The organism is Streptomyces sp. NPDC008086, from assembly GCF_042957325.1.
Classification (GTDB): Bacteria; Actinomycetota; Actinomycetes; order Streptomycetales; family Streptomycetaceae; genus Streptomyces.
Map to the genome: position 1 here is coordinate 1 of NZ_JBIBIA010000015.1, position 57,671 is coordinate 57,671.

A 57,671-nucleotide genomic window follows, 5' to 3' on the forward strand; every position below is an offset into this window, starting at 1 on the left:
GTCAGCGCCATCCTCATCGCCTTCGCCATCCTCGCCCTCGGCCTGGTGGCCCTGGTGCGCTGGCTCGGCTCCGGCAGGCAGGACTCCCTGCTCTCCGTCGAGAACACCGTCGGTGTCGCCAACCCGGGAGGCGAGGCCGTATGACCACCCACCGATCGTGCTCTCTCACACACCATCCTGCGACCAGCGAAAGAGCCACGCGCATGACTGACACGCTCACCGCTTCCTCAGTGGAGTCCGCAGCCCTGGAAACCGTCCCCCGTGGCTTCCTCGCCCACGACTGGCAACCCGCCACCGGCGGGCGCACCTTCGAGGTGCGCAACCCCGCGACCGAGGAAGTCATCGCCACCGTCGCCGACTGCGGCGCACAAGACGCGCTGACAGCACTGGACGCGGCGGCCGCGGCCGCCGACCAGTGGGCCCTCACCAGCCCGCGGGACCGGGCGACCGTGCTGCACCGGATCACCGACGCCATGACCGAACACCGTGAGCGTCTGGCCCGGATCATCACGCTGGAGATCGGCAAGACGATCACCGAAGCCCGGGGCGAGGTCGACTACGCCGCGGCCTATTTCCGCTGGTACGCCGAGGAGGCGGTGCGCCCTCACGCACGCAGCACACCCTCCCCGGACGGCAAGAGTCACATCGTCACCGTCGCCGAACCGGTCGGCCCCTGCCTGCTGATCACCCCGTGGAACGTGCCGCTGGCCATGGCCGCCCGCAAGGCCGCCGCCGCCCTCGCCGCAGGTTGCACCGCCGTACTCAAACCGGCCGCACTCACCCCTCTGTCCTCCCTGATACTGGGCGAGCTGGCACGCGAGGCCGGCGCGCCCGCGGGTGTCCTGACCGTGATCACCAGCAGTGACGCGGCAGCGGTCACCACGGCAATGCTGGCCGACCCCCGGCTGCGCAAGCTGTCCTTCACCGGGTCCACCCCGGTCGGCAGGCTGCTGCTTCAGCAGAGTGGTGCCCGGGTGCTGCGCACCTCGATGGAGCTGGGCGGCAACGCGCCGTTCCTGGTCTTCGACGACGCCGACCTCGACCTCGCGGTCCGCGAAGCGATGATCGCGAAGATGCGGCTGGGCGGCCAGTCCTGTGTCGGCGCCAACCGGTTCCTGGTCCAGGAGTCAATCGCCGACGCGTTCGCCGCCGCCATGGGCGAGCGGATCGCCGCCATCCGGGTGGGTGCCCCGGACCGGGAGGACACCGAGCTCGGCCCGCTGGCCGACCACCGCGCGGTGGACAAGGTCCGCCACCTCGTCGATGACGCCGTGGCCCGTGGTGCCGTCGTCGTCGGCCAGGCGGACATCCCTGACGGGCCGGGCCACTACGCCGCCCCCACCGTGCTGGACCACGTCCCCGCCGACGCCGCGATCATGCACGAGGAAGTCTTCGGCCCCGTCGCCGCCATCCACCGGTTCTCCACCGAGGCCGAGGCCATAGCGGTGGCCAACAATACCGAGCACGGCCTCGCGTCGTACGTGATGACGTCCCACATCGATCGCGCCCGCCGTGTCGCCGCCCGTCTGCAGGCCGGAATGGTCGCCATCAACCGCGGCCTGGTCTCCGAGGTCGCGGCACCCTTCGGCGGGATCAAGCAGTCCGGCCTGGGCCGCGAAGGCGGACCGGAAGGCCTCCACGAGTACCAGCAGCTCAAGTACCTGTCCCTGCCCGGCTTCCACACCTGAGCGAGCCGCCACGAGCGGCAGGGCTCGCCCGCGTCCTGGCCGGGCAACGCAGCGACCGGACGGGGGTGAGGGTCCATCCCGCTACGTCCACCAGCGGCCCGGTCAAGGGTGGCCGTCAGTCTCCGGGGGCTTCGATGTCTCCAGCCTGGCCGCCAGGACGGATCTTCGGCAGGACAGCGGTGTGAAGCAGTTCCTGCCGTCGGCGCCTGCCTCTCAGTTCCTGGTCACCGACAGCAAAGGACATCCAGCAGTTGGCGGGGCAGGGAGTCTGGGACGGCAAGCAGCCACGGCAGGCTGGTGGGGTCTCGGTTCTTCCTCACCGACACCGCGCCATGCTCCGCAGCCCCATGGCACCCGTGATCCGGGTGCCGTGGGGGCTGCCATCTCCACCGACTTGACGAAGGAGACGGTCAGCCGTGGACGCCATCGACGCCGGCACCGATGATCGCCACATTCCCCCCGATCTCGGTCCGGGACCGGTCCGGACCCTGGGGAACGGTGTCGAGCCAGTAGGGGGTGCCCCCTGCGTCGGACGCCCACCCCCAAGTGGCCGAGGCGCTAGCCCGCCAGATGACGGCCGTCAACACCAACACGCGCTACGTCCAGGAAGCCCTGGTCGATTACGCGGAGCGGCTGCTCGCGACCTTCCCCGAGGAACTGTCGAAGCTGAGCATCGCGTGCACCTGGTCGGAGGCGAACGACCTGGCGGTGCGAGTGGCAAGGTTCCACACGGGGGGCGAAGGCATCATCGTCACCCGCTGCGCTTACGACCCCGGGGGAAATTGAGGTCCGAACGTGCTGGCCTGCCGTGACATAGAACGCGCTGAATGTAGCCAGTGTTTGGGCAGTGGCCCTGGCGTCGAACGCGACGACGTAGTCAGGATCGTGAGTCATGCGTGCAGTTGTGTTTGACATGGATGGGACGCTTCTGGACAGCGTCCCCACGGTGTCCCGGGCGTACGCCGAGGCGATTCGTTCGCTCGGTGGCCCGCCGGTCTCCCCGGATGAGGTGGTCGCCGGCTGGCATGTCGGCCACACAGACCTGGTTCTTGCACACTTCCTCGGCCGCACCTGCGGCCCCGCCGAGGTCGAGCGCTTCCACGCCCACCTGGATCCGGCCGTCGCCGAGCTGCGGCCGTTCCCTGGCATACCGGCCCTGCTCGACGAAGTCGCCGATGCGGGCCTGCGGCTGGGCGTATTCACGGCGGCCACCCGGCGAGTGGCTCTGAGTATGCTCGCTGCCGCCGGAATCGACGCTCGATTTGACGTGGTCGTCGCAGGCGACGAGGTTGACAGGCCCAAGCCGGCGCCGGACGGGTTGTTGCTGGCACTGCGGCAGCTCGGGGTTCCGGCCGAGGCAACCGCCTATGTGGGTGACGCTGAAGTGGACCTCGACTGTGCCAACGCCGCAGGATCGCTGGGAATGCACGCCAGGTGGGGTGCACGCGCCGGTGTCCGAGTCGGGGCTCACCCGGTGGCGGCGCGTCCGTACGACGTCCTCAGCCTGCTGGCGGTGCCTCGCAGCCGCACGGGCAACGGCACGGCCCGCCAGGACAACTCTGACAGTGTTCGGCAGATCGGCAGTTCGGCAGACCAGCTGAGGCTCTCGGGTGAGGATGGGCAGTCGTGATCAACATTGGTTCGTTGCGTGAGGAGGATCGCGCCGCCTGGGAAGTGCTGGCGCGCGGCTACAAGGCGTTCTACCGCACCGCGGTGCCGGACGAGGGCTACGAGGAGACTTGGCAGCGGCTACGGGGCGGTACGGAGTTCCACGGCATCGGCGCCTGGTCGAAAGGGAAGCTGGTCGGCATCGCGCACTATCTGTTCCACCCGACGTTCTGGATGGAGGACAGCTGCTACCTCCAGGACCTCTTCGTCGACGAGGCGGCACGCGGCCGAGGCGCGGCGCGGATGCTGATCGAGAAGGTGGCCGATGCATCGCGGGAGCGGGGGGCATCCCGCTTCTACTGGACCACTCAGGAGGACAACACCGCCGCCCGCGCACTGTACGACAAGGTGGCGAGCTTCAAGGGGTTCATACGCTATGACTACCCCCTTGACTTGCGACCTGGAGGAAGTGCCGGCGGGGCCGGTCGGCAGTGACATGAGAAGGGCCGTGCGGATTAGGTGAGTTGTGAAGCTGACCTGGGCCCGCACGGCCTGCTCCCCATCCTGCCCCGTCTGGTGTCTCCCGCGCACACTTCGGCGAGTTGTTCGCCGAAGTCGCCGACCCGTGGGAGGCGGCCCGACAGTCCACGCTGCGCATGGCGCGGAGTCGTGAACGCAAGCAGGCGGCCGGGGCAGGACGCAAGCCGAAGCTGGTTCAGTACGACAGGTTGCTTCTCACGCTGGTACACCTGCGCCATCAGCTGCCGCACGAGGTCCTGGCCGAGCTCTTCGGTGTCGACCGCTCAACCGTCTCGGCGGCGATCCGGCAGGTCCGCCCGCTGCTCGCGGCACGCGGCTTCGCGGTGCCCGACCGGCCCGGGGTACGACTGCGGACGCTCGCCGACGTCTCCGCCTACGCCGAGGCCGAGGCCGTCGAACTGCGGCTCGACGGAGCCGAGACCCAGGTCAGACGCCCGCAGACGGGCCGCCCCGGACGCCGGGCCTTCATCTCTGGCAAGCGGAAGCAGAACACGATCAAGACCACCACGTTCAGCGACGGACAGGGCCGGATGCTGCTGTCCGGGGTCGTACGGCCCGGCCGAATGCACGACCAGACCGCCGTGCGCACTGAGGGCATCGCCGAGCAGTTCAGGCTTCACCCGTCGGTGAAGTCCCAGGCCGACGCCGGGTATGCCGGGCTGGCCAAGGAGTTCCCCGGCCAGGTCACCGTCCCGCCGAACCCGCGTTTCTCCAGCGCGACTCGGCACGCCGCGTGCGGCCGTAGTCGGCATCGGCCACGAGCACCGGCACCGACAGGCCCTGCTCGGCCAGCCGGTCCAGAGCAAGGCGGGTCTTGACGGGGATACGGCGCGGCCGACTCCGATGGTGGGATCGCCGCCATCCGCCACGCTTCAAGCTCGGCGTCACTCACTTCGGTCGTTGCGACGGCGCGCCCCTGGTCCTGCTGCTCGGCGCGGCCTGGGAGTGGTGGCCCTCGGTGGGCATCGAGTACGTGGCCTTCGCCGTGAACGTGGTGCTGCTGTTCGCCTGAGGCATGTTCACGGGCCGCGCCGCCGGGCGCACGAGGGATTCCGCCTTGAAGATCGGCAGGTGGACGCGTTGCTCGGGCTGGCGGTCGTCGTGGCCAACGCCGTCATCGATTAGAGGAAGTGTGCCGGCCGGGCCCGCCGGGCTGTCGGCGCGGCGCGGTTCCGTCGGTCGGCGGGGCAGTCCCAGCCGGTCGGCGGGGGCGTTGCCGAAACCTGTCGGATGTTCCACCTCCTGGCGGCACCGAAGGATTCGCCGTATGACACAGGTAAAGCCGCCGCAGGAGCTGTCGGCTCCGCAGAGGAACGCGCCCCCACCGCCGCAGGCCTCGCCCGAATCCGCCGGGCAAGTCTCGGGCGGACCCTCGATGGGACGCCTGGTCGGGCTGGATCTGGCCCGTGCGCTGGCGGTGTTCGGCATGTACATCGTGCACATCGCCCCGATGGACTCCCCCCAGGGCAGCGTCGGCAGCTGGGTGTACTTCCTGGCCGAGGGACGCTCCTCGGCCCTGTTCGCCACCCTCGCCGGGTTCTCGCTGATGCTGATCGCCGGCCGCCGTGAGCCGAAGGCCGGCCTGGCGGGCCGACAGGCGAAAGCCCGCATCGCGATCCGCGCCGTGATCCTGCTGGCCCTGGGCACCGTGCTGGCGATGGAGTACGGGGACATCATCATCCTCGCCTACTACGGCGTCTACTTCCTCCTCGCACTGCTCCTGGTACGACTGAGCGCAAGGACACTGGCGCTCATCGCGGCCGGGATCGCACTGGTCATGCCGCAGCTGGCGTTCGTTTTGAAGATGTGGCTGAGCGACTCCGTCCAGCAGACCGTCAACGCCTACGACCCGCTGGAACGCCTCAGCACCGTGGGAGTACTCGATCTGCTGCTGACGGGCCTCTACCCGACCATCACGTGGATGGCGTTCGTGACCACCGGCATGGCTCTGGCCCGCCTCGACCTGTCCGCCCCCGTCGTCCGGCGGCGCCTGGCCGTCCTCGGTGCCGGCCTCGCCACAGCCGCCTACGGCCTGGCCACACTGCTGACCGGCGCGAGCGCGGTATGGAACGTCGGCGCAGGTGGGGGACCCTCCAGCGGCTCCGGTCGGGGCTCCATGGGCAGCGGCTACGCGGTCTCCGGCTCCATGGGCGGCGGCTCGGCGGTCTCCGGCCCCATGGGCAGCGCACCCGGCGGGCCCGAGCTGTCGGCCGCGGACCTGCTGGGCGCCGTGTCCCACACCGGCACCACCTTCGACACCATCGGCTGCGCGGGCATCGCGATCCTCGTGATCGTGGCCGCGACGGCGGCGATGGACCGGCTGCCGCTACTGCGCCGCTTGGCGAAACCCGTCATCGCCGTGGGCACCATGTCCCTGACCGTCTACGTAGGTCACTTCCTCGCCCAGTCCGCCTGGCCCGCCTCCGGCGCCGGCACCACGACGTCCTGGGTACCCGTGCTCACGTACATCCTGACAGCGATCGTGTTCGCCACGATCTGGTCCCGCTTCTTCCGCCGCGGCCCTCTGGAGTATCTGCTGAACGCCGCCACCAAACCCGCCAAGTACATCCGCTGATGTCCGGTCGGGGTGGCTCGGCTTCCTGCCCGACCCCGGCCTGCACGGCGCGTTCGGCCCGCAAGGGGATAGCCTTGCGGGCCTCGGCAGTGGCCCTGGCCGACTGATCTCAGCTCCGTCTGACGCTGACCTGCCGTCCGCGGAGCGGCCTGGGCAGTGGCTGGCCATGCCTGGGCCAGGGGCCGGGACTTGGTGCGCTGAGCTTTCACTGGTCACTCCCGTGAAACGTGACGGTGTAGGCGAAGGCGCACAGGCCGGGGATGAGGTGCTGCAAGGCAGCGACTCCGGGCGGAGGAGGGCGGACGGTCTGGTGGTGCGCTCACAGCAGCAGCGTCGTTGGCCATGAGGAGACTGCGGAGCGCTCTCGGGTGATTGATCCAGGCGCCCCGGGGAGTATCCGAGGTGACGTCGTGGTGGGGGATGTGCCGATGCAGACGAGTGAGGGAGCGGGAGGAGGCCTTCTCCGGCGTAGGGCAGGAAAATCAATGAGCCCCTACGGATGTGCCAAGAATCCTTGGCAGACCGCGCACCGTGCCGCGGAAGCTGGTTGGCAGAAGCGCAGGTCAACGTGATGCGCAGGAGACACTTAACGGCGGTGGTCACACGGCCGCGTGCTCGCGCAGGCGGCACACCGTCACGGCGTGGAGAGCAGGCCGGGACCCGGAGGTGAGGGGCCGTCGGCGCTGACGCCGCCCGTGACCCAGAGGAACTCCAGCCTCTCCGCGTCGGTTGCGGGCCGAGACGTGCGGGCCGACCGCACCCTCGTCCCACAGTCGGGCGAACTCCGCGCTGGTGGACCGCAGTTCCTCGACGAGGGCGGTCAGTGCGCGGTCGTTGGGGTAGTCGACGAGAGCCGTGCACAGATCGGCGACGAGGGCGGGCCTCAGGGCGTCGCCGTCGTGGAGCACGGGCCAGGCCGCGAGCCCCGAGCGCCCCGTGGCGAAGACCGCCCGCACCAGATTCCGCTCGTCGTGGGTCCGTGCGCTGGGGTCGCCCAGCGGCACCGCCCATGCGGGGGTCCAGGACAGCAAGGTCCAGTCGGCACTGAACACGCCCACGGGGAACTCCCCGAGACGGGCCAGCATCCGCTGGACCCCGGCCGGGACGTGCGTGGAGACCGTTTCCCTCCTGGGGAGGCAGCAGGCCGGCCAGCCGGTAGGCGTGATCGCGCTCCAGGGGCTGCAGTTGCAGTGCCCTGGCCAGGCTCGCGACCACCTGCGCGGAAGGGCTCGTGGCGCGCCCCTGCTCCAGCCGCACCACATAGTCGACCGACAGCCCCGCGAGCTCGGCCAGCTCCTCGCGTCGCAGTCCCACCGCACGTCGTCCGGGCCGCGAGGTCCGCCCGACGTCCGCGGGCGCAAGCCGGTCGCGCCAGCGGCGCTATGCCGTGCCAAGGGTCTCGTCCACTGGACCATTGTGTCCGCCGCGCAGCCCTTGTGCCTGGTACTGGCTGTCCTACCGTCGCGGGGAGCACTGGTTGTCCTCCCGGCACGGGCCGAGAGTGAAGGCATGACGACAACATCACCGGAGCCAACAAGTCCCTCGGGTACGAGACCGCCCGCCGTTTGATCGATGTGTCCAGCGGCATGGCGTCGTTCGTGCTGACCCACGACACCGAGCGCGCCGAGGGCCGCAACCTCGCGCCCTCTACACGGCGTCGAAGGCCGCCGTGACCATGCTGACCACGCAGTACGCGCAGTCCTGGCCGGACGTGAAGGTCAACGCGGCGGACCCGGGTTACACCGCTACCGACTTCAACGGGCACAGCGGCCCGCAGACGGTGACCGAGGGAACCGACGCGATCGTCGAACTCGCCACCCTCGGCGCGGACGGGCCTGCCGGGACCTTCCGTGACCGCCACGGGGCGATGCCCTGGTGACCCACCCCTGGATTCACGCTGAGTGAGCCCCAGGGCATGACCCGGCGGCGTTCCGGGAACGATCCGGGGATGACGTCGCGGTTGAGGATCTCCTGTGGGAGATAGCCGGAGAAGGATCAGGCGTTTCCTGCCTGCGGACACCGGAGACCCCGGCCTGTTCACCCCCAACTCGGTGACCTGGCAGATGCACGGCGACCCCATGATGTGGGTCGCCGGCATCCGCGCGCTCTACCTCCAGGCCCTGCACCCGCGCGCGGTGCGCGGCGTCATGCAGAACTCGGACTTCCGTCAGGACGCCTGGGGCCGGCTGCTGCGCACCGCTAACTTCGTCGGCACCATCACCTACGGCACCACCGAGGCCGCCGAGAAGGCCGGCGCCCGGGTCCGCAAGATCCACAGCATGCTGGGCGCCACCGACCCGGCCACGGGGGAGCGGTACGGCGTCGACGAACCCGCGCTGCTGCTGTGGGTCCACTGCGCCGAGATCGACTCCTACCTCCAGGTCGCCCGCCGCTCCGGCTTCCGCCTCACCGACGCGCAGGCCGACCGCTACATCGCCGAACACCGCGTCAGCGCCCGCCTGGTGGGCCTCGACCCCGACGCCGTACCGGCGAACCAGGACGAGATGGCGGCGTACTTCGAGAAGGCGCGCCCCGAGCTCGCATGCGGAACCGAGGCACGCGCGGTGGACGACTTCCTGCTCCGCCCGCCGACGCACCCCCTGCTCGTCCCGGCGCGCGAGGTGCTCTGGCGGCGCGTGGCGAACCTGGCGTACGCCGCCCTGCCGCCGTACGCCCACGAGCTGTACGGCAGACCGGCCCCGAAACCCGCCACCGTCACCCGTCAGTTGTGTGCCACAGGCACCCTGCTGCGCTGTGTTCCCGCACGTCTGCGCTGGCAACTCCCGCCCAAACACATCCTGCGCGCCATGGCCCGGCTCGGCCCGGGCTCCCGCCCGGCACCGTACAAACTCGGGCGATAGCTCGCCATACTGGACGAGCCGGGGAGGGTGGGGCGGACCACAACGGGGGGCGAGCGCGGGAGATGGGGGACAGCAGGCTGATCCAGGGCCGGTACCGGCTGCTCGATCTGATCGGGCGCGGCGGTATGGGCGAGGTGTGGCGCGCCCGCGACGAGTCGCTCGGCCGGCATGTCGCCGTGAAGTGCCTCAAGCCGTTGGGACCGCAGCACGACAACTCGTTCACGCGGGTCCTGCGGGAGCGGTTTCGCCGCGAGGCCCGGGTGGCCGCGGCGCTCCAGCACCGCGGCGTGACCGTCGTCCATGACTTCGGGGAGGCCGAGGGGGTCCTGTTCCTGGTCATGGAACTGCTCCAGGGCCGCAACCTCAGCCAGCTCCTGGAGGACAACAAGCACCACCCGCTGCCCGTCCCGGACGTCGTCGAGATCGCCGACCAGGTCGCCGCCGCCCTCGCCTACACCCACCAGCAGGGCATCGTGCACCGCGACCTGAAGCCCGCGAACATCATGCGGCTCGCCGACGGCACGGTGAAGATCTGCGACTTCGGCATAGCGCGTCTCGCCCATGACATCGGCTTCACCTCCCGGCTGACCGGCACCGGCATCGCGATGGGCACCCCGCACTACATGTCGCCGGAGCAGATCGGCGGCGACGAGGTGGACCAGCGCAGCGACCTGTACTCGCTGGGCTGCGTGCTGTACGAGATCGCCACCGGGGTACCGCCGTTCGACCTCGACGACCCCTGGGCGATCCTCGTGGGTCACCGCGACACCCCGCCCCGGCCGCCGCGCACCCATCGCGCCGAACTGCCCGAGTACTTCGAGAAGGTCATCCTCGACCTGCTCGCCAAACGCCCGGAGGAACGCCCGCACGACGGACGCGAGCTGGGCCGCCGGATCAGTCTGGGCCGTACGACACCGGCGTACGTGCCGACCGTGGTGACCCCGCGGCCCGATCTCACGCCCCCGGCGACCGCGGCCCGCACGCCCCGTCTGCCGTCCTGGACCCGTGGCATGACCACCGGCCACAAGGCCACCGGCGCCGGACTGCGCACCACGCCTCCCGACGCCTCGGCCGGCCTCACCGGCGAGTGGATCCCCCGCCCGACCACCGGCCGCCCCGACGAGACCGCCGCCCCCGGCGGACCGCCCGCCCCGTCCGCCGCGCGACTCACCGCACTGGCCGGGCGGCACAACGCCGGACTGAGCCTGGGCCGGCTGGGCCGCTGGACCGAGGCCGGCGAGGTGCACCGCGCGGTCGCCGCCGAACGCGAACACCTCCTCGGCCCCGACCACCCGGACACCCTCGCCAGCCGCTACGAACTCGCCTTCACCCTCAGCCGCACCGGGCACGCCGCCGACGCCCTGCGCGAGTACAAGCACGTCGCCCGCGCCCGCAGCCTCGCCCTCGGCCCCGACCACCCCGACACGCTCGCCGCCCGGCAGGAAATGGCGTACGTCCTCGGCCAGTTGGGCCGTCACTTCGACGCGCACCAGGTCTACACGTCCGTCCTGACGGCACGGGAGAGCGCCATGGGCGCCGACCACCCCGACACCCTGCGCTGCCGCCACAACCTCGCCTTCAACCTGAGCAGACTCGGCCGTCTGGAGGACTCGTACCGGATGGCCGAGGAGGTCGCCGCCGCCCGCGCCCGAGTCCTCGGCCCGCAGCACCCCGACACACTGGTCACCCGCTACGAAGTCGCTTATGCACTGGGTCAGTTGGGACGTTGGGCCGAGGCCCTGCAGACCTACCGCGAGGTCGCCGAGGCCCGCGCCCGGGCCCTCGGCCCCGACCACCCCGACACCCTCGCCGCCCGCTACGAGGTGGGTATCAGCCTCGGCCGGCTCGGCCACAGCGCGGAGGCGCTCCAGCTCTACCGGGACCTGATCGACGACCGCGCCCGCGTCCACGGCCCGGCCCACCCCGAGACCCTCCGCGCCCGCCACGGCCTCGGCGTCAACCTCGGCCGCCTCGGCCGCTGGGAGGAGGCCCTCGCCGAGTCCCGTGACGTGTGCGCGATCCGCGAGCGCGTGCTCGGCCCCGACCACCCCGACACCCTGGTCAGCCGCCGCGAGGTCGCCGTGAGCCTCGGCTGGCTCGGCCGCTGGCCGGACGCGCTCACCGAGTACCGCAGGGTCGCCGCCGCCCGCGAAGGCGTCCTGGGCGCCGAGCACCCCGACACCCTCGCCAGCCGCAACGACGAGGCCCACTGCCTCCAGCAGCTCGGGCGGGAGGCGGAAGCGGCCGAGCTGTACCGGAGAGTCGCGGCGGTGCGGCAGCAGCGGGCGGCAGGGCGGTGAGCAGTCCGTCGCGGTCGCCCGTGCGGACGACGGGCGGGGCCGTGACTCCGGACGCCCGCACGTCTGGCCGACCTAGATCAACACGTGTTACGAAGAACCATGCCTGCACACGAGTCGAGCCCCGCAAGCCGTACGTACGACGCCGTCATCGTCGGCGGAGGCCACAACGGCCTGGTCGCCGCCGCCTACCTGGCGCGGGCCGGGCGGTCCGTGCTGGTGTTGGAGCGGCTGGACCACACGGGAGGCGCCGCCGTGTCCACGCGGCCCTTCGCCGGCGTCGACGCCCGGCTCTCCCGCTACTCGTACCTGGTCAGTCTGCTGCCGAAGAAGATTGTGCGGGACCTGGGCCTGGACTTCCGGATCCGCACGCGCGACGTCTCCTCCTACACCCCCGTGCAGCGGGACGGACACCCGACCGGACTGCTCGTGGGCGGCGGCGAACGACGTACCCGGGAGGCCTTCGCACGACTGACCGGCGGCGAGCGCGAGTACGCGGCCTGGCAGCGCTTCTACGCCATGACCGGCGAGGTCGCCCGGCGAGTGTTCCCGACGCTCATCGAACCGCTGCCGAGCCGCGTGGAACTGCGCCGCCGGGTGGACGACGAGGACGCCTGGCGGACCCTCTTCGAGGAGCCGATCGGCGTCGCGATCGAGGACCGGTTCACGGACGACCTGGTGCGGGGCGTGGTCCTGACGGACGCACTGATCGGCACGTTCGCCGACGCCCACGACACCTCGCTCAAGCAGAACCGCTGCTTCCTCTACCACGTGATCGGCGGCGGCACCGGCGCCTGGGACGTCCCCGTCGGCGGCATGGGCGCCCTCACCGACGCCCTCGCCGCCGCGGCACGCCAGTCGGGCGCGGTCCTCGTCACCGGGCACGAGGCGGTACGGATCGACACGGACGGCCGTACGGCCGAGGTCACCTACCGCACGGCCGACGGCGAGGGCGTCGCCACCGCCCGGCACGTCCTGGTCAACGCCTCCCCGCGGGACCTGGCCGACCTCACCGGCGACACACCCCCGACCCCCGCCGAAGGCGCCCAGCTCAAGGTGAACATGCTGCTCAAGCGCCTGCCGCGGCTGCGCGACACCTCCGTCGACCCGCGCGAGGCGTTCGCCGGCACCTTCCACATCGCCGAGGGCTACGACCAGCTGGCCACCGCCCACGCCCAGGCCGCCGCCGGCGAACTCCCCGCCGCGCCGCCGTCCGAGATCTACTGCCACTCGCTGACCGACCCCACGATCCTCGGCCCCGACCTGGTCTCCCAGGGCTACCAGACCCTGACCCTGTTCGGCCTGCACACCCCGGCCCGGCTCTTCGAGCGCGACAACGACGCCGTACGCGACGAACTGCTGAAGTCGACGCTGGCCCAGCTCGACGCGCACCTCGCCGAGCCGATCGCCGACTGCCTGGCCACCGACGCCGACGGCCGCCCCTGCATCGAGGCGAAGACCCCGCTGGACCTCGACCGCGACCTGCGCCTGCCCGGCGGCAACATCTTCCACCGCGAGCTGACCTGGCCGTACGCCCAGGAGGGCACCGGCCGCTGGGGCGTGGAGACCTCCCACGCCAATGTGCTGCTCTGCGGGGCGGGCGCGGTGCGCGGGGGAGGGGTGAGCGGGGTGCCCGGGCACAACGCGGCCATGGCGGTGCTGGAGCGGCCCGCCGACTGACGGGCGGTCAGGCATGGCGGTCGGACCGTTGATCAGTCGGCGGAGGCACTCCAGCCGCTCGCCGTGACGCGGGCCGCGTCGGCCGGGCGGGACGCGTCGAAGAGGACGCGGTCCGCCGCCTCGACGCGCAGGCCGTCGACGTAGGCGCCACGGCCCACGTACAGCCGGTCGGTGGCGTACCGCCAGCGGAGCGCCAGCTGACGGTGCGCCGGGAGCCGGGCCGTGAGACGGTGCCAGACCCGGCCCGACCAGCCGGTGACCGTGCCGCCTGGGTGGTCCTGCGGTCGCTCGCCGTGCCGGACGGTCGTGAAGGGGAGCGGCTGCCAGGTCACTCCGCCGTCCGTCGTGGACTCCAGCACGAGGAGGTCGGCCCGGGGTTCGGTGTCCCACCACAGAGCGCAGCGCAGACACGCCTCGCCCGCGGACGTGTCGAGGGCGGGGAGCGCGAGGGTCGCGGTGGTGGCGGTCGCCATGCCCGAGAACCATGCGGTACGGCCGTGGCGCGGGCGGACCGCCACGGCGCGCGCCATGTTGTCGGCGGCCGCGACCCGGGGCGCGGACCCTGATCGCCAACTACGCACCGGATGAACCGAGTTGCCGAGCACGACGAGGAACGAGTCGGTCGTCGGGTCCAGTACGAGTGAGGTGCCGGTGAAGCCGGTGTGACCGGCCGTGCGCGGGGTGGCCATCGCGCCCATGTACCAGTGCTGGTAGAGCTCGAAGCCGAGGCCGTGCTCGTCGCCCGGGAAGGCGGTGTTGAAGTCGGTGAACATCAGCTCCACCGACTCCGGCTCCAGGATGCGCCGCCTGCCGTAGGCCCCGCCGTTGAGCAGCGTCCGGCCGAGGACCGCGAGGTCCCACGCGTTCGAGAACACCCCCGCGTGGCCGGCGACTCCGCCGAGGCTGAAGGCGTTCTCGTCGTGCACCTCGCCCCACACGAGCCCCCGGTCCAGGCCGGACCAGGGCTTGCGGGCGTCCTCGGTGGCCGCGATCTTGGGCTTCCAGGCGGCGGGCGGGTTGTAGCGGGTCCTGCGCATACCGAGTGGGCCGGTGATCTCGTCATGGAGGAGGGCGTCCAGCCGGCGGCCGGTGATCTTCTCCAGGACCAGCTGGAGGGAGATCAGGTTCAGGTCCGAGTAGAGGTACGTACTGCCCGGCGGGTTGAGCGGCGCCTCGTTCCAGACGAGTTCGAGCTTCCCCTCGTACGTCGGCGCTGCGTACAGCGGGATCCAGGCGCGGAACCCCGAGGTGTGCGTGAGCAGCTGACGGATCGTGATGTCCTGCTTTCCCGCGCGCCCGAAGTCCGGGAGATACGAGGCGACCGCCGCCTCCAGCCCCAGCGCGCCCCGCTCGATCTGCTGCACCGCGAGGATCGAGGTGAACAGCTTGGACACCGAGGCCAGATCGAAGACGCTGTCCCGGGCCATCGGGATCTGCTGCTCGGCCGGGAACTCGACCCCGGTGTCGGTCTTGTCATCGTACGCCCGATACCGCAGCGCCATCCCGATGGGCTCGTGCAGCGCCACGGTGCCGCCGCGCCCGGCCAGCAGGACGGCGCCCGCGTACCAGGGGTGCGCGGGGGAGGGGCCGAGGAACCTTTCCGCGTCGGTGACCAGGCGGCGGAGCGGGGCGGGGAGAAGACCGGCGCGTTCGGGGGAGCCGTATCGCAGGGTGGTGCGGCCCGAGGAGAAGGCGGCAGCTGCCGCCGGTCCGGCCGGCAAGGGCGCGAAGGCCAATGCTCCACCCAAAGCCAGCGTTCCTCGGGCGAGTTGACGTCTGGTCAGTCCTCTTCTGCCCTCGGTCATCGAGGTTCCTCCCGCCGCGCAGGCTGAAAGTATCTTTCCGGGATCACCTTGTGTGGTGAAACTTTCGTGTCAGGAGTGGCCCGTGTCAACGGGGCGGTGACCGCAAGAGATCTGACGGTGTATCAGAAAAGGCCTTCCGTCGTCCGGAGGACTGCGGCATCCTGCGCCCATGCAGACGGAGCTGAGCAAGAAACTGGGAGTCGAGCACGCCATCTTCGGCTTCACGCCGTTCCCCGCCGTCGCAGCGGCCATCAGCCGGGCCGGCGGCTTCGGAGTGCTCGGCGCGGTCCGCTACACCGCACCCGACGACCTCAAGCGCGACCTCGACTGGATCGAGGCACACGTCGACAACCGCCCCTACGGGCTGGACGTCGTCATGCCCGCGAAGAAGGTCGAGGGCGTCACGGAGGCAGACGTCGAGGCGATGATCCCGGAAGGCCACCGGCAGTTCGTCAAGGACACCCTCGCCAAGTACGGCGTACCCGAGCTGGCCGAGGGGGAGGCGGCCGGCTGGCGGATCACCGGATGGATGGAACAGGTCGCCCGCACCCAGCTCGACGTCGCCTTCGACTACCCGATCAGGCTGCTCGCCAACGCCCTCGGCTCGCCGCCCGCGGACGTCGTGGAGCGCGCCCACGACCAGGGCGTGCTCGTCGCCGCGCTCGCGGGCAGCGCCCGGCACGCCCGCAAGCACCAGGAGGCGGGCATCGACATCGTGGTGGCCCAGGGCTACGAGGCGGGCGGCCACACTGGTGACATCGCCTCCATGGTGCTCACCCCGGAGGTGGTGGAAGCCGTCGACCCACTGCCCGTGCTGGCGGCCGGCGGGATCGGAAGCGGCCCACAGGTGGCGGCCGCGCTCACACTCGGCGCCCAAGGTGTGTGGCTGGGCTCCATATGGCTGACCACCACAGAGGCGGACCTGCACTCACCCGCGCTGACCGAGAAACTGCTCGCCGCAGGCTCCGGCGACACCGTGCGCTCCCGCGCCCTCACCGGCAAACCCGCACGCCAACTGCGCACGGAGTGGACGGACGCGTGGGACGACCCGCACGGACCCGGCACCCTCCCCATGCCACTCCAGGGCCTCCTGGTCGCCGAGGCCGTCTCCCGGATCCAGAAGTACGAGGTCGGGCCGCTGCTCGGCACGCCCGTCGGCCAGATCGTCGGCCGGATGAACAGCGAACGCAGCGTCCAGGCCGTCTTCGACGACCTCACCCGCGGCTTCGAGCGGTCCGTCGACCGCATCAACCGCATCGCCGGAAGGAGCGGCCAGTGACGAGCACACCCCCCACGGGCTTCTGGGCCCAGGCCACGGCCGACCCCGACCGCACGGTCCTCGTCGCCCCCGACGGCGAGCAGTGGACCGCCGCCCGACTGCACGCCGCCGCCAACCGTCTCGTCCACGGCCTGCGCGCGGCCGGGATGCGACGCGGCGACGCGTTCGCCGTCGTCCTGCCCAACAGCCCCGAGTTCTTCACCGCCTACCTCGCCGCCAGCCAGGCCGGCTTCTACCTGGTGCCCGTCAACCACCACTTCGTCGCCCCCGAGATCGCCTGGATCGTCGCCGACTCCGGCGCCAAGGTGCTCCTCGCCCACGAACGCTTCGCCGACCCCGTCCGCCGCGCCGCCGACGAGGCCGGCCTGCCCGGCACCCACCGGTACGCGATCGGCACGGTCGAGGGCTTCAGGCCGTACGCCGAACTCCTCGACGGGCAACCCGAGTCGGCGCCCGCAGACCGCACCCTCGGCTGGGTCATGAACTACACCTCGGGCACCACCGGCCGCCCGCGCGGCATCCGGCGACCCCTGTCCGGCAAGACACCCGAGGAGTCCTACCTCGGCGGCTTCCTCGGCATCTTCGGCATCAGGCCGTTCGACGACAACGTGCACCTCGTCTGCTCGCCGCTGTACCACACCGCCGTACTCCAGTTCGCCGGCGCGTCCCTGCACATAGGCCACCGCCTGGTGCTGATGGACAAATGGACCCCGGAGGAGATGCTCCGCCTCATCGACACCCACGACTGCACGCACACCCATATGGTCCCCACACAGTTCCACCGCCTCCTCGCCCTCCCCGAGGACGTCCGGTCCCGCTACGACGTCTCCTCCATGCGCCACGCCATCCACGGCGCGGCCCCCTGCCCCGACCACGTGAAGCGGGCGATGCTCGACTGGTGGGGGCCCTGTGTGGAGGAGTACTACGCCGCCAGCGAGGGCGGCGGGGCCTTCGCCACCGCCGAGGACTGGCTGAAGAAGCCCGGCACGGTCGGCAAGGCCTGGCCGATCAGCGAACTCGCGATCTTCGACGACGACGGCAACCGGCTCCCGCCCGGCGAACTCGGCACCGTCTACCTGAAGATGAACACCGGCGGCTTCGCCTACCACAAGGACGAGGCCAAGACGAAGAAGAACCGCATCGGCGACTTCTTCACCGTAGGCGACCTCGGCTACCTCGACGAGGACGGCTACCTCTTCCTCCGTGACCGCAAGATCGACATGATCATCTCCGGCGGGGTCAACATCTACCCGGCCGAGATCGAGTCCGTCCTGCTCGCGCACCCGGCCGTCGCCGACGCCGCCGCCTTCGGCATCCCGCACGACGACTGGGGCGAGGAGGTCAAGGCCGTCGTCGAACCGGCCCCCGGCCAGGAGCCGGGGCCGGCCCTCGCCGCCACGATCCTCGACCACTGCGCGGGGCAACTCGCCGCGTACAAGCGGCCCAAGAGCGTGGACTTCGTCTGCGAGATGCCGCGGGATCCCAACGGGAAGCTGTACAAGCGGCGGTTGCGGGAGCCGTACTGGGAGGGGCGTACACGGCCTGTGTGACGGTCAGGGGCGCATACGCGGAGGAGCCCCCAGTGCTCTGGCGAGGCCAGCCGCGTCGGTGCCGATCTTGCGGTAGACACTCGACAGCAGCTGCCGTACGCCCTGTTCGGTCAGGTGCAGATCCGCCGCGATCGATGCCACCGGGCTTCCCTGGACGGTCAGTTCTGCCGTTCGGCGTTCGCGCGCGGTGAGCGCGTCCGCCTGCACATAACGCAGGGGCAGCGGACGCAGACCAGCTGTCGAGAGCTCCTCCCTGGCACGGGTGGCGAGCGCCTCGGCCCCACAGTGGACGGCGCCTTCCAGGCCCTGGTAGAGCCGGTCGGCGGCCTCCTGGAGTCGCCCGTGGCGGGACAGCGCGGCGCCGTGGCCGACTTGGGCGCGAGCGAGTTCGTACGCCGCCGGGGACTGCTCCAGGCAGTCGATCGCCTCCGCGTACAGGTCCAGCGCGGCCGGCCCGCCGGTCACCTCGGCGAGGGTGTGGAGGGCCTGGCCGATGGTGGAAGCGGCGCCGAAGTCCCGGGCGCGCTTGACGGCGTCCTGGGCGTGATGGACCGCCTCGTCCGGGGCGGTCGGGGCGAGCGCGGTCGCGAGGCGCAGCTGCCACGGGCACCACGCCGGGTTGCGCCAGGCCCGTCCGTCCAGCCAGTCCCCGACCGCGGACAGCAGCGTCGCAGCCTCCGCGTGCCGGCCCTCCGCCAGGAGCAGTTCCGCGTACACGGTGCGTGGGTCCGGATAGATGACGGCGTTCGGAGTCATCTCACCGAAGTGGTGGTCGTCGGCGAGAGCGCGCGCCTCGGTGACGCGCCCACGGGCCAGCAAGGTCTGGATCAGGACACTGACGCCGTACCACTGGGCGGCCACGACGCCTTCCACCTTGTCGGCGATGCGCAGTCCTTCCCTGACCAGGTCCTCGGCCTCGGCCAGACAACCGCGGTGGTAGCGGACATAGCCGGCGATGGTCTGGCCGAAGGCCAGGTGGGAGCCGTGCCAGCCCTTGCCCACGCACTCGGCGATCCCCTTCTCGAACAACTCCTCGGCCCGGCGCGGCTGGTCGCCGTACATGAACACCAGAGCCACCGAAAGGGGCACCTCGAAGCCACGGTTCTCGTCGGTCCAGCTCATGCCGCCGCGAAGGGACTTCTCCGCGTAGCCGAGCGCGGTCTGCCGTGGTTCGCCGCGCAACACGGCGTCCCAGGCCCGCAACCCGAGGATGTAGCGCTCCTCCAGGCTGCGGCCGGGCAACTGCTCGGCCAGCCGCGCCAGCCTCCTGGAACGCGCGGGAGAGTCCGGATCCTCCGCGCGCATCGTGCTCCAGACGAACTGGTCGGCCTGCATCCGCAGTTTGACGCGTGGATTCGTGGCCTGCCGGGCCTCCTCGGCGGCCACGGTCACGGCCTCGTCCATCCGGTCGGTGTGGGCGAGCGCTGTCGTCAGCCGGTAGACGATGGAGGCGCGCAGGTCGGGTTCGACATCGGGCTCCGCCAGCGCCTGATGGAGAAGCCGCACCGTGGCCGTGGGCTCGATCAGGAACGTGGCGAGCGCGAGTTCGTGCAGGACCGCGGCGCGCTCCTCCGGGAGGGGCGGCTCCTGCAACGCCCGGGTCAGCAGGCGCCGGGCGGCCTCGGTCGCCCCGGCGCCGAGGTATTCGCGAGCGGCCTCGCGCAGACACTCGACCGTCTCGGGGCTGCCCTCGCAGGGCACCTCCAGTAGATGCCGGGCGGCGGCGGTGGGGCCGTAGCCCGCGTTCAGCACGGCGTTCGCGGCCGCGTTGTGCAGACCGGCCCGGAAGCCGGCGCGGATGGACCGGTAGATCGTCGTGGCGATCAGGGGGTGGACGAACTCGAGCTCACCCTCCGGGCCGTGGCCGTCGGAGAGGATCCGGGCCGCGCGAAGCTGCTGGGTCGCCTCGGCGACGGTCTCGTCGCCGAGCACAGCGATGGTCGCGGCGAGTTGTGGTGAGAAAGGCGAACCCAGCACGGCGGCGGAGTGCGCGAAGCGGACGGTCGTGGTGGCGAGGCCTTCCAGACGCTCGATCAGTCCAGGACCCTTGATGGCCGCAGCGAGTTCCCGCATCGCGGGCAGGTCGTCCTCGCTGCCGCTCAGTTTCCGCTCGGCGAGGCCGATGGCGAGCTCCACCGTCTCGAAGGGGCTCCCACCGGTGGCCGACCAGCACTCCTTGCAGAACACGTCCTCGGCCCGGTGACCGACCTGGCTCCTGACGATCTGCGCCACGCCGTCCGCGGTGAGGCACGCGAGGTCGTGGGGGTGATCGCTGTGATGCCCGACGAGGGTGCGCAGTTCGCCCGCCTCCGAGGGCAGCTCGTCGGGCCGGTAGGCGACCACGATCAGCAGGGGCAGGTCATCGACCCGTGACGCGAAGGAATCGAGCCAGCTCAAGGACTCGGCGTCCGCCCAGTGCAGGTCGTCCAGGAGCAGGACGACGGGCGCCTTCTTGATGGTGAGGCAGGTCATGACCCAGTCGAGACCTTCCCGGACCCCCGTCGGGTCGGGTGCCGGGGCAGGGCCTCGCGCCTCGAGACCGAGCACCGCGGCCATGACGTCGTACCAGCTGCCCAGGAAGGCCCGGAGTTCGGCTGCCTCCATCCTGGCCAGCAAGGGCTGTACGAGCTGGCGGACCACGCGGAACGCCGACCCCTGCTCCTTCTCCCCGCCCCTCCCCGACAGCACGGTGAATCCCGAGGCCATGGCCCGCTGACGGGCTTCCGTGATCAGCGCCGTCTTGCCCAGTCCGGCCGGTCCGCTGAAGGCGAGCAGCCCCTTGCGCCTCGCTTGCGGCACACCGTCCGTGGTGCGTCGCAGTTCCTTGAACGCGGCGTCGAGGGCCTGAAGTTCCCGTCGGCGCTCGATCAACGTCCGCTGGTCCGTGACCGGGTGCCGAGGCTCCATCGCCATGTGCCGTACCACCTTCTGTCGTTCGGCTCGGAGGAAGCCGAGCGTACGCCTCGCGACGATGCGGCAGGACGAATTGAGCACCATAGGGTGAATCGTGAACGGTAGGTGGGAGAACGCCCACCCGCTGGGTAGTGGACACGGATGGACGTCTCCCTGGCAGGGCTGATGCAGGCAGGCGCCGGGAGGTCTACGGCACGGCGGGCACCGACGTCACATCCGCGTACCGGGGCACGGCACGGGACCAGTCGTAGCACCCGCGGATCCAGCCGACCATGCCCTCCACATAGCGGATGCCCGCGGGGCTCAACTCCGGTTCGATCCCGTCGCGGAGCCTTCGGAACTCCTCGATCGTGCTGTTGATCTCCTCGATGGCCAGGAGCACGGCGGCCGGCAGCGAGCACCGTTGTTCACGCTGGTGGGCCAGGGCAAGATTGATCATTTCGCCTGCGCGCTGCTCCTTCACCGCCGAGAACAGGTCGGCCGTCCACACGGCGGCGTCGGCCGACAGCCGGCTCAGTCGCCGTACGACGGGATGATGCACCTCGGCCGCGGTCAGCTCGCGTGCCCGCGCGCCCTCGTACAACGGGTAGAACGGCTCGACGCCCGCGGTCAGCGACCGGATGGAGGTGCAGTCGCCGGTGCGCAGGAGGACGGGGTGGGTCTGGGCCACGGCCTCGTACAGCAGGCCGTGCACGTATTCACAGCTCTGCCAAGCCCATCGCGCGGCCTGGGCGGGTGTGCAGTGTTCACGAACCTGGCGGTGGAGATCGGCCAGGGCGGCTCCGAGGGGGGTGCTGGGCTGCCGGCCGTCCCGCAGGATCGCGACACTCTCGCACAGCATGGGCAGCAACCTGCCCGGAGAACGTCGGCCGAGGTCCTCCGCGAGGTCGTCGAAGACGAACTGGTAGGCGATCTGGTGAGCCACGATCTGCAGGACGCCGAAATCCACGGTGGGGCTGGTGTAGCTCGCGAGTTCGGCGGGGCGGGTGCGGGCGATCATCGCCGCCACATCGGGTTCGTCGGTCAGCCCCCACACCCTCAGCCATGCGTCGACGCCGATGGCGGCTTCGGTCTCACGAGGGTGGCGCCGGAACGGGAAAGGCATGTGGAGGTTGACGTCGATCAGGTCCCGGAGGTTGGCGACCGGCATTTCGTCCGGTAGGCCGAGGGGGATTTCCTCATGCGTCGTCGACAACGTGGTCACCTGCCGTTCGGCTGTCCGATGTGCACGGGGCGGCGGTCGCTCGATGCGCGAGTGAGACGGCGGAGGGCATTCGGGATCGGGGCGCGCACGTCATGACCAGGGATCGCGGTCCCATCGTGATCCCGGGGCGCGGCTTCCGGTCGACATACCCGGGCAGATGACGCAGGCGCCGGCGGCCCGCGATGGTCGCGAGCGCCAGGGTGGCCTCCACCATCGCGAACTCGTCACCGAGGCATTTGCGGTTGCCCGCGGAGAACGGCATCATCGCGCGGCGCTCTTCGGCGGTGGGCCGTCCCGGCAACCAGCGGTCGGGGTCGAATCGCTCGGGGTCGGGGAACGACGAGGGGTCGTGGTGCAGGAGGTGGGGGCTGTACAGGACGGTGGCGCCCTTGGGCAGACGGCATCCGGCGAGCTCGGTCTCCTTGGTGGCGACGCGGGTGAAGAGCCAGCCGGGCGACGAGTGGCGCAGCGTCTCGGAGACGACGCACCGGGTGTAGACGAGGTGCGGCAGGTCCTCGCGAGTGGGCCGCCGCCCTTCGGGGAGGACGGAGTCGAGTTCGGCGTGCAGCCGCCGCTCCGCTTCCGGATGGCGGGCCAGCAGGCTGAAGGCGCTCGTCAGTGCGAGTGCCAGGGTCTCGACGCCCGTCAGCAGCAGCGTGATCAGGTGATCATGAACCTCCTGGTCGGTGACCGCGGTCGTCGAGCCCTCGCCGTCGGCGGCCGTAGAGGCGTCGCCCCTGGCAGCCTTCAGCAGCGTGCCCAGGACGTCGTCGCGGTCGGCGCCCCGCCGACGCTCTGCGATCGCCCTGTCGATGATCTCGTGCAGGCGGGAGAGCGCGCGGCGATAGCGGCGGTTGGTGGGTGTGGGGAGGCGGAACAGGGCGTCGATCGGTACGACCGTGCGGACGAACAGGCCGCGCACGACCGCGCCGAGACAGTCCCGCACCTCCGCGGTCGTCCGTTCGTCCAGGGAATCGGAGAGGAGAACACGGCTGGTCACCCGGGTCGTGAGGGCCATCATCGCCTCGGTGACGGCGACGTCCTGGCCGACCGGCCACGCACGGCACACCTCCGCGGCCTCCTCGGTGACCAGGTCCGTGTATTCGGCGACGTGGGAGGGGCGGAACGCGGGCTGCAACAGCCGGCGTTTGTCCCGATGTGTCGGCTGTCGGCAGGTGACGAGACCGTCGCCCATCAGCTTCCCGAGCCTGTCGTACAGCGGGCCCCCCTTGTCGAAGGTGTGCGGATCCATGAGCACCTCGTGGGTCAGCTCGGGGTGGCACACCATCCAGGCACGCTGGGGGCCCAGCCGTATCTCGACCAGATCGCCGTACGCGGGCAAAGAATTCAGAAACGCCAGCGGTTGTCGGTATAACGCGATACCGTGGCCGAGGACTGGGAATATGCCTGGAGCAGTTCCTGTCCTCCATGTACGCTTTCGTTCAGGCACGGCACGGCTCATGAAAACCTCCTGCCATACGCGGCACGCGAAAATTGGTGAACGTGCCACGGACTTGAACACTTGAGACAAGTCCTGCCCAGTCCAAGTGACTCTTGGTTTCCGGAAACCTTTCTCCAAAGGGGCGCACGGGAGCACGGGGAAGCAAATGAAGCATTCGGTGAATGGCCGTTGACCCATGGCGCGTTCTCAGCGCATCCCATGGGTCACTCATATGTGGTCCCGCCCCATGTGGAACGGGACCACACTGACTCAGCGTTCGCTCACCCGCACAACCTTCAGAACCGGCGACGCCAGGATGTCCTGCTCGCAGAACCGCGCCGTCACCCACTTCTCACCCGAGAACAACCGGGTCTGGTCACTGAAGTGCGGCGAGTTCGGGTTCGCGGACTGGGAGTACGTCAGGAGGGTCCGGGCCACCGGGCAGCGGCTGCCGTCCCAGCCGACCGCCTGGATGTGGCTGGAGCCGGTCGTCACCTCGGTGTAGCCGCCCTGCGCCGCGTTCCACACCGGCTCGATCTTGTTCCACACGCCCATCCCCTCCGTGCCGCCCGGCACGGGGATGCGCTGACCGTTGCGTACGATGAACTGGCGCTCGCCGAGCCGGGAGTCGAGCGCGATGCCCGCCGACCGGAGTTCGGCGACCGCGTCCGCCAGGGCCGTGGCGAAGCCGGGAGCGTCGGTGTTGAGGGTGTTCGGCGTGTGCACCGGGTCCGTCGCCGAGAAGGGCACCTTCCACCGCTGGGCCGCCGGCACCTTCGCCGTCAGCTTCCGCCAGAACCGGTCGAAGAGCAGGGCACCCCGGCTGCCGGTGTCCATGGTGCGGTCCCAGGCCGCGAGCACCGGGCAGGCCTCCGCCACGTCGACGACCCTGCCGTCGCTGCCCGTCGCCGTGCCATCCGGCAGCGCGGCACAGGCCTTCGTCGCGTCGGCCGCGGCCAGGCCGGCCACCGGCACCCGGTTGGTGAACTGCTGGCGCTCCAGGTCACGGACGGTCAGACCGCCCCGCCGCGCCATCGCCGCCACGTCCTCGATCGCGCCGCGCGTGCGCGGCGACCGCTGTGTGCCGATGGTGCCGAAGACCCGCTCGTACCCGGTGAGCGGCCGGTCCGCGTTGGCCAGCCAGGCGCTGTCGTTGGAGTTCTCCGCGTACGGCGCGTCCTTCAGCGTCGGCATGCGCGCGGGCCCGAAGATCCCGGGCTGGAGGGCGTCGGCGTCGCGGCCGAACGCGCAGTCACCCCGGGATCCGTCGAGGACCGCGAGGCCCGCCGCCGGATAGGTGGCCTTGCCGAGGTCCGTGGAGCAGTGCGCCGCGAGGTCGTCGGTGACCCGGGGCAGCACCTGGGACTGGGTGTACAGCGAGTGCCCCGAGGAGTCCGCGGCGATGGTGTTCACCCACGGGAGCCCCTGGTGCCGGGCGAGGGACGCGAGGACGTCGGCCGTGCCGCGCGCCTTGCTGAAGCCGAGGGAGGTGTCGGCGAAGCGCATGTTGGCCGCGTTGGGGTCGTTGAGCGCGTACGCCGTCGTGGCGGTCCAGGGCAGCGGGAGCTCGCCGTCCGTGGAGGCCACCACCGGGCCGTACCGGGTCCACCACTGGGTCCGGGTCACCGGGGCGCCGCCCTTGACCGCGACGCTCACCGTCCGCTTCTTCATGCGCTCGCGCCCGCCGTCCACGAGATAGACCGTGGGGTCGGTGGGGTCCAGCGTCAGCCGGTGCAGACTGAACGGGACTCCGGTCGACACGGTGTGGCTCCACGCCACATGGGCGTTGTAGCCGATGGAGATCGTCGGCGAGCCGAGCAGGGAGGCGCCGGCGATGTTCAGCTCGCCGGGGATCGTCTGCTGTGCCTGCCAGAAGCGGCGTCCGCCGTGCCACGGGTAGTGCGGGTTGCCCAGCAGCAGGCCGCGCCCGTCGGCCGTGGTGTCGCCGTGGAAGGCGACCGCGTTCGAGCCCATGTCCGCGTCGGCGGTCCGCTCGCGCACCGCCCGTATCAGGGCCCCGGCGTCGGGGGCGGGCCCGCTGCCCTCGGCATGGGCGGCTGAGGCGGTGGGCGGCTGGGCGCCGGTGATGTCGTCCACGGCGCCGCCCTGACCGCCTAGTACGGCGATGGCGTAGAAGCGGGCGGCCACGTCCAGCTCGGTGACCGGGCGCACCCAGGCGGCGCCCTTGCAGGCGGGGTCGGTGATCCGGCTCCGCTTCAGCCAGGTGTTGTACCCGGCCGCGAAGCCCCGCATGAGGTCCCTGACCTGACGGCTCGGACCGCGCGGTGCCGGTTCGGCGAGGAGCTTCTCCACCGTGCGGGTCTGCCGTACGCCGCGGAAGTACAGGTCGCTGGAGAGGTTCCGGGTCGCGGAGGAGAGGGAGAAGTCGGTCGCCGCGTCCGGCCCGAAGAACCGCGAACGCTCGCCGCGCACGGTCACGAAGCCGTCGGCGAGCGTGCACACCTGGTCGGCGGCCTGCGCCCAACCGGTGCCGAATCCCAGGGACTTGTAGTCCCTGGCGACAATGTGCGGAATGCCGTACTCGGTGTAGCGGACGGCGGCGGACAGACCACCGTGCGAGAGCTGTTCGTGCCGGGCTTGCGAATCCTGCCGCTCGGCCGCGGTCGCGGGCAGCCCGGCCGTGGTGGCGAGCAGGGCGACGGCCGCGACGACGAGTCGTCTGGGGCGGGTGCGCATCGTGCCTCCCAACGTCATTGAGGGAAGGAGCAGTTGGCATACCAACGGGTATGCGTCCCCGGTCGGGTGTCCGGCCTCCGCCTTGACCCGTCCGTGCGAGACACCGAGGATCATGTGTCATGACGCCAGCACACGGCAGCACGGTTGACGGAGTACTGCGCCGCAGCGCCGGACGCACGCCGGCACGCGTCGCGGTCGAGGACCGCGAACGCGCGTGGACCTACGAGGAACTCGACGACGCCGTCTCCCGCGCGGCGAGCGTCCTGCTCGACCAGGGACTCGCCCCCGGCGACCGGGTGGCCGCCTACGGCCACAACTCCTGCGCGTACCTCGTCGCCTTCCTGGCGTGCGCCCGCGCGGGCCTCGTCCACGTCCCCGTCAACCACCACCTCACCGGGGACGACCTCGCCTACATCCTCGACCAGTCCGGCAGTTCCCTGATCCTCGCCGACCCCGCCCTCGCCGGCCGGCTCCCCGACGGCGTCCGTACGATGCCGCTGCGCGACGCCCACGACTCACTGCAGACGCGACAGGCGACGGCGCCCCCGTACGACGGCCCGCAGGCGCGCGGCGAGGACCTGGTGCAGCTGCTCTACACCTCCGGCACCACGGCCCTGCCGAAGGGTGCGATGATGACCCACCGCGCCCTGGTCCACGAGTACCTGAGCGCGATCGCCGCGCTCGACCTGAGCGCCGGGGACCGCCCCGTTCATTCGCTGCCGCTGTACCACTCGGCGCAGATGCACGTGTTCCTCATGCCGTACCTGGCCGTCGGCGCCACCAACGTCATCCTGGAGTCCCCCGACGGCGACCGGCTCTTCGACCTGATCGAGACCGGCCGCGCGGACAGCCTGTTCGCCCCGCCCACGGTGTGGATCGGCCTGGCCAACCGCCCCGACTTCGCGACCCGCGAGCTCGACGGGCTGCGCAAGGCGTACTACGGCGCCTCGATCATGCCCGTGCCGGTCCTGGAACGACTGCGTGAGCGATGGCCCGACCTGGCCTTCTACAACTGCTTCGGGCAGAGCGAGATCGGCCCGCTGGCCATGGTGCTGGGTCCGGACGAACACAAGGGCCGGATGGACTCCTGCGGCCGTCCCGTCCTCTTCGTCGACGCCCGGGTCGTCGACGAGAACGGCGAGGACGTGCCCGACGGCACCTCCGGCGAGATCGTCTACCGCTCCCCGCAGCTGTGCGAGGGCTACTGGGACAAGCCCGACGAGACCGCAGAGGCCTTCCGCGACGGCTGGTTCCGCTCCGGCGACCTCGCGGTGCGCGACGCGCACGGCTACTTCACGATCGTCGACCGGGTGAAGGACGCCATCAACTCCGGTGGCGTACTCATCGCCTCACGCGCGGTCGAGGACGCCCTGTACACGCATGAGGCCGTCGCCGAGGTCGCCGTGATCGGCCTGCCCGACGAGCGCTGGATCGAGGCCGTAACCGCGGTCGTCGTGCCGCGCGGCGAGGTGAGCGAGGCCGAACTCATCGAGCACGCGCGCGAGAAGCTCGCCCGCTTCAAGGCACCGAAGCGGGTGGTGTTCGTGACCGAGCTGCCGCGCAACGCGAGCGGGAAGATCCTCAAGCGGGAGCTGCGGGACCGGTTCGCCGATGAGTAGGTGAGTAGGTGAGGACGGGTCAGGGGAGCTGGGCCAGGGGCCAGGCCGGCCGGCGCGGCAGCTTCGGCCGTGCCTAGCGGGGCCGTAGGTCCTCGATCCGCCGGATCTTGCCCACGGACCGTGCCAGCGACTCCGGCTCGACGATCTCCACGGCGACCGACACCCCGATGCCGTCCTTCACGGCCGCGGCGATGGCCCGCGCCGCCGCGTCTCGGACCTCGAGTGAGGCGTCGGGGCGGGCCTCCGCGCGCACGGTGAGGGCGTCGAGACGGCCCTCCCTCGTCAGACGCAGCTGGAAGTGCGGTGCCACGCCCGGGGTCCGGAGCACGATCTCCTCGATCTGGGTGGGGAAGAGATTGACTCCGCGCAGGATGACCATGTCGTCACTGCGCCCGGTGATCTTCTCCATCCGCCGGAACACCCGGGCCGTCCCCGGCAGCAGTCGCGTCAGATCCCGGGTGCGGTACCTGATGACGGGCATGGCCTCCTTGGTGAGCGAGGTGAAGACCAGCTCGCCCTCCTCGCCGTCGGGCAGCACCTCACCCGTGATCGGGTCGACGATCTCGGGGAAGAAGTGGTCCTCCCACACGTGCAGCCCGTCCTTGGTCTCCACACACTCCTGCGCGACCCCGGGGCCGATCACCTCGGACAAGCCGTAAATGTCGACGGCGTCGATCGCGAACCGCTCCTCGATCTCCTCGCGCATCCGCTCGGTCCAGGGTTCGGCGCCGAAGACGCCGACGCGCAGCGAGGTGCCGCGGGGATCGACGCCCTGCCGTTCGAACTCGTCGAGGAGGGTGAGCATGTAGGACGGCGTCACCATGATGATCTCGGGCCTGAGGTCCTGGATCAGCTGGACCTGGCGGGCCGTCATGCCGCCGGACGCGGGGATGACCGTACAGCCCAGCCGTTCGGCGCCGTAGTGTGCGCCCAGCCCACCGGTGAACAACCCATAGCCGTACGCCACATGCACCTTGTCGCCGGGCCGGCCGCCGGCCGCCCGGATGGACCTCGCCACCATGTCGGACCACAGGGAGAGGTCGGCGTCCGTGTAGCCGACGACCGTGGGGCGTCCGGTGGTGCCGCTGGAGGCGTGGATACGGCGGATCCGGTCCTGGGGCACGGCGAACATCCCGTACGGGTAGTTCTCCCGCAGGTCGGCCTTGGTCGTGAACGGGAAGCGGGCCAGGTCGGCGAGCGAGCGGCAGTCCTCGGGCCGTACGCCGGCCTTGTCGAAGGAGTCCCGGTAGAAGGGCACGTTGTCGTACGCGTGCCGCAGCGAGGTCCGCAGCCGCTCCAGCTGCAACGCCCGCAGTGCCGCCGGCGCGAGCCGTTCCCCCGAGTCCAGCAGCTCCGTCGCATCCGCCATCGGGACTTCTCCCTCGCCAACCGCGCCAATCCGGACGACCGATCATTCGGTCCGGGCGTTCGGGATCAGTAATCCAGGCACGGAATGATCAGGCAAGGGGGCGGGCCGGACTTTCTGCCGTCCCTACGTCTCCTCTCCGCACGTCTCTCGAGGCCGCGGCGCGATCGCCGCCGGTCTCAGTCCTTCCGGGGCCCGTACGCCGTCAGGAAACGGTCGCGGAACTTGTCCATGCCCCAGGTCGGCGCGTTCTCGGCGGGCTTGAGGCCGTCCGTCCAGTGCCAGTCGGCGATCCGGTCGAGGACCTTCTGGTCACGGGCGACGATGGTGACGGGGACGTCCTTGCTCGTGTTGCCCGCGGTGACGGTCGGGACGGGCTGGTGGTCGCCGAGGAAGACGAGGACCGTGTCGTCCGTGCCGTAGCGCTCGACCCACTCGGTGAGGCTGTGGAGGGAGTACTCGATGGCGCGGCGGTACTCGGTGCGGACGCGCTCGGGGTCCTTCCAGACCTCCTTCGGGTCCGTGCCCTCCTTCTTGATCTGGTGGAAGACGGAACCGTCGCCGAGGTCGTCCCAGTCGATCATGTGTGCGATGGGGGACCAGGGGTTGTGGCTGGAGGCCAGGATGATCTCCGCCATGATCGGCTCGCGGCCCTTCTTACCGTGCTCCAGTCGCTGGAACGCCTCCAGGCTGAACTGGTCGGGCACGGGCGTCCAGCTGAAGTACGGGCCGTGGTAGCCCAGGTGCTCGGAGTCGTAGATGTGGTCGAGCGCGAAGTACTTGCCCTCCGGCCAGGCCCGCCGTACCCCGGGCACGACGCCGACCGTGCGCCAGGCGCCGGTCTTGCGGAAGTAGCTGTTGAGCGTCGCGCGGTCGCTGGTGGTCAGACTCCGGTACCGCTGCTGGTTCTTGATCCAGACCCCGGAGAGGAAGGTGGAGTGTGCCAGCCAGCTGCCGGCTCCCGTCACCGGCGAACGCAGCCAGCCGCTGCGCGACTGGAACCCGGCCGCCTTGAGGTCGCTCGTCCCTTCCTTGAGCGCCGCGTCGACCTGCGGTGCCATCGCCGGGTCGTCGATCGCGACACGACCGTAGCTCTCGATGAACGTGAACAGGACGTCCTTGCCGCGCAGCCCGGTGAGCAACTGGTCCGGCGGCGTCTTCGCGAACGCGTCCACGGCGGCCTGCTTCTGGAAGACCCGCCCGTCCTCCAGGCCCGCACGCACCTGTTCCACCCGGTTGTTGACCAGGTCGGCATTGGCCTTGGTGGCCAGCGGGACGCCGGTGAACTGGATGCCCAGTGTCATGCAGGTGATCCACGCGGTGCCGAGGATCAGCGTCGTACGGGCGGCGACGGCACGGTGGCCGACCATCAGGTTCGTCACCCGCACCATCGCCAGCGTCATGAGGACGAGCACGGCGACGAACAGGACGATCACCCCGACCACCGCGAGCACCTGGCCGGTCCGGCCGAAGGACTCCCGCACGAACTCCGCCGCGTCGTCGAGCAGGATCCAGTCCAGGACCAGGTCGAAGGGCCGGGCCAGCACCTGGTAGAAGCCCATGTCGACGAACTTCAGCACGGTGAGTAACCCGAGCAGCGCGCCCGAGACCACCGCCGCCAGCCGCCGTGACCGCGGCGGCAGCGCCAGTAGCAGGCCCGCGAGCAGGATCCCCTCGGCGGGAAGACGGAAGAACGCCTCGGGGGTGAGCCGCTCCAGCTGGTTCGGCACGAGGAGCGCGAAGAGCAGGAGGGCCCCGGCCAGGACGGACGTCCCGATGGCCACGCCGCGTGCCGTACGCGGGTAGCGGCGGCGCCAGCCGAACCAGCCGGGGGAGGGGGAGGAGTCGGACGGCTCGGCGGGTCGGTCCGCCTCGGGTTCCTCGGCCGCCGCCGCACTCCCTTCGGTTGCCTCGGATGCCTCGACAGCCTCGGCCTCCTCAGGCTTCCCCGCCGCCGAGGCGGTCCCCGTCTCTGCCGTCCCCGTCTCTTCCGTCGTCTCCTGCGGTACCTGCTCTGCTGCCTCCTGCGACACCCGGAGGTCCTCCCGTGCGGTCTTGCGATGGCATGGCAAACAGCGCCCGATGACCGAGCCTGCCACCACGAGTACGTCCGCACGTCACCTTAGGTTCAATCGGACCGGCCCGGAATTCACCCCTCCGCAGTCGTCGCCACCTCGCGCGCCCAGCGGTAGTCCGCCTTGCCGCTGGGCGAGCGCCGGATCCAGTCCGTGATCACCAGCTGGCGGGGAATCTTGTAGCCCGCGAGGTGGGAGCGGCAGTGGGTCTGGATGTCCGCCAGCGACGGCCGTACCGCGCCCTCCCGCAACTGCACCACGGCCGCCACATGGTGGCCCCACTTCGCGTCCGGCACCCCGGCCACCAGCGCGTCGTACACGTCGGGATGGGACTTGAGCGCCTGCTCGACCTCCTCCGGGTACACCTTCTCGCCCCCGGTGTTGATGCACTGCGAGCCACGGCCCAGCACCGTGACGACGCCGTCCTCGTCGACCGTGGCCATGTCGCCCAGCAGCACCCACCGCCGGCCGTCCTTCTCGAAGAAGGTCTCGGCGGTTTTCCCCGGGTCGTTGTAGTAGCCGAGCGGCACATGGCCGCACTGCGCGACCCGGCCCACCTCGCCGACGGCGACCGCTTCATGGGTCGCCGGATCCACCACCCGGGTACGGGAGTTGACGCGGATCCGGAAGCCGCGTTCGGGGCCGGAGTCCTCGGTCGCGGTGCCGTTGAAGCCGGACTCCGAGGAGCCGAAGTTGTTCAGCAGCATGACGTTCGGGACCAGTTCCTGGAACTGCCGGCGCACCGTGTCGGACATGATCGCCCCGGACGACGACACGCTGAACATCGACGAGCAGTCGGTGCCCTTCATCGGCCCGTTCAGCGCGTCGACGAGCGGCCGCAGCATCGCGTCGCCCACGAGCGAGACACTGGTGACCCTCTCCTTCTCGATGGTCCGCAGGACCTCCTCCGGGGCGAACTTACGGTGGATCACGACGCGTTGGCCGAAGTTGAAGCCGATGAAGGCGGTCAGGGTGGACGTGCCGTGCATGAGCGGGGCGGTGGGGAAGAAGGTGATCCCGTCGCCGCCCGCGGCCACCCGCTCCGCGAGCTCCTCGGGCTTCTTCACCGGCTCACCGGTCGGCGCGCCTCCGCCCAGACCGGAGAAGAACAGATCCTCCTGGCGCCACATCACACCCTTGGGCATCCCGGTGGTGCCGCCCGTGTAGATGATGAACTGGTCGTCGCCCGACCGTTCTGGGAACCCCCGCTCGGGCGACCCGGCGGCCTCGGCGTCGGCGAAGGGCACGGCGGGCACGACCGGCGCTTGCACCGCACCGGGGCTGACGGTGCCCACGCGCACCAGATGCCGCAGCCCCTCCACCCGCGGCAGCGCCGCCGCCACACGGTCCGTGAACTCGGCCTCGAAGACCAGGGCCGCCAGATCGGCGTCCCGGTAGAGGTGCACCAACTCCTCTTCCACATAGCGGTAGTTGACGTTGACCGGCACGATCCGTGCCTTCAGGCAGGCCAGCACCGTCTGGAGGTACTCGATGCCGTTGTAGAGGTGGAGCCCGAGGTGCTCACCGGGGCGGATCCCGCTGTCGATCAGATGGTGGGCGATCCGGTTGGCGGCCGCGTCCAGCCGCGCGTACGTCAGACGGCGCTCCGCGCCCGTGCCCGGGTGGTCGATGTACACGAGCGCCTCGCGGTCGGGAACCGCGTCGACGACCGACTCGAACAGGTCGGCAAGGTTGTACTCCACCGTTCCTCCTGACCTCGACAGGGCACGGTTCACCAACGGTTCGCCGGTCATCAGAGCAAAGGGCGGCACAACTGTGAAGCCTCCGCGCAAAAGAATCTGACTGACTGTCAGAAAACCCTTGAAGTGCCTTCGCCCCTCCTGCAACCTGTTCTCGTTCTGTCAGAGGGGAGACTGGTCATGGCTGGCACCGAACACCTCGCCGTGCGGCGCGAGGGCGCCACACTGGTGCTCACGCTCAACAGGCCCGAGGCGAAGAACGCGCTCTCGTTGCCGATGCTGGTCGGCCTCCACGACGGCTGGGTCGAGGCCGACGCCGACGACTCGATCCGCTCGATCGTGTTCACGGGAGCGGGGGGTTGCTTCTGCGCCGGCATGGACCTCAAGGCCCTCGCCGGGAACGGCATGGCGGGCGAGCACTACCGCGACCGCCTCAAGGCCGATCCCGACCTGCACTGGAAGGCGATGCTCCGCCACCATCGCCCGCGCAAACCGGTGATCGCCGCCGTCGAGGGGTACTGCGTCGCCGGCGGCACCGAGATGCTCCAGGGCACGGACATCCGCGTCGCGGGCGAGTCGGCCACCTTCGGTCTGTTCGAGGTGAAGCGCGGCCTGTTCCCGATCGGCGGCTCCACGGTCCGTCTGCAACGGCAGATCCCGCGCACCCACGCCCTGGAGATGCTGCTCACCGGTCGCCCGTACAGCGCCCGCGAAGCCGCCGGCATCGGCCTGATCGGGCATGTCGTCCCCGACGGCACGGCGCTGACCAAGGCCCTGGAGATCGCCGAACAGATCAACGCCTGCGGTCCGCTGGCCGTCGAGGCCGTGAAGGCGTCGGTGTACGACACCGCCGAGTTGACCGAGACGGACGGGCTCGCCGCCGAGCTCAAGCGGGGGTGGCCGATCTTCGACACCGCGGATGCCAAGGAGGGGGCGCGTGCCTTCGCGGAGAAGCGGCCGCCTGTCTACAAGCGGACGTAGGCGCTGCGCTGGCTTGGGCGGTTCACATCTGCGGGCCAGATGTAGCTGGTCGCGCCCACGCGGCGGAGCCGCAAATGTCACAGCCTCGCGCCCCTGAGGGGCGCGCCTCGCACCCGGCTTTCGAAGGAGACACGCCCCCGATGCCCGAAGTCCTCAAAGCTCCCCTCGTCGTCGAGTTCCCCTTCACCCGTTCGCTCGGGCCCGTCCAGAGCGCCTTTCTCACCGGGCTGCGCGAGCGCGTCGTGCTCGGGGTGCGGACCGGTGACGGGCGGACGCTCGTGCCGCCCGTCGAGTACGACCCCGTCACCGCCGAGGAGATTCGTGACCTGGTCGAAGTCGCCCCCACCGGCACGGTGACCACCTGGGCCTGGAACCACGCCCCCCGCCGCGACCAGCCCCTCGACACCCCCTTCGCCTGGGTGCTGGTCCGGCTCGACGGCTCCGACACCGCCCTGCTGCACGCGCTCGACGCGCCCGGTCCCGACGCCGTGCACACCGGCATGCGGGTCCGCATCCGCTGGGCCGAGGAGCGCACCGGCGCGATCACGGACATCGCCTGCTTCGAGCCGTACTCCGGTGGGCGGACCGAACTCACCGGGCACACCGGCGAGTTCGAGGACCCGGTCACCGGCATCGTCGCTCCCGCCCGACTCGACTACACCTACTCACCGGGCCGCGCCCAGACCGCCTACATCAACGCCCTCGCCGAACAGCGCAACGTCGGCGAACGCTGCCCGTCCTGTCGCAAGGTGTACGTCCCGCCGAGGGGTGCGTGCCCCACATGTGGGCTCGCCACATCGGAACAGGTCGAGGTAGGGCCCCACGGCACAGTCACCACGTTCTGCATCGTCAACATCAAGGCGAAGAACCTCGACATCGAAGTGCCGTACGTCTACGCCCATATCGCCCTCGACGGCGCCGGTCTCGCCCTGCACGGCCGGATCGGCGGCATCCCCTACGACCAGGTGCGGATGGGCCTGCGGGTGGAGCCGGTGTGGACGGAAGGGGCCCGCTATCCCGACCACTACCGGCCGACGGGCGAGCCCGACGCGGACTACGACACCTACAGGGAGCTGCTGTGAACCGGGAGATCGCCGTCGTCGCCTTCGCACAGACCGACCATCGGCGCACCAGCGAGGACCACTCCGAGGTGGAGATGCTGATGCCCGTACTGCACGAGGTGCTCGACCGGACCGGCCTCAAGACCGCCGACATCGGCTTCACCTGCTCCGGCTCCAGCGACTACCTCGCCGGCCGTGCCTTCTCCTTCACCCTCGCCCTGGACGGCGTGGGCGCCTGGCCGCCGATCTCCGAGTCGCACGTCGAGATGGACGGCGCCTGGGCCCTGTACGAGGCGTGGACCAAACTGCTGACCGGGGACGCCGACACAGCGCTCGTCTACTCCTACGGCAAGTCCTCACCCGGCCCGCTGCGCGACGTCCTCACCCGCCAGCTCGACCCGTACTACGTCGCCCCCCTCTGGCCCGACTCCGTCGCCCTCGCCGCCCTCCAGGCCCAGGCCCTCGTCGACGCCGGCGACACCGACGAACCCGCGCTCGCCGCCGTGGCCGCCCGCAGCCGCGCCGACGCCACCGCCAACCCCCACGCACAGCTGACCGGTCCGGTCCCACAGGGCGAGTACCTCGTACGTCCGCTGCGCACCGGTGACTGCCCGCCCATCGGAGACGGGGCCGCCGCGGTGATCCTCGCGGCGGGGGAGCGGGCCCGTGAGCTGTGCGAGCGGCCCGCCTGGATCCGCGGCATCGACCATCGCATCGAGGCCCACGGGCTCGGCGTGCGCGACCTCACCGACTCGCCCTCGACCCGCCTCGCCGCCGAGAAGGCCGGCGCGTTCCAACGGCCCGTCGACACCGCCGAGTTGCACGCGCCGTTCACCTCCCAGGAGGTCGTTCTGCGCAAGGCGCTGAAGCTCGACGACGGCGTCCGCGTCAACCCCTCCGGCGGGGCGCTCGCCGCCAACCCCGTCATGGCCGCCGGGCTCATCCGCATCGGCGAGGCCGCCGCCCGCGTCCACCGGGGCGAGTCCGACCGGGCGCTCGCGCACGCCACGTCCGGCCCCTGCCTGCAACAGAACCTGGTCGCCGTACTCGAAGGGGATCCGCGATGAGCAAGGAGCCCGTGGCCGTCGTAGGCATCGGTCAGACCAAGCACGTCGCCGCGCGCCGGGACGTGTCGATCGCCGGGCTCGTCCGGGAGGCCGCCCGGAGGGCCCTCGACGACGCCGAGCTGACCTGGGCGGACGTCGACGCCGTGGTCATCGGCAAGGCGCCCGACTTCTTCGAGGGCGTGATGATGCCGGAGCTGTATCTCGCCGACGCGCTCGGCGCGGTCGGCAAGCCCATGCTCCGGGTGCACACGGCCGGCTCGGTCGGCGGATCCACCGCCCTCGTCGCCGCGGGCCTGGTCGCCGCCCGCGTCCACGGCACCGTCCTGACGCTGGCATTCGAAAAGCAGTCCGAGTCGAACGCCATGTGGGGACTGTCCCTGCCGATCCCCTTCCAGCAGCCCCTGCTCGCCGGGGCGGGCGGCTTCTTCGCCCCGCACGTGCGCGCGTACATGCGACGCAGCGGCGCGCCCGACACGATCGGCTCGCTGGTGGCGTACAAGGACCGCCGCAACGCGCTGAAGAACCCCTACGCGCACCTGCACGAGCACGACATCACCCTGGAGAAGGTCCAGGCCTCACCCATGCTGTGGGACCCCATCCGCTACTCGGAGACCTGCCCGTCGTCCGACGGCGCCTGCGCGATGGTGCTGACCGACCGCGCCGGGGCCGCCCGCGCGCCCCGACCGCCGGCCTGGATGCTCGGCGGCGCCATGCGCAGCGAGCCGACCCTCTTCGCCGGCAAGGACGCCGTGTCTCCGCAGGCCGGCAAGGACTGCGCGGCCGACGTGTACCGGCAGGCGGGGATCGCCGATCCGCGCCGGGACATCGACGCCGTCGAGATGTACGTGCCGTTCTCCTGGTACGAGCCCATGTGGCTGGAGAACCTCGGATTCGCCGCCGAGGGCGAGGGCTGGAAGCTCACCGAGGCAGGGGTGACCGAACTGGACGGCGACCTGCCCGTCAACATGTCGGGGGGCGTCCTGTCCACCAACCCCATCGGCGCCTCCGGCATGATCCGCTTCGCGGAGGCCGCCCTCCAGGTGCGCGGACAGGCCGGGGAACACCAGGTGGACGGGGCCCGCAGGGCACTCGGACACGCCTACGGCGGCGGATCGCAGTTCTTCTCGATGTGGCTCGTGGGATCCGAGCCGCCGAACGCCTGAGAACACTCCCGTATGCCGCTGGGGACGGCTCGGCAAAGGTCCCCCTCACGTGGCCTGTCGGCACTCCGTACCGATCGCTAGGCTGACCCGCGGACGACGAATCGGGAGGAGCACGGACGTGGCCGAGAGCACCATCCAGCAGCAGCCGTTCACGGGCTGGGAGAAGCCGGAGCTGGACCTCAGCAACGCCGATTGGCACTCGAGCAGCCGTGGCCTGGGGGATGTCCAGATCGCCTTTGTCGAGGGGTTCATCGCGATGCGCAACAGCGGCAGCCCGGAGAGTCCCTCCCTGATCTTCACACCCGCCGAATGGGGTGCGTTCGTGTCGGGTGCGAGGGAGGGCGAGTTCGACCTGACCTGACATCGCCGGACCTGACGGTGCCCGACCGGACGGCGCCTTCGGGCCGATCCGGGTGTGTTCCGCCCGTTTTTCCGGACACGCGACCTTGAGAACCCCCCTGGGGCCGACGCCTGAGCCAGGCTGGCCCCGGGAGGGGGGAAGGTCGTATTCCGGAAAGGCGAGAACCCATGAGCACCCTGCCGGTCATCGCGGCGGTCGACGGTTCGGACGACAGCCTGGTCGCGCTGGACTGGGCCTTCGACGCCGCCCTGGTGCGTGAGGCCCCGCTGCGGGTCGTCCATGTGCAGCAGTACGCGGCATGGGCCAAGCCCGACGTCCTGCCCGCCGGACGGCCGGTACCGGAGGACGACCCGGTGCTCGACCGGGTCCGCCGCTACATGGACGGGCGGGTCGAGCGGCCGGAGACGGAGTACGCCGCCCTCGCGGGATCGGCCGCCATGGAACTGCCCGAACTGGGCACTGCCGCCCAGCTGTTGGTGCTCGGTTCACGGGGACGCGGCGGCTTCGCGAGTCTGCTGCTCGGCTCCACCGGCATGGCCGTCGCACGGGACGCCGGGTGCCCGGTCGTCGTGGTGCCCAAGCCCGGCCGCGAGGTCCGCGACGAGAGGCCGATCGAACCGGGGCTGCGGGTCGTCGTCGGCCTTCAGGTCGACACCCCCGACGACGCCACACTGTCCTTCGCCTTCGCCGAGGCCGCCCTGCGTGGCGCCCGGCTCCAGGTCGTCGCCGCCTACGCCTGGCCCCTGCACGCCTGGACGGCCGCCACCGCCCAGATCGTGCCGCCGTCCCACGACCAGGAAGCCGTCGAGGCCGAGACCCGCACGCTCGCGGAAGGCATCCTCGCCCCGCACCGCGAGCGCCACCCGGACGTCCGCGCCGATCCCTACGTCGCCCCGGGCGACGCCGCCGGCCACCTCGTCGCCGCCTCCAGGGACGCGCACCTCGTCGTCGTGGGCCGCCACAGACGGCGTCTCCTGGCCCCCGCCCGCATGATGGGCTCCGTCACCCACGCCGTGCTGCTGCATGCCGCGAGCCCGGTGGCGGTGGTGCCGGCCACGCCGCTGCAGGAGTAGGCGTCCGAGCCCGTCAGGCGGCGCCGAACCAGGCCTCGGCCAGGGACGTCGGGCGTGCCCTCGGCGGTCGGGCCCAACTCCCGTAGTGTCAAGGGAGGTTGCTGTACACGTGCGGCAGCGCGTACGGGAGGAGCTGCGCCGGTCGAAGGCGGTGCCGTGCTGCCGCTCCACCAGGATCTACCGTCGGCCGTTCCCGTACGGGCCAGGGGAGGCTCTTCACCGGGGGGCACCGGAGTTTTCGCGCTCGTCGGCCGACGAGGCCGGTGGACGAGGGGGCCGGCGGACGATGATCCGTAGGAACACGATGGACCCTCCTGCCCCCGCCGGGGAGCACGCGTCGAACCCATGCCCGCACGTCATGCAACACGCCCGGCCACGTACCATGGCGACATGTCGTTCCTCCGCCGCCGCAGCGCCACGCCCGCCGGGCCCGACTTCGACGTACTGGCCATGGATCCGGGCGACTGGCCCGGCAACCTGGGCGCAGGGCTGCTGCCCGCCCCCGACGGCAGCTGCCAGGGTGTCTTCCTGCGCTACGACCTCTTCGGCGGCCGCGGCCCCGCGATGATCATCGGCAATCTGCCGGAGGGCTCCCCGGCCCGCGAGGTCGACGAGGGCGAGATCCCGTTCGAGGTCGCCCAGCTGCTGCTGGCCCTGGAGAACGACGAGGACGTCACCGTCGTCGGCAGCGAGGACGTGCCCGTGATGCAGGGCGACAACCTCCTGATCGTGCGCCGCCTGAAGCTCTCCGAGAGCCGGATCTCCTGCGTGCAGTTCGACCGCAGCGACAACGTCCTGGTCACCATCGCCGCCTGGGACCGCCCCATCACCGACGACCTGTACGCCCTCCTCAAGCCGCTGCCCGCGGAGCTCTTCCAGCAGGGCTGAGTCCTCCCGCCCGGAACCCGGCTGTTCGGGGTTCCGCACATTTTGTCATGACCCTTGTCGCCGGAGTCATCGGACCTCTAGCGTCAAGGGTCATGTCGTATGAGTCGCATGACCCGCATGAGCCGCGTGAGATCACTCGAAGGACGACGCTGAAAGCTGCGGCCGCAGCCGCCGGTGCGGGTGCCGGTGCACTGGCTCTCGGCGGAGGTGCCACCGAAGCTGCTGCTGCCGAGTCCTCCGATGTATCGAGGGAACCGTCCGTGCTCTGGTACGCCGTTCCAGCCGCCGACTGGGAGCGTGAGGCCCTGCCCATCGGCAATGGCGCACTCGGCGCCATGGTCTTCGGCACCCTCGCCTCCGAGCGGCTCCAGTTCAACGAGAAGACCCTCTGGACCGGCGGCCCCGGCTCCACCCAGGGCTACGACCACGGCAACTGGCGCGCCCCCCGCCCCGACGCGATCACCTCCGTACAGGACGACCTCGACGCGCGGACCACCCTCGACCCCGAGACCGTCGCCGACCGGCTCGGCCAGCCACGGATCGGCTACGGCGCCCACCAGACCTTCGGCGACCTCCACCTCGACCTGCCCGGCGCACCGACGACACCCCCGGCGGACTACCGACGCGAACTCGACCTCGACAACGCCGTCGCGTCGGTCGTCTACACCCACCAAGGCGTGCGCCACCAAAGGGAGTTCTTCGCCTCCCACCCCGACGGCGTGATCGTGGGGCGCCTCGCCGCCGACCGGCCCGGCGGTGTCACCTTCACCCTGCGCCACACCTCGCCCCGCGCCGACTTCACCGCCACCGCGGCCGACGCCACCCTGACCGTACGCGGCGCGCTCGCCGACAACGGGCTGTGCTTCGAGGCCCAGGTCAGGGTGCGCGCCCAAGGAGGCACCCTCACATCCCACGCCGACGGCACCCTCTCCGTGACCGGTGCCGACAGCGCCTGGTTCGTCCTGGCCGCGGGTACGGACTACGCCGACACCTACCCCGACTACCGCGGCCCGGACCCGCACGCAGCCGTCAGCCGTGCCCTGGAGCGGGCCGGCGACCGCTACGAGGCACTGCGGGCCCGGCACGTCCGCGACCACCGGGCCCTGTTCGGTCGCGTCGCCCTCGACATCGGCCAGTTGCTGCCCGCCGACGTCCCCACCGACCGGCTGCTGGCCGCGTACACCGACGGCACCAGCGCGGCGGACCGCGCCCTGGAAGCCCTCTACTTCCAATACGGCCGCTACCTGCTCATCGCCTCCTCACGCCCTGGCTCCCTGCCCGCCAACCTCCAGGGCGTCTGGAACAACAGCACCTCACCACCGTGGTCCGCGGATTACCACACCAACATCAACATCCAGATGAACTACTGGCCCGCCGAGGCCGCCAACCTCGCCGAGACGACGGCGCCGTACGACCGCTTCGTCGAGGCGCTGCGCGCGCCCGGACGCCGTACGGCGAAGGAGATGTTCGGCTCGCGCGGGTGGGTGGTGCACAACGAGACCAACCCGTACGGCTTCACCGGCGTGCACGACTGGGCGACCGCGTTCTGGTTCCCCGAGGCGGCTGCCTGGCTCACCCAACAGATGTACGAGCACTACAGATTCGGCGGGTCCACCGACTACCTCCGCACCACCGCGTACCCCGCGATGAAGGAGGCCGCCGAGTTCTGGCTCGACAACCTGCGCACCGACCCGCGCGACGGCACCCTCGTCGTCACCCCCAGCTACTCGCCCGAGCACGGCGACTTCACCGCCGGCGCCGCCATGTCGCAGCAGATCGTCCACGACCTGTTCACCAACACCCTCGAAGCCGCCCGGATCCTGGGCGACACACCCGACTTCCGCCGCCGCGTCGAGCAGGCCCTGAACCGGCTCGACCCCGGCCTGCGCATCGGCTCCTGGGGTCAACTCCAGGAGTGGAAGGAGGACTTGGACGACCAGACCGACACCCACCGGCACGTCTCCCACCTCTTCGCCCTCCATCCCGGCCGGCAGATCGAACCCGGCAGCCAGTGGGCCGAGGCCGCCAAGGTCTCCCTCACCGCCCGCGGCGACGGCGGCACCGGCTGGTCCAAGGCCTGGAAGATCAACTTCTGGGCGCGGCTGCGCGACGGCGACCACGCCCACAAGATGCTCGGCGAACAACTCAAGTCCTCGACCCTGCCCAATCTCTGGGACACCCACCCGCCGTTCCAGATCGACGGCAATTTCGGCGCCACCTCCGGTGTCGTGGAGATGCTCCTGCAGAGCCAGTACGACGCCGTCGAGGTACTGCCCGCCCTCCCCGCCGCCTGGCCGGCCGGCTCGGTACGCGGACTGCGCGCCCGCGGCGGCGCCACCGTCGACGTCGAGTGGGCGCGGGGCCGGGCGACCCGCATCGCCCTGAAGGCGTCACGCACACGTGAACTCACCGTACGCAGCGACCTGTTCGAGGACGGGCAGCTGACCTTCAGGGCGGTCGCCGGGCGGCGGTACACCTGGAGCAGACAGCACTGACGCCCTACGACCCCGAGGCCAGCTCCCGCACATCAGCCGCCCGCACATACGCCACCCGGTGACCGAACTGGATCTCGTAGTACTGGTCCTTTCCGACGACGACCCGATGCGAGGCCTCGTCGAAGGTCACCGCGTAGTAGTACTCGCCCGGCACCTTGCCGCCCACCACGTACCGCTGGCCGGCCGGCAAGGTGTACGGCAGCGGCGACACGGCCTGCGCGGGAACGCCCGCCGGATAGGCGGAGGCCTCGGGGTAGGCACGCCCGTACACCGGGACGCTCTTCAGACCGGCCTTCGGCGTGACCACCCGACCGGCCGCGTCCACCGCCGTCGGGCTCTTCTTCGGGTTCTTGAACCACGCCTTCTGGCCCAGGTACCAGATCGCCGTCCAGTCACCGCTCCGGCCGGCGACCGCGTACTGCTGGCCGGTCGAGACCCGGGAGGAGAGGTCGTTCACACCGGTGGTCGGGGTCGAGCCCAGGCCGATGTCCTTGATCAGCGGATACGACTCACCGGGCCCGGAGTACAGCCGTACCGCGCTGGACCCGTGGTCCGCGCAGGCCTGGCCGGCGGAGACACAGCCCGTGTACCGGGGCCGGTTGGTCGCGTAGTCGGGGCGGATCGTCACCAGGCCGCCGTTCGGGCCGGCACTCGGCGCGAGGGGACGGCCGAGCAGCTCGAAGTAGTGCCGCCAGTCCCAGTACGGGCCGGGGTCGGTGTGCATCCCGCTGATCGTCGACGTGGTCGGACCCGGCACGGTGTCATGGCCGAGGATGTGCTGCCGGTCCAGCGGGATGCCGTGCTTCTTCGCGAGGTAGGTGACCAGACGGGCCGACGACCGGTACATCGCCTCCGTGTACCAGGCGTCCGGCTTCGCCAGGAAGCCCTCGTGCTCCAGACCGATCGACTTGGCGTTGACGTACCAGTTGCCCGCGTGCCAGGCGACGTCCTTGGCCTTCACATGCTGGGCGATGTGCCCGTCGGTGGAGCGCAGTGTGTACTGCCACGACACATAGGTGGGGTCCTGCACCATGGTGAGGACACCCTCCCAGGCGCCCTCCGTGTCATGGATGACGATGTAGTCGATGTCCGAGGAGGCCGGCCGGTCGCCCAGGTCGTGGTTGCCGTAGTCGTCCTCCCCGAACTCCTCGTACAGCGCAGGGATCCACTCGCAGGCCACCGTCGGCGGGCACTCCGTCTCGCCCGCCCTGAGCGTGCGCAGCCCCGCCTGCCGCAACTGCGCGGTGTCGGGGGAGAGGTTCGGCTGGGCGGACAGGGCGACCAGTTCGCCCGCGTCCGTGTGCCGCTCCTGGCCGGTGCGCAGCACGTCGTAGACGTCGTTCGCGTACGCCGCCGCCGTGGCGGTGTCGTCGGCGCCGGAGAAGCGGGCCACCGCGCCGTACCAGTCGGCGGGATCGGAGCTCAGCGGTTCGCCCAGCTCCTTCTGCGCCGCGGCGAGCAGGGCGGCACCGCCGGTCACGTTCGCCGCCGGGTCCGTACGCAGCTGCTTCGCGCTCAGCCCGGTCAGTTCGGCCGCCTTCGGCAACGTCCTGAGGCGGGCCGGGATCGCCGAGGTCCGCGGCAGCTCCGCCGTGGGGAGCAGAGGCGGGCGGGCGCTGTCGCCGCGGGGGTCCTCCGAGCCGTCGCTGTGGTGAGGCGCCGCCCCGGCGAGGGCGGTGCGGGCATCCGTGAGGTGCATCGGACCGTAACCGCCGGTCACGCTGGGCGCCCCGGCGTGCGAGTCCCAGCGGGACTGGAGGTAGGCGACGCCCAGCAGGACGCTCTGTGGCACGTGGTACTCGGCGGCCGCGGAGGCGAAAGCCGACTGAAGGCCGCTGACCGAGCCCCCGGCGTCGGACGGGGCCGCGCCCAGCAGCGGGAACAGCAGTGCCGTGGCGGCCAGGGCGGTGACGGATCCTCGCAAAGCAGCCTCCTGGGACGGTCGTGCGCGCTGAGCCGTGCGGGGCCGGACGTGACTCTGTGGTACCCGCTGTCCGACGATCCGTCAATCATGCCAAGGGTGAGGCGAATTCCCTTGTCAACCGGGGTTCCCCGGAGTTTCGCACACGAAGGCCCGCGGTACGCCGCTGTCTCCAGGGCGCACCGCGGGCCACCGTCCCCGTCAGCGAGTGCCGACCGCCGCGCGCACGGCCCGGCGGGCCAGCTGGCAGTCGTCGTGCAGCCGCCTCAGCAGCAGCCGCTGTTCCTCGCCGGACGGCGCAGCGCCCGGGTGGGCCACTCCCGGTGCCGCCGGGGTCGTGTCGTGCATCGAACGCTGCACGGCCGTCTCATAGGTACGGATCTCCCTGGTCAGGACGAGCATCAGGTTCACCAGGAACGCGTCCCGGGAGGCCGGGCCCGCCGACTGGGCGATCTGACTGATCTGGCGGCGGGCGACCGGCGCGTCCCCGAGCACCGACCACAGCGTCGCCAGGTCGTAGCCCGGGAGGTACCAGCCCGCGTGCTCCCAGTCCACCAGCACTGGACCGGCCGGTGAGAGCAGGATGTTCGAGAGCAGCGCGTCGCCGTGACAGAACTGGCCCATGCCCTGCCGGCCCGCGGAGGCCGCGATGCCGTGCAGCAGCTTCTGGAGATCGCCCATGTCCCGGTCGGTGAGCAACCCCAGTTCGTGGTACCGGGAGATCCGGGTCGCGTAGTCCAGCGGCGCGTCAAACGTGCCCGCCGGCGGCCGCCATGTGTTGAGCCGGCAGATCGCGCCGAGTGCGGCCCTGATGTCCGCACGCGGGGGCGTCTCCAGCGGGTGGCGCTGCAGTGCCGCCACCCGGCCGGGCATCCGCTCGATGACCAGCGTGCAGTTGTCCGGATCCGCTGCGATCAGTCTCGGCACGCGCACCGGAGGGCGGTGCCGGACGAACGAGCGGTATGCCGCTATTTCATGCCGGATCCGCTCGGCCCACACTGGGGAGTGGTCCAGTAAACACTTGGCGACGGCCGTGCTGCGCCCGGTCGTGCCCACCAGGAGGACGGACCGCCCGCTGCGGCGCAGCACCTGCACCGGCGCGAACTCCGGGCAGATCCGGTGCACCGACGCGATGGCGGTGCGCAGCTGGGCGCCCTGAGGGCCGGACAAGTCGAGTCTCCCGCTGAGCGGTTGGGTGCCGGGCCCCGCGGCGCGCAACGGCCGGCCCGCGCCGAGCACGGGGGCGGCCGTCGGCCGCGCGGGGTCGAGGTAGGGGCCGCTGCCCGCCGGGCGGGCACGCAGCGACCGGGGCGGGGCGGACACGGAGGACGATGCTGCGTACATGGGAGAGACAGATCCCTTCGTGTGCCTGCGACGACAATGCGCTGCCCGATCCGGTCGCCCGGGTGCACCCTGGGGAGTGTCCCTCGGCGAACCGGGTCGGGGTGGCGCTTTCCTACCTGACACCCGATGCCCAGTGGCACACCATCTGGCGCACCCTGGCGAACCCTGGCGAATAGTCCCGAGGCACCTCCCACCGGGCTACTGTCAACTCAGCCGAGAACCTGGGGGCTTGACGTGAGCGGAGAACCCAACACCCGCCTGGCGGACCTGTTCGGCCTGGCCGGCTGGTCCAAGGGCGAGCTCGCGAGGCTGGTCAACCGGCAGGCGGCGGCCATGGGCCACCCCCAGCTGTCGACCGACACCTCGCGGGTGCGGCGGTGGATCGACATGGGAGAGATCCCGCGCGATCCGGTGCCGCGGGTGCTGGCAGCCCTGTTCACCGAGCGTCTCGGCCGTGTCGTGACCATCGAGGACCTCGGTCTGGTCCGGCACGGGCGTGCGGGGAAACGGCAGGACGCCGGGAGTGTGGAGCATCCCGACGGTGTGCCGTGGGCGCCCGAACGGACTGCCGCGGTCCTCACCGAATTCACGGGAATGGACCTCATGCTCAACCGACGCGGCTTGGTGGGCGCGGGTGCCGCGCTCGCCGCGGGATCCGCACTCAGTAGCGCCATGCACGACTGGCTGCACACCGACCCGGCCCTCAAGGCCGACGCCCCTCAGTTCGACGACCCTCTGCACGCCGACCCCGCCGGGTTCGACCGGTACGAGGCGGCCCCGATCGGGTCGCAGGAGATCGAGGAACTGGAGCGCTCGGTAGAAGTGTTCCGGGCCTGGGACGCGGCCCGCGGCGGCGGGCTGCAGCGCAAGGCGGTCGTAGGTCAACTCAACGAGGTGGGCGGCATGCTCGCCTACCGTCACCCCGAACACCTCCAGCGGCGCCTGTGGGGCGTCGCCGCCAACCTCGCCGTGCTCGCAGGGTGGATGTCGCACGACGTCGGCCTGGAACCCACGGCACAGAAGTACTTCGTCATCGCCGCCCACGCGGCCCGAGAGGGCGGCGACCGGCCCCGCGCCGGGGAGGCGCTCTCCCGAGCGGCTCGCCAGATGGTGCACCTCGGCCGGCCCGACGACGCACTCGACCTCATGAAACTCGCCCAGTCCGGCTCCGGTGACGAGGTGCTGCCGCGCACCCGGGCCATGTTCCACACGATCGAGGCCTGGGCGCAGGCGTCGATGGGCCGGGGCCAGGCCATGCGCCGCACCCTGGGACAGGCGGAGGACCTCTTCGTCTCCGACAAGAGCGACGTGCCGCCACCGAGCTGGATGCAACTGTTCAACGAGGCGGACCTGTACGGCATGCAGGCCCTGTCCTACCGGACGCTGGCGGAGTTCGAGCCGGGCGCGGCCGCGCACGCCCAGCACTACGCGGAGAAGGCCCTGGCACTGCGCGTCGACGCACAGGAACGCTCGAGGATCTTCGACAACCTGTCCATGGCGTCCGCCTGCTTCATCGCGGACGACCCCGAACAGGCCGACCGGTACGCGCGACTGGCCCTGATGGCGATGGGCTCGAACTCGTCCGGCCGTACCTGGGACCGGCTGCGCCAGATGTACCGGCTCACCGCCGAGTACTCCAGCTACCCGAGGATCAACGAACTGCGGGAGGAGATCCGGTCGGCACTGCCGAAGCCGAGGAAGCCGGGCGGGGGCAACAGCGCACAGGCATAGGCACAGGCACAGGCACTAGGACGTCACCCTGGCCACGAGCACACAGGCACTGTCCTCGCGCTCGCTCGCACCGAACTCCTCCACGACCAGCCGTACGCAGTCCTCTGCGCTGTGCGCCCCGCAGAGGCGGGGGGCCAGGCCGAGGAGACGGTTCACGGAGTCCGCTCCGCTGTGCCCCGGCACCAGTCCGTCGGTGTGCAGCAGCAGAAGGTCGCCCACCTCGAGGGTCTCTTCGGCCTGTGCGTAGACGGCACCCGAGGTGGCGCCCAGCAGGACACCGTCCGGCGCATTGAGCCTGCGCCCCGTCCCGTCGCGGAACAGCAGCGGGGCGGGGTGTCCGGCCTGAGCCCAGGTCAGGGTGCGAGTCTCGGGCCGGTAGCGGCAGCAGACGGCGCTGCCGAGGGCCGGCTGGACGGTGGCGTCGAGTAACTGGTTGAGCCAGGACATCAGTTGGCCTGGCTGGGTGCCGGCCATCGCCATGCCGCGTACGGCGCCCAGCAGGGTCGCCATGCCCGAGGCCACGGCGACGCCGTGACCAGTAAGACCTCCGACGCTCAACAGCGTGGCCCCGTCGGCCAGTTCGAGCGCGTCGTACCAGTCGCCGCCGATCAGCGCGCTCGTGGAGGACGGCAGATGACGTGCCGCGAGGTCCAGTGTCCTCGGGCCCTGGTGCGGGAGCCGCAGGGAGCCGCGCCACGGCGGGAGCACGGCCTCCTGCAGCTCGACCGCGAGCCGGTGCTCGCTCTGCGCGTGGTGCCGGTGGCGCTGCAGCGAGTCACGGGTCTCGCTCACGGTGCGCTGGCTGCGGCGCAGTTCGCTGACGTCGCGCAGCACGGCCCACATCGAGGCGGTGCTGCCGTCAGTGTCGAGCACGGGCTCGCCCATCATGTGCACGGTCCGGACCTCGCCGTCCGGCCGTACGATGCGGAACTCGCCGTCGATGGGCTTGGCGTCGATGAGACAGTCGGTGACCATCGCCGTCAGCTGGCGCCGGTCGTCGTCGAGCACCAGGGACGGCAGTTCGTCGAGGGTGAGCGGGGGAGTGGCGGGGTCGCGCCCCAGGATCTCGAAGAGCTCGCCGGACCAACTGGCCTCGTCCGTCAGCAGGTTCCACTCCGCGCTGCCGACCCGGCTGAGCAGCGAGCCGCGCCGGGGAGCGGGTGGCACGGGCCGGTCGGTGGGTGTGGCCGCCGGTTCCGGGGAGGCCGGGGGCGGACCGTCCCGCAGCTGCGCCAAGTGCTCGTCGAGGTCGTCGAGCTGGTGCAGCGCGAGGTCGCACAGCGCCCGCTGCCAGCGCTCCCGAGGGTCCGAACCCTCGCTCTGGGTGTCCCGCCGTACGGCGTCGACGTCGCCCTTGAGCCGTCGCGTCTGCGTGATGAGCGCGTCGACCGAGCCGCGTCCTGGCGGCTGGGCGGCTGGGCGGTCCGCAGAGAGATGGGGCGGCATGACGCACTCCGATGCGGGGACGGTACGACCAAGGCTGACGGAAGGACCGTTACGACTGTGGCACAGGCCGCGACTCCCTGTAAGGGATTTGGCAACACCCGATACGGTGGTGCGTCCGGCATATGCCAGAGTCTCCACGGAGGGCTCGCCCGGTGCGAATGACGTACGTCGAGGAGAAGGTCAAGTCGTAGGCAGCGTACGCGATTTGGTGGTCGCGGAGGCGATTGCGCGACGGTCATCCGCGCGTTCGACGGTCAGATGTTCCAAGAGTGCCATGGCGGGTGGCGGCATCCGCGGGGTTGTACTCGTCGACAGTGATGCACATCACAAAAATGATGTCCGCTTCGATGTAATGCAACCGGCGTCTGCGGGGTCGTAAAGGCACAGCGGCAAAAACGTCCGCCCGTCGACCCGCAGGGGAGAGACCGCCCATGGACATCGCCCTCGAGCAGCCCGCCCGCGCCCGCCTCATCACCGGCGAGGAGTGTGAACTCTCCGTTCCCGCCACGCTCCGCTACGCCTCGACGGACCCGCTGGCGGTGTGCATCGACTTCCCGGGCGATGTCTCTCTCGATGGCCAGGGGGCCACCTGGACCTTCGCGCGCACCCTGCTGGAGGCGGGCCTGCGCGGGCCGGCCGGGGACGGGGACGTGCACATCTGGCCCTGCGGCCAGGAGCGTACGGTCGTGGAGCTGCACTCGCCCCACGGCATGGCCCTGCTCCAGTTCGACACCACCTGCCTGCACCGCTTCCTGCTGCGCACGTACGCGGTCGTCGCACCCGGCGAGGAGGACCTCGGCGCGGTCGTGGAACGGGGGCTGAGCGCGCTGTTCGGCGGCGTGTGAGGCGAGGAGGCGACAGGGCCGGCCGCCGCCGTGCCGCCTCGTCGCTCAGTACCGCAGTACCCCGGCGATGCCCTGGGCGTCGTTCAGCGTGCCGTCCGGTACGAAGCGGACCTCGGCGCCGGTCTCCAGGCACTGTTCGACGATCTCGTCCACGATGTCCTCGCGGGCGTCGAGCTCGCCGCTCTCGGCCGGGATCAGATGGTCGCCGTCCTCGCCGCGCACGATGATGCGGTAGTTCTCCTCCACGGCCAGCAGCCGTACCCGGCCCTCGCGGGCGCTGCGCCAGACCTCGTCGACGCCGGCCGCGAACGCCTTGCGGCCCCGGGCGGATTCGAGTTCCCGTGCCACGGCGTCGGTGTGCCTGCGGTCCTCGGCGGTGATCAGCGGCTGGATCGCCTGCCACACCGCCTCGCGGGTGCCGTGCGCCAGTCCGCCGTGCGGGATGTGCACCGCGTCCTTGGTGACGCCGCCGATCTCGTCCAGCAGCGACAGCGCGGCCGGTTCGCCGGTGACGTACAGCGGCCGCGGGTTGCCCCGCAGGATCGCGCTCATCGCGGAGTCCGCGTCCTTGAGGAAGTGGCGGGTGTCCTCGTCGCGGAACTTGCTCGGATTGTCGCCGATCTGCTCCCGGCGCTCGGGGTCGAAGTTCTCGACGGCCCGGGTCAGCGGGAAGCCGCCCATGCGGGCCGCGGCGACCCGGTCCAGGCTGCCGTTCCACAGGGTGACGCGGTCGGCCGAGACCGACAGCACCCAGTACGGCCGCTCGGCGGCCTGCGCGGAGACGAGGTTGCGGGTCAGGAAGGTGTCCGAGAGCACCACGCGCTCGGGCACGGACCGGGCGAGGGACCACACCTGGTGCTCGCCGGGGGCGGCGAAGATCACCAGACCGTCCTCGGCGTAGGTGAGATCGACCTCGGAGAGGGCCTGGTCGAGCTGGCGCTCGACGTCCGCCCGTCGTTCGCGGGTGACAGAGGGGTCGGATTCCAGCTGCTTCTTGGCCTCGGCCACGACATTGCGCAGCCGGACCTGGTCCTGGGCCCGGTAGGGCTCTCGGCGATGCGTGGGCGTCAGCACGGACACGGCCGGATAGGGGCGCGGGCGCCGCAGCTCGGTGAGGGTGGTGGGACTGAGTGCGTGCTCCATAACAGCACGATAGGACTGATTCACCGATCGGGCATTAGGGGCAATCCCGTTCATGGTCCGGGCCCTACGCGCGGTCGTCCTCGGGCCCGCAGGAGCTTCCGTCAGGAGGCAGCGTGCCGTACAGCAGGAAGGCGTCGACCTTGCGGTGCACGCACTTGGAGGAGGCGTAGCCGGTGTGCCCGCTGCCCTTGTTGTCGAGGATCACGGCCGACGAGCCGAGCCGCTTCGCCGTCTCCTCGGTCCAGCGGTACGGGGTCGCCGGGTCGCCGCGTGTGCCCACCAGGAGCATCTTCGGCGTGTCCACGTCCTTCACCTCGTCGCGGATGAAGTCCGTGCCCTTGGGGCGCCCGTAGCACAGCAGCACCCCGGTGAGCCGGTACGGTCCGAAGACCGGCGACGCCTCCTCGTACCGGGCGCGCAGCCGGTCGAGACCGCCGATGATCTGCTTGCCGCTGGGGCGGTCGGGGTCGTCCGCGCAGTTGATCGCCATCAGCGCGGCGGACAGGTTGTCGAGCGGGATGTCCTGCTCGTCGACGAGACCGCCGTCCGGGTCCTCGGTCTCGTCGCGCATCGAGGGGGAGGCCCCGCCCATGGCGAAGGCCTCGATGGCGTGGGTGTCGCCGTCGTTGACCAGTGAGGCCAGGGCGCGCTCCAGGGTGGGCCACAAGTCCTTGCTGTAGAGGGCCTGGCCGATGGCGCCGACCAGGTCCTGCCCGGTGAACGGCTCGCCGAAGGCCGACGGCACCGGATCCGCGTCCAGCGAGTCGACCAGCCGTACGACGTTCTTGCGGGCCTCGCGGGCGTCCTGCCCGAACGGGCACCCGATGTCCTTCACGCACCAGTTGACGAACTCCTCCAGCGCCTTCTGCTGCCCCTGGGCGCCCACCAGTTCCTGCTCGGTGAGCGGTTCGGTCAGGGTGTCGACGCCGTCGAGGACGAACCGGCCGACCTTGTCGGGGAACTGCGCGGCGTACACGGCACCGAGCCGCGTTCCGTAGGAGAAGCCCAGGTAGTTGAGCTTCTTGTCGCCGACGGCGGCGCGCATCACGTCCATGTCGCGCGAGGCGTTGACCGTGCCTATGTGGGGGAGCACCGGCCCGGAGTTGCGGGCGCAGGTGTCGGCCGCTTTCTTGAAGTCCTCGAGGACGGACTGCGGATCGCGGTCGATCTCCGTGCTGTCGTTCTGCATGGCGGCGTCCCCGCAGCTGACCGGCGAGGACCTGCCGACGCCGCGCGGATCGAAGGTCACGATGTCGTAGCCGTCCGTCAGCTCCATGAAGTCCTTGCCCCCGGTGGCGAATTCCGGGACGCCGGCGCCGCCCGGCCCGCCGAAGTTCAACAGCACCGAACCCCGCTTGTCGCCCGTGGCCCGGTAGCGGGCGAGTGCCAGATCGAGCGTGCCTGCCCGGGGGTGGGAGTAGTCGAGGGGGACGGTGACCTTGCCGCACTGGAGATCCTTCGGCATGCCCTCGCCCGGGCACTTCGCCCAGCTGACCTTCTGCTGGTAGAAGCGGCTCAGGTCGGGCTCGGCGCTGTCCTCGCCCGCCGTGAGCCCGGTGCCGAGCAGGACCAGTCCGACCGCGCCGGCGACGGCGCAGCGCCGCAGCGTGGGCAGCGTGGACAGATGGGCCAGCATCGTTGCCTCCAGGGGCGCCCGTCGCGGACCGGGAAACGGCGTCCCGCTCACGATAAGCGGGCCCCGGAAGGCACGCCTCCGGAGCTCACGGGCCGCCCGACGTGCGCAATCGCCCGGGCTGCCTTACCCTGCGCCCCTCGCGTCGCCGTCGGAAGTCTTTACCGCTAGTTCGACAACCCTGACGCTCGATGGGGTGAATGGCCGATAAGCCATAACTCGGATGGTTCGCCTGCGTTTTATCCGGTGCGGGTGAGTGCCCGCGACCATGTCTGGAAGGCAGGGACCTATGAGACGGGTTACCCGATACGGTGTGATCGCCGTCGCCGCCTCGGGCGCGATGGCCGTGACGATGCCGGTGTACGCCGACTCCGCGGCGGACGGTACCGCGGCCGACTCGCCGGGGCTGCTCTCCGGCAACACCGTTCAGCTCCCGGTGCACGTGCCCGTGAACGTGTGCGGGAACACCGTGAACGTGGTGGGGCTGCTCAACCCGGCAGTGGGCAACAGCTGCGTCAACGAGGACGCGGGCCACAAGCCGGGCGCCGCGTCGCACGGCGGGGCGTCCGCCGAAGGGAGCGGAAAGGATTCGTCCGGCCTCGCGTCCGGCAACGTCGTACAGCTCCCGGTCCACCTGCCGGTGAACGTCAGCGGCAACAGCGTGAACGTCGTCGGGGTCGGCAACCCGGCGACCGGCAACGAATCGGTCAACGACTCCGGGGGCCCTTCCCACACCACGAAGCCGGCGCCGAAGCCGTCCACGCCGCCCCGGGCACACCCGCGCCCGGTGCCGCGCGCGTTCGTCCCGCACGGCGGACCCGAGGGCTCGCTCGCGCACACGGGGGCGGACCAGGCCCTCCTCGCCGCCGCGGGCGGCACGGTGCTCGTGCTGGGCGGGGCCGTCCTGTACCGGCGCTTCCGACCTCAGGCGGTGCGCTGACCCGCGCTCCGCGCGGTAGGGAAGGCCCCATCGACCGGCCGGTGGGGCCTTCGGCATGCGGACATCAGTCCACTCGTTCCCCCGGCGAGGACCCCAACGGCTTGATCACGCCGTGACGGCCGCCCCGGTGATCCGAAAGGATGCCGCGTGCACGGTCGGTCACCGTGCGCACGTGGCCCCCAACGGAATGGAGCGCACTCATGGCCTCTTTGGCCCCCGAAGACCTCGTCGTCACCCGTGCCGGCCTCGACGACTGGGCGGTCGTCAGGGGATGGGCCGCCGACGAGGGCTGGAACCCGGGGCTCGCCGACGCCGGGCCGTTCTTCGCGCAGGATCCCGACGGGTTCTTCCTCGGCCGGATCGACGGCGAGGTCGTCTCGGCGATCTCGGTCGTCAACCACGGCACCGACTACGCCTTCCTCGGCCACTATCTGGTCCGCCCCGACCTGCGTGGCCGCGGACACGGCCTCACCACCTGGAAGACCGCCCTGGCCCACGCCGGGAACCGCACGGTCGGCCTCGACGGCGTCGTCGCCCAGCAGGACAACTACCGCCGCTCCGGCTTCGAGCCCGCCCACCGAACGGTCCGGTACACCGGAACCGCGCCCGCCGCCGAGGCGCCGCGGGACATCCGTGGCGTACGGCCCGAGGACCTCGCGGACATCACCGCGTACGACGCCACCTGCACGCCCGCCGACCGCGCCCGTTTCGTCGCGCACTGGCTCACCGCGCCCGGACACCACGCCGTGGTCCGCCGCAGCGGCGACCGCGTCACCGGCTACGGCGTGATCCGCCCCGGCCACGACTGCCCGCGCATCGGCCCGCTCTTCGCCGACACCGCCGACGACGCCCGGGCCCTGTTCACCGCCCTGACCGCCGATGCGGCCGGCCGCACGGTCGCCGTCGACGTGCCGGAGAACAACCCGGCCGGCGTCGCGCTCGCCGAGGAGGCCGGGTTCACGCCCTCCTTCGAGACCGCCCGCATGTACACGGGGCCGGTGCGGCAGTACGCCAGGGAGCGGGTCTTCGGCGTCACCACGCTGGAACTCGGATAGCGGGAGGCGAGGCCTTGCGGTCAGCCTGTGCGCCGGTGGAACCGGAAGTGCAGCGCGCGGACCTCCTCCGTCAGCTCGGGCACCGGACCCTCCACGACCACGTCCGGCGCGACCTCCTGGATCGGCAGCGGCCGGACCGGCGCGGCCGGCACGCCCAGCTCGGCCAGCCATCCGGTCAGCTGCTGCGACGAGGCGACGTACACGACGCGTCCGAGGCCCACCCAGCCGTGTGCGGCCGCGCACATCGGGCAGTGCTCGCCGGAGGTGTACACCGTGGCGGCCGCCCGCTCCCCGGGCGTCAGACGGGCGGCCGACCAGCGGGCCAGCTCGAACTCGGGGTGCCGGGTGCGGTCGCCCGAGGCCACCCGGTTGTGGTCCTCGGCGAGGACCTCCCCGTCCGCCCCCACCAGCACCGACCCGAACGGCTCGTCCCCGGCCTCCAGCGCCTCGGCCGCGAGCGCTACGCAGCGGCGCAGGTGTCGCAGTTCGACGTCCTTCACGACCATGACGTACGGCCCTCCTCGCGCGCGATTCTCCACGCACCCTAGGTTCGCCGACGTACGGCGGGAAAGGCGTGCACACGGCCGACCGCCACGTTGGCGAACGCGGCCGCGACGAGCGGAGCGCGGGCCACGGCAGGGCCCCCGGCGCCCAGGTGCTCCAGCGTCGGACCACCGGTGAGGGAGCTCGCCGCACGCAGCCGCGACCGGCTGCGCGGATACCTGGTGGCGGTGGGCCCCGAGGGCGGGGAGGGTGCGGGCCGGGCGTAAATGGCTTGTCGTGGGGGTGGGGCGATGGTGGGGTGCTCCCATGGATCATGCAGCTGTGCTCGACCTCTTCGACCGGGACATGCGTGAACGCGCGCGGCCGGACGGCCCCGAAGCCCGGGTCGAGCGGGTGGGCGGCGTCGTGCGCCAGGTGTCCTCCGTGCACGGCTGGAATGGCGTCGTGTGGTCCGACCTGGACGAGGCGGACGCCGGCGCGGCGATCGCCGAACAGATCGCCCACTTCTCCCGGCTGGGACGCGAGTTCGAGTGGAAGCTGTACGGCCACGACCTGCCGGTTGACCTAGGGCGGCGGCTGACGGACGCCGGCTTCACGGCCGAGCCCGAGGAGACGCTGATGATCGGCGAGATGGCCGACCTGACCCTGGACGCCGAGCCACCGGACGGTGTCCGCCTCCTCCCCGTGACCGACCGGGCGGGCGTCGACCTCGTGGCCGAGGTGCACGAGATGGCCTTCGGTACGGACGCCACCCGGTGGCGGCACCAACTGCTGGCCCAGCTCACGGCCACCCCGGACACGGTGGTCGCGGTCGTCGCCATGGCCGGTGACACTCCGGTGAGCGCCGCCCGGATGGAACTCGTGCCGGGGACGCGGTTCGCCGGGCTGTGGGGCGGCGGGACCGTCGAGGGCTGGCGCGGTCGCGGCATCTACCGGGCCCTCGTCGCCTACCGTGCCCGCGTCGCAGCGGACCGTGGCTACCGCTACCTCCAGGTCGACGCCATGAGCCCCAGCCGCCCGATCCTGGAGCGACTCGGCTTCGAGCCCCTGACCACGACGACGCCGTACGTCTACACGCCGTAGCGGGCACGAGGTCACAAGGACGTAAGAGGTCCCGGCCCGCGATGTCACATCGGCGCCCTTTTGATGCGTCGCAAGGGTATGACGACGAACCAGAGCCATGAGAGCAGCAGGAGCCACAGCGTGCTCCTCGCGGGCGCCGGAGGTGTGCTCGGTGGGCACGTCACGCGTGCCCTGACCGAGGCTGGTCACAAGGTCACCGGGCTCGGGCGCGGGGCGCGGAACGACATCGGGGCCGACCTGATGGACCGGGACGCCCTGCTGCGTGCCGTCGAAGGGCGGCACTTCGACACGGTGATCCACGCGGCGACCGCGTTGCGCAGGGCGCCCATGCGGCACCGCGACATGTACGCCACCGACGCGCTGCGCACCGACGGCACCGCCCATCTGATCGAGGCCGCCCGGGCCACCGGCGCCCGCCGCTTCGTCGCCGAGTCGATGGTCTTCGGGTACGGCTACGGCGACCACGGCGCCCAGGTGATCACCGAGGACGCCCCCTTCGGTCCGCACGGCCGCACCCCGGAGCTGGAGCGGCACGTCGCCGGGATGCGCGTCAAGGAACAACTCGCCCTGGGAACCACGGGTTTGGAGGGGATCGCGGTGCGCTTCGGACTGTTCTACGGTCCCGGCGGCACGGACGCGATCCTGCTCATGCTGCGCAGGCGGCAGTTGCCCGTCCCCGCCGACCACGGCCGGGTCCTGCCCTGGGTCGAGCTCTCCGACGCGGCCCGCGCGGTCGTCGCCGCCGTCGAGCGCGGGCGCCCCGGTCAGGCGTACAACATCGCCGACCGCGCCCCGCTGGGCTTCGGCGCCCATGCCCGGTGCGTGGCCGAGGAGTTCGGGCTGCCGAAGCCGATGACCGTACCGCTGTGGCTGATGCGGCCCATGTCGTACGCGCACACCATGATGACGTCGGCGCTGCGGGTCTCCACGGCGAAGGCGGAGCGGGAACTCGGCTGGACGCCCGTCCACCCGACGGTCCGCGACGGCCTCGCCGCGATGCGGGCCGCCGCGGGACTCGCCTGATGGTCGCGCCGTCCTCTCAAGTCCTCACTTCGACACTTCGCCCCTTCGACGCGTCAGCGACGCGCCTTCGCCCGGTCCAGTGCGGCGACGCCGACCGCGGCGAGGCCGATCTGGATGAGCCACTCGATCCAGTCGACGCCGTCGGTGTCACCCACGTCGAGCCCGGCGGCGATGGCCGAACCGATGAGCGCGGCCACGATGCCGACGAGGATGGTCCACAGGATCCCGATGCGCTGACGGCCCGGGACCACGAGACGTCCGAGCACACCGATGACGATGCCGATCACTATGGCACTGATGATGCCGGAGATCTCCATTTCGCCCCTCTTCCTCCTGTCCCCGCACAGGTTCGAGTTCCCCCTGGGGAGAGGGACAGTCCGTTCCGCTTCAACCAGTGGCCCACCCGGTGGCGGACAGCACCTCCCGGGCGATATCGATCACCAGGCGCCCGTCGGTCACCACCCGCACCACGTTCGCGGGCGCCCGCTCCTCAAGGAGCCGCGCCTTGCGCGCACTGCCGCGCACCTCCTGCTCCAACTCGGAGCCGAGCTCGCGCCCGGCCAGGCGCTGCTCGGCCGTCTCGTCGGTGGCGGTGAGCAGGACGCGTACGAGGCGGACTCCGTCTCCCATGGCCCGGCGGAACATGGGGGCGGCGTCGTCGAGCACGCTCACGGTGTTCGTGTAGACCAGGCGCCGGTATCCGAGCGCGGCGTAGTTCCCCCACACCGCGGTCAGGTTCCGCTCCGTGATGCCGGCTCGGCTCGGATCGCCGGGCGGTGCGGGGTGGGCGGCGCCCATGAAGTCGCCGTCGATCACCGCGTGCGTGACCGCAATGGCCCGCAGTTGGGCCGAGACCTCCCAGCCGACGGTGGTCTTTCCGACCCCGGCCCTTCCCCCGATGAGCAGTACCTCCGCATGATCTTCGGCATGATCCATGCGGAAAGCGTGCCTGGGTGCGGGCATGCTTGGCGAGTGGTTTCGGCGGGTGCCGATCGATCGTGGAGGTGCGGGTGGAG

General features: G+C 71.0%; 45 protein-coding genes and 2 pseudogenes (1 of these 47 running past the window's edge). 29 read left to right on the top strand and 18 right to left on the bottom strand.

The window, feature by feature from the left end; translation table 11 throughout:
- Positions 1-203: 203 nt before the first annotated feature.
- The 7 genes from ACFZBP_RS38090 (at position 204) to ACFZBP_RS38120 (ending at position 6,411) form a co-directional block, all read left to right on the top strand.
- Positions 204-1,688: an NAD-dependent succinate-semialdehyde dehydrogenase gene (locus ACFZBP_RS38090; protein ID WP_383452491.1), complete on the top strand. Its 1,485-nt coding sequence runs from the start codon at positions 204-206 to the stop codon at positions 1,686-1,688.
- A 570-nt stretch (positions 1,689-2,258) separates the two neighbouring features.
- The gene (locus tag ACFZBP_RS38095; RefSeq protein WP_391420432.1) at positions 2,259-2,474 is read left to right on the top strand and encodes a hypothetical protein; all 216 of its coding nucleotides are present in this window, start codon (positions 2,259-2,261) and stop codon (positions 2,472-2,474) included.
- A 106-nt stretch (positions 2,475-2,580) separates the two neighbouring features.
- Positions 2,581-3,318 carry an HAD-IA family hydrolase gene (locus tag ACFZBP_RS38100; RefSeq protein WP_391420434.1) on the top strand — a complete coding sequence of 246 codons (738 nt, stop codon included), beginning with the start codon at positions 2,581-2,583 and terminating at the stop codon, positions 3,316-3,318.
- Positions 3,315-3,791 carry a GNAT family N-acetyltransferase gene (locus tag ACFZBP_RS38105; RefSeq protein WP_391420437.1) on the top strand — a complete coding sequence of 159 codons (477 nt, stop codon included), beginning with the start codon at positions 3,315-3,317 and terminating at the stop codon, positions 3,789-3,791. The genes ACFZBP_RS38100 and ACFZBP_RS38105 overlap by 4 nt, the downstream gene beginning before the upstream one ends.
- A gap of 107 nt (positions 3,792-3,898) precedes the next feature.
- Positions 3,899-4,654 carry a transposase family protein gene (locus ACFZBP_RS38110; protein ID WP_391420439.1) on the top strand — a complete coding sequence of 252 codons (756 nt, stop codon included), beginning with the start codon at positions 3,899-3,901 and terminating at the stop codon, positions 4,652-4,654.
- Positions 4,651-4,848 carry a hypothetical protein gene (locus ACFZBP_RS38115; RefSeq protein WP_391420441.1) on the top strand — a complete coding sequence of 66 codons (198 nt, stop codon included), beginning with the start codon at positions 4,651-4,653 and terminating at the stop codon, positions 4,846-4,848. Before ACFZBP_RS38110 ends, ACFZBP_RS38115 begins: the two co-directional genes overlap by 4 nt.
- A 255-nt stretch (positions 4,849-5,103) precedes the next feature.
- Positions 5,104-6,411 (top strand): DUF418 domain-containing protein, encoded by a 1,308-nt coding sequence (locus ACFZBP_RS38120; RefSeq protein ID WP_391420443.1) that lies wholly within the window; start codon positions 5,104-5,106, stop codon positions 6,409-6,411.
- 599 nt (positions 6,412-7,010) lie between these two features.
- Here ACFZBP_RS38120 and ACFZBP_RS38125 read toward each other — a convergent pair.
- Both ACFZBP_RS38125 and ACFZBP_RS38130 read right to left on the bottom strand, forming a co-directional pair.
- Positions 7,011-7,469: a hypothetical protein gene (locus ACFZBP_RS38125; protein ID WP_391420446.1), complete on the bottom strand. Its 459-nt coding sequence runs from the start codon at positions 7,467-7,469 to the stop codon at positions 7,011-7,013.
- 163 nt (positions 7,470-7,632) lie between these two features.
- Positions 7,633-7,725: pseudogene (locus ACFZBP_RS38130) on the bottom strand (helix-turn-helix domain-containing protein); the annotation flags it as partial.
- A gap of 251 nt (positions 7,726-7,976) precedes the next feature.
- Here ACFZBP_RS38130 and ACFZBP_RS38135 point away from each other — a divergent pair.
- The 4 genes and pseudogenes from ACFZBP_RS38135 to ACFZBP_RS38150 form a co-directional block, all read left to right on the top strand.
- Positions 7,977-8,290, top strand: a pseudogene (locus ACFZBP_RS38135) (SDR family NAD(P)-dependent oxidoreductase); the annotation flags it as partial.
- Positions 8,291-8,474: 184 nt separating this feature from the next.
- Positions 8,475-9,272: an oxygenase MpaB family protein gene (locus tag ACFZBP_RS38140; protein ID WP_383452948.1), complete on the top strand. Its 798-nt coding sequence runs from the start codon at positions 8,475-8,477 to the stop codon at positions 9,270-9,272.
- A 62-nt stretch (positions 9,273-9,334) separates the two neighbouring features.
- Positions 9,335-11,572, top strand: a complete 2,238-nt coding sequence (locus tag ACFZBP_RS38145; RefSeq protein ID WP_391420448.1) for a tetratricopeptide repeat protein — start codon at positions 9,335-9,337, stop codon at positions 11,570-11,572.
- A 99-nt stretch (positions 11,573-11,671) separates the two neighbouring features.
- The gene (locus ACFZBP_RS38150) at positions 11,672-13,249 is read left to right on the top strand and encodes an FAD-dependent oxidoreductase (RefSeq protein ID WP_391420451.1); all 1,578 of its coding nucleotides are present in this window, start codon (positions 11,672-11,674) and stop codon (positions 13,247-13,249) included.
- 32 nt (positions 13,250-13,281) lie between these two features.
- Here the strand turns inward: ACFZBP_RS38150 and ACFZBP_RS38155 are convergent, their stop codons facing one another.
- Positions 13,282-15,054 carry a serine hydrolase gene (locus ACFZBP_RS38155; protein WP_391420453.1) on the bottom strand — a complete coding sequence of 591 codons (1,773 nt, stop codon included), beginning with the start codon at positions 15,052-15,054 and terminating at the stop codon, positions 13,282-13,284.
- Between the two features lie 169 nt (positions 15,055-15,223).
- Here ACFZBP_RS38155 and ACFZBP_RS38160 point away from each other — a divergent pair, with 169 nt between their 5' ends.
- The gene (locus ACFZBP_RS38160; protein WP_391420456.1) at positions 15,224-16,333 is read left to right on the top strand and encodes a nitronate monooxygenase; all 1,110 of its coding nucleotides are present in this window, start codon (positions 15,224-15,226) and stop codon (positions 16,331-16,333) included.
- Positions 16,330-17,883: an acyl-CoA synthetase gene (locus ACFZBP_RS38165; protein WP_383452514.1), complete on the top strand. Its 1,554-nt coding sequence runs from the start codon at positions 16,330-16,332 to the stop codon at positions 17,881-17,883. The genes ACFZBP_RS38160 and ACFZBP_RS38165 overlap by 4 nt, the downstream gene beginning before the upstream one ends.
- Positions 17,884-17,886: 3 nt before the next feature.
- Here the strand turns inward: ACFZBP_RS38165 and ACFZBP_RS38170 are convergent, their stop codons facing one another.
- The 4 genes from ACFZBP_RS38170 to ACFZBP_RS38185 all read right to left on the bottom strand — a co-directional run bounded on the left by ACFZBP_RS38170 (position 17,887) and on the right by ACFZBP_RS38185 (position 26,138).
- A complete protein-coding gene (locus tag ACFZBP_RS38170; protein WP_391420458.1) occupies positions 17,887-20,796 on the bottom strand; it encodes an AAA family ATPase in 2,910 nt (969 codons plus the stop codon).
- A 187-nt stretch (positions 20,797-20,983) separates the two neighbouring features.
- A complete protein-coding gene (locus ACFZBP_RS38175) occupies positions 20,984-22,000 on the bottom strand; it encodes a (-)-alpha-amorphene synthase (RefSeq protein ID WP_383452516.1) in 1,017 nt (338 codons plus the stop codon).
- A complete protein-coding gene (locus ACFZBP_RS38180) occupies positions 21,975-23,462 on the bottom strand; it encodes a cytochrome P450 (RefSeq protein WP_391420462.1) in 1,488 nt (495 codons plus the stop codon). The genes ACFZBP_RS38175 and ACFZBP_RS38180 overlap by 26 nt, the downstream gene beginning before the upstream one ends.
- Positions 23,463-23,711: 249 nt before the next feature.
- Positions 23,712-26,138 (bottom strand): penicillin acylase family protein, encoded by a 2,427-nt coding sequence (locus ACFZBP_RS38185; protein ID WP_391420465.1) that lies wholly within the window; start codon positions 26,136-26,138, stop codon positions 23,712-23,714.
- A gap of 119 nt (positions 26,139-26,257) precedes the next feature.
- Here ACFZBP_RS38185 and ACFZBP_RS38190 point away from each other — a divergent pair, with 119 nt between their 5' ends.
- Positions 26,258-27,757, top strand: coding sequence for an acyl-CoA synthetase (locus ACFZBP_RS38190; RefSeq protein ID WP_383452522.1), 1,500 nt, complete (start codon positions 26,258-26,260; stop codon positions 27,755-27,757).
- Positions 27,758-27,830: 73 nt separating this feature from the next.
- On the opposite strand, the gene paaK is transcribed toward ACFZBP_RS38190, so the two are convergent.
- The 3 genes from paaK to ACFZBP_RS38205 all read right to left on the bottom strand — a co-directional run bounded on the left by paaK (position 27,831) and on the right by ACFZBP_RS38205 (position 32,901).
- Positions 27,831-29,126 carry a phenylacetate--CoA ligase PaaK gene (gene paaK, locus ACFZBP_RS38195; RefSeq protein WP_391420467.1) on the bottom strand — a complete coding sequence of 432 codons (1,296 nt, stop codon included), beginning with the start codon at positions 29,124-29,126 and terminating at the stop codon, positions 27,831-27,833.
- A 176-nt stretch (positions 29,127-29,302) separates the two neighbouring features.
- On the bottom strand, positions 29,303-31,156 hold the full coding sequence (locus ACFZBP_RS38200) for a sulfatase (protein ID WP_391420469.1): 1,854 nt from the start codon (positions 31,154-31,156) through the stop codon (positions 29,303-29,305).
- Between the two features lie 116 nt (positions 31,157-31,272).
- The gene (locus ACFZBP_RS38205) at positions 31,273-32,901 is read right to left on the bottom strand and encodes an AMP-binding protein (RefSeq protein WP_391420471.1); all 1,629 of its coding nucleotides are present in this window, start codon (positions 32,899-32,901) and stop codon (positions 31,273-31,275) included.
- Between the two features lie 177 nt (positions 32,902-33,078).
- On the opposite strand from ACFZBP_RS38205, the gene ACFZBP_RS38210 reads away from it, so the two are divergent.
- From ACFZBP_RS38210 to ACFZBP_RS38245, 8 genes are all read left to right on the top strand, one after another.
- Positions 33,079-33,879: a crotonase/enoyl-CoA hydratase family protein gene (locus ACFZBP_RS38210; RefSeq protein WP_383452530.1), complete on the top strand. Its 801-nt coding sequence runs from the start codon at positions 33,079-33,081 to the stop codon at positions 33,877-33,879.
- Positions 33,880-34,019: 140 nt separating this feature from the next.
- Entirely contained in the window at positions 34,020-34,961 is a 942-nt protein-coding gene (locus ACFZBP_RS38215; RefSeq protein ID WP_391420474.1) for an OB-fold domain-containing protein, read from the top strand.
- On the top strand, positions 34,958-36,007 hold the full coding sequence (locus ACFZBP_RS38220; RefSeq protein WP_391420476.1) for a thiolase domain-containing protein: 1,050 nt from the start codon (positions 34,958-34,960) through the stop codon (positions 36,005-36,007). The genes ACFZBP_RS38215 and ACFZBP_RS38220 overlap by 4 nt, the downstream gene beginning before the upstream one ends.
- Positions 36,004-37,170, top strand: coding sequence for a thiolase domain-containing protein (locus ACFZBP_RS38225; protein ID WP_383452537.1), 1,167 nt, complete (start codon positions 36,004-36,006; stop codon positions 37,168-37,170). Before ACFZBP_RS38220 ends, ACFZBP_RS38225 begins: the two co-directional genes overlap by 4 nt.
- Positions 37,171-37,288: 118 nt before the next feature.
- Positions 37,289-37,531 (top strand): DUF397 domain-containing protein, encoded by a 243-nt coding sequence (locus ACFZBP_RS38230; protein ID WP_030048218.1) that lies wholly within the window; start codon positions 37,289-37,291, stop codon positions 37,529-37,531.
- Between the two features lie 167 nt (positions 37,532-37,698).
- Positions 37,699-38,604, top strand: a complete 906-nt coding sequence (locus ACFZBP_RS38235; protein WP_391420479.1) for a universal stress protein — start codon at positions 37,699-37,701, stop codon at positions 38,602-38,604.
- 390 nt (positions 38,605-38,994) lie between these two features.
- Complete coding sequence (locus tag ACFZBP_RS38240; protein WP_383452541.1) at positions 38,995-39,492, top strand: hypothetical protein; 498 nt, start codon at positions 38,995-38,997, stop codon at positions 39,490-39,492.
- 260 nt (positions 39,493-39,752) lie between these two features.
- Positions 39,753-41,987: a glycoside hydrolase N-terminal domain-containing protein gene (locus ACFZBP_RS38245; RefSeq protein ID WP_391420482.1), complete on the top strand. Its 2,235-nt coding sequence runs from the start codon at positions 39,753-39,755 to the stop codon at positions 41,985-41,987.
- A gap of 4 nt (positions 41,988-41,991) precedes the next feature.
- On the opposite strand, the gene ACFZBP_RS38250 is transcribed toward ACFZBP_RS38245, so the two are convergent.
- On the bottom strand, positions 41,992-43,911 hold the full coding sequence (locus ACFZBP_RS38250; protein ID WP_391420484.1) for an N-acetylmuramoyl-L-alanine amidase: 1,920 nt from the start codon (positions 43,909-43,911) through the stop codon (positions 41,992-41,994).
- Positions 43,912-44,109: 198 nt separating this feature from the next.
- On the bottom strand, positions 44,110-45,252 hold the full coding sequence (locus ACFZBP_RS38255) for an aminoglycoside phosphotransferase family protein (protein WP_383452547.1): 1,143 nt from the start codon (positions 45,250-45,252) through the stop codon (positions 44,110-44,112).
- Positions 45,253-45,486: 234 nt separating this feature from the next.
- Between ACFZBP_RS38255 and ACFZBP_RS38260 the strand changes: the two genes are divergently transcribed.
- Positions 45,487-46,983, top strand: a complete 1,497-nt coding sequence (locus tag ACFZBP_RS38260) for a hypothetical protein (RefSeq protein ID WP_391420486.1) — start codon at positions 45,487-45,489, stop codon at positions 46,981-46,983.
- A gap of 15 nt (positions 46,984-46,998) precedes the next feature.
- Here ACFZBP_RS38260 and ACFZBP_RS38265 read toward each other — a convergent pair whose 3' ends face one another.
- Positions 46,999-48,429: a SpoIIE family protein phosphatase gene (locus ACFZBP_RS38265; protein ID WP_391420488.1), complete on the bottom strand. Its 1,431-nt coding sequence runs from the start codon at positions 48,427-48,429 to the stop codon at positions 46,999-47,001.
- A 431-nt stretch (positions 48,430-48,860) separates the two neighbouring features.
- Between ACFZBP_RS38265 and ACFZBP_RS38270 the strand changes: the two genes are divergently transcribed.
- The gene (locus tag ACFZBP_RS38270; protein WP_383452552.1) at positions 48,861-49,274 is read left to right on the top strand and encodes an SsgA family sporulation/cell division regulator; all 414 of its coding nucleotides are present in this window, start codon (positions 48,861-48,863) and stop codon (positions 49,272-49,274) included.
- Positions 49,275-49,319: 45 nt separating this feature from the next.
- Here the strand turns inward: ACFZBP_RS38270 and ACFZBP_RS38275 are convergent, their stop codons facing one another.
- Both ACFZBP_RS38275 and ACFZBP_RS38280 read right to left on the bottom strand, forming a co-directional pair.
- Complete coding sequence (locus tag ACFZBP_RS38275; RefSeq protein WP_391420492.1) at positions 49,320-50,417, bottom strand: chemotaxis protein; 1,098 nt, start codon at positions 50,415-50,417, stop codon at positions 49,320-49,322.
- A 64-nt stretch (positions 50,418-50,481) separates the two neighbouring features.
- Positions 50,482-52,053, bottom strand: a complete 1,572-nt coding sequence (locus tag ACFZBP_RS38280) for an alpha/beta fold hydrolase (protein ID WP_391420494.1) — start codon at positions 52,051-52,053, stop codon at positions 50,482-50,484.
- Between the two features lie 286 nt (positions 52,054-52,339).
- On the opposite strand from ACFZBP_RS38280, the gene ACFZBP_RS38285 reads away from it, so the two are divergent.
- Positions 52,340-52,990: a chaplin family protein gene (locus ACFZBP_RS38285; RefSeq protein ID WP_391420496.1), complete on the top strand. Its 651-nt coding sequence runs from the start codon at positions 52,340-52,342 to the stop codon at positions 52,988-52,990.
- Positions 52,991-53,190: 200 nt separating this feature from the next.
- On the top strand, positions 53,191-54,045 hold the full coding sequence (locus ACFZBP_RS38290; protein ID WP_391420499.1) for a GNAT family N-acetyltransferase: 855 nt from the start codon (positions 53,191-53,193) through the stop codon (positions 54,043-54,045).
- A 20-nt stretch (positions 54,046-54,065) separates the two neighbouring features.
- On the opposite strand, the gene ACFZBP_RS38295 is transcribed toward ACFZBP_RS38290, so the two are convergent.
- Complete coding sequence (locus ACFZBP_RS38295) at positions 54,066-54,551, bottom strand: nucleoside deaminase (RefSeq protein WP_383452953.1); 486 nt, start codon at positions 54,549-54,551, stop codon at positions 54,066-54,068.
- A 304-nt stretch (positions 54,552-54,855) separates the two neighbouring features.
- Between ACFZBP_RS38295 and ACFZBP_RS38300 the strand changes: the two genes are divergently transcribed.
- Positions 54,856-55,632, top strand: a complete 777-nt coding sequence (locus ACFZBP_RS38300) for a GNAT family N-acetyltransferase (RefSeq protein WP_391420502.1) — start codon at positions 54,856-54,858, stop codon at positions 55,630-55,632.
- Between the two features lie 78 nt (positions 55,633-55,710).
- Positions 55,711-56,655 (top strand): NAD-dependent epimerase/dehydratase family protein, encoded by a 945-nt coding sequence (locus ACFZBP_RS38305; RefSeq protein ID WP_391420504.1) that lies wholly within the window; start codon positions 55,711-55,713, stop codon positions 56,653-56,655.
- Between the two features lie 53 nt (positions 56,656-56,708).
- On the opposite strand, the gene ACFZBP_RS38310 is transcribed toward ACFZBP_RS38305, so the two are convergent.
- Entirely contained in the window at positions 56,709-56,972 is a 264-nt protein-coding gene (locus ACFZBP_RS38310; protein ID WP_383452569.1) for a GlsB/YeaQ/YmgE family stress response membrane protein, read from the bottom strand.
- Positions 56,973-57,042: 70 nt separating this feature from the next.
- Positions 57,043-57,591, bottom strand: coding sequence for an AAA family ATPase (locus tag ACFZBP_RS38315; protein WP_391420507.1), 549 nt, complete (start codon positions 57,589-57,591; stop codon positions 57,043-57,045).
- A gap of 74 nt (positions 57,592-57,665) precedes the next feature.
- Between ACFZBP_RS38315 and ACFZBP_RS38320 the strand changes: the two genes are divergently transcribed.
- Positions 57,666-57,671: the 5' end (the start) of a phosphotransferase gene (locus ACFZBP_RS38320; protein ID WP_391420510.1), read on the top strand. It continues 735 nt past the right edge of the window; 6 of the gene's 741 nt are visible here — the first part of the coding sequence; the start codon lies at positions 57,666-57,668; its stop codon lies off the right edge, out of view.

What these genes read in the sequence shown, in the direction of transcription:
- ACFZBP_RS38270 (WP_383452552.1), top strand. Translation starts at nt 48,861, where the DNA reads ATGGACATCGCCCTCGAGCAGCCCGCCCGCGCCCGCCTCATCACCGGC.
- ACFZBP_RS38295 (WP_383452953.1), bottom strand. Translation starts at nt 54,551, where the DNA reads ATGGTCGTGAAGGACGTCGAACTGCGACACCTGCGCCGCTGCGTAGCG.
- ACFZBP_RS38240 (WP_383452541.1), top strand. Translation starts at nt 38,995, where the DNA reads ATGTCGTTCCTCCGCCGCCGCAGCGCCACGCCCGCCGGGCCCGACTTC.
- ACFZBP_RS38100 (WP_391420434.1), top strand. Translation starts at nt 2,581, where the DNA reads ATGCGTGCAGTTGTGTTTGACATGGATGGGACGCTTCTGGACAGCGTC.
- ACFZBP_RS38275 (WP_391420492.1), bottom strand. Translation starts at nt 50,417, where the DNA reads ATGGAGCACGCACTCAGTCCCACCACCCTCACCGAGCTGCGGCGCCCG.
- ACFZBP_RS38140 (WP_383452948.1), top strand. Translation starts at nt 8,475, where the DNA reads ATGCACGGCGACCCCATGATGTGGGTCGCCGGCATCCGCGCGCTCTAC.
- ACFZBP_RS38180 (WP_391420462.1), bottom strand. Translation starts at nt 23,462, where the DNA reads ATGAGCCGTGCCGTGCCTGAACGAAAGCGTACATGGAGGACAGGAACT.
- ACFZBP_RS38145 (WP_391420448.1), top strand. Translation starts at nt 9,335, where the DNA reads ATGGGGGACAGCAGGCTGATCCAGGGCCGGTACCGGCTGCTCGATCTG.
- ACFZBP_RS38310 (WP_383452569.1), bottom strand. Translation starts at nt 56,972, where the DNA reads ATGGAGATCTCCGGCATCATCAGTGCCATAGTGATCGGCATCGTCATC.
- ACFZBP_RS38150 (WP_391420451.1), top strand. Translation starts at nt 11,672, where the DNA reads ATGCCTGCACACGAGTCGAGCCCCGCAAGCCGTACGTACGACGCCGTC.
- ACFZBP_RS38155 (WP_391420453.1), bottom strand. Translation starts at nt 15,054, where the DNA reads ATGACCGAGGGCAGAAGAGGACTGACCAGACGTCAACTCGCCCGAGGA.
- ACFZBP_RS38185 (WP_391420465.1), bottom strand. Translation starts at nt 26,138, where the DNA reads ATGCGCACCCGCCCCAGACGACTCGTCGTCGCGGCCGTCGCCCTGCTC.
- ACFZBP_RS38190 (WP_383452522.1), top strand. Translation starts at nt 26,258, where the DNA reads ATGACGCCAGCACACGGCAGCACGGTTGACGGAGTACTGCGCCGCAGC.
- ACFZBP_RS38315 (WP_391420507.1), bottom strand. Translation starts at nt 57,591, where the DNA reads ATGGATCATGCCGAAGATCATGCGGAGGTACTGCTCATCGGGGGAAGG.
- ACFZBP_RS38215 (WP_391420474.1), top strand. Translation starts at nt 34,020, where the DNA reads ATGCCCGAAGTCCTCAAAGCTCCCCTCGTCGTCGAGTTCCCCTTCACC.
- ACFZBP_RS38160 (WP_391420456.1), top strand. Translation starts at nt 15,224, where the DNA reads ATGCAGACGGAGCTGAGCAAGAAACTGGGAGTCGAGCACGCCATCTTC.
- ACFZBP_RS38225 (WP_383452537.1), top strand. Translation starts at nt 36,004, where the DNA reads ATGAGCAAGGAGCCCGTGGCCGTCGTAGGCATCGGTCAGACCAAGCAC.
- ACFZBP_RS38255 (WP_383452547.1), bottom strand. Translation starts at nt 45,252, where the DNA reads ATGTACGCAGCATCGTCCTCCGTGTCCGCCCCGCCCCGGTCGCTGCGT.
- ACFZBP_RS38095 (WP_391420432.1), top strand. Translation starts at nt 2,259, where the DNA reads ATGACGGCCGTCAACACCAACACGCGCTACGTCCAGGAAGCCCTGGTC.
- ACFZBP_RS38280 (WP_391420494.1), bottom strand. Translation starts at nt 52,053, where the DNA reads ATGCTGGCCCATCTGTCCACGCTGCCCACGCTGCGGCGCTGCGCCGTC.
- ACFZBP_RS38120 (WP_391420443.1), top strand. Translation starts at nt 5,104, where the DNA reads ATGACACAGGTAAAGCCGCCGCAGGAGCTGTCGGCTCCGCAGAGGAAC.
- ACFZBP_RS38090 (WP_383452491.1), top strand. Translation starts at nt 204, where the DNA reads ATGACTGACACGCTCACCGCTTCCTCAGTGGAGTCCGCAGCCCTGGAA.
- ACFZBP_RS38285 (WP_391420496.1), top strand. Translation starts at nt 52,340, where the DNA reads ATGAGACGGGTTACCCGATACGGTGTGATCGCCGTCGCCGCCTCGGGC.
- ACFZBP_RS38210 (WP_383452530.1), top strand. Translation starts at nt 33,079, where the DNA reads ATGGCTGGCACCGAACACCTCGCCGTGCGGCGCGAGGGCGCCACACTG.
- ACFZBP_RS38265 (WP_391420488.1), bottom strand. Translation starts at nt 48,429, where the DNA reads ATGCCGCCCCATCTCTCTGCGGACCGCCCAGCCGCCCAGCCGCCAGGA.
- ACFZBP_RS38290 (WP_391420499.1), top strand. Translation starts at nt 53,191, where the DNA reads ATGGCCTCTTTGGCCCCCGAAGACCTCGTCGTCACCCGTGCCGGCCTC.
- ACFZBP_RS38300 (WP_391420502.1), top strand. Translation starts at nt 54,856, where the DNA reads ATGGATCATGCAGCTGTGCTCGACCTCTTCGACCGGGACATGCGTGAA.
- ACFZBP_RS38305 (WP_391420504.1), top strand. Translation starts at nt 55,711, where the DNA reads ATGACGACGAACCAGAGCCATGAGAGCAGCAGGAGCCACAGCGTGCTC.
- paaK (WP_391420467.1), bottom strand. Translation starts at nt 29,126, where the DNA reads ATGGCGGATGCGACGGAGCTGCTGGACTCGGGGGAACGGCTCGCGCCG.
- ACFZBP_RS38170 (WP_391420458.1), bottom strand. Translation starts at nt 20,796, where the DNA reads ATGGCGATGGAGCCTCGGCACCCGGTCACGGACCAGCGGACGTTGATC.
- ACFZBP_RS38235 (WP_391420479.1), top strand. Translation starts at nt 37,699, where the DNA reads ATGAGCACCCTGCCGGTCATCGCGGCGGTCGACGGTTCGGACGACAGC.